The organism is Flavobacterium tyrosinilyticum, assembly GCF_023656565.1.
GTDB lineage: Bacteria > Bacteroidota > Bacteroidia > Flavobacteriales > Flavobacteriaceae > Flavobacterium > Flavobacterium tyrosinilyticum.
Genome location: NZ_JAMOKG010000003.1, coordinates 1,095,759 through 1,153,429 on the forward strand (window position 1 = coordinate 1,095,759; position 57,671 = coordinate 1,153,429).

Genomic DNA, 57,671 nt, shown 5'->3' on the forward strand with positions numbered 1-57,671 from the left:
AGAAATCGTGACCGAAGCATTACCTTATGCTAAAAAAGGCGTTTATTTTGCTAGTAGTAATAATTCTTTGGGCATTGCTGACAAAGAACTTTCGCTCTATGATGACGCTATTCTTTACTATAAAAAAGCTATAAAGGAATATACCGATCCGCTTTTAAAACATGATCCCATACAAAATATTGCGGTTGTCTATACTCATCAAAAAAAATACGACAAAGCAATTCATATTTTCGAGTATCTTTTAAAATCTCTTTCAAACAAAGATTTAAAGAAAAGAGCTAAACCAAGTGATAAATCCATACTCCTAGATAATTTGGGTTATGCCTATTTTAAAAATGGAATGGATGAAAAAGGTTTTCAACTTATGATTGAAGGATTGAAAATCAGAATTGACACTAAGGACATATATGGAAGTATTGAAAGCTATCTCCACCTTGCTGATTTTTATTCTAAAAAAGACATATACAAATCCGACGAAAACGCTCTACTAGCTTATAAGGCTGCAACAAAAATAAATAGCATCGACGAAAGATTAGAAGCCTTGCAAATTTTAATTTCAAATGATAACACTTCTAACACTCCCAGATACACGCAAAAATACTTTACACTAAACGACAGCATCATTAAAGTCAGAAATAATTTTAAAAATAAGTCTGCCAAAATTAAGTACGATGCGAAAAAGGAAAAAGACGAAAATGAAAAACTGCGCTTAGAAAAAGCAGAAAATCAATTATCTCTTCAAAAGGCCAAATATCTTCGAATTGTATTTGTAATTGTTTTTATCTTTTTAGTCATCCTAATTGCAATTTTAATCCGCTATTATAAAAACAAAAACAAGGCTATCGAGTTTAAAAGTTCGTACGATACAGAAACCAGAATTTCTAAAAAAATCCATGACGAATTGGCCAATGATGTGTTCCAAGTAATTGCTTTTGCCGAATCTCAGCCACTTGCTGTAGAAAACACCAAAGAGAATCTTCTACAGAAATTGGATGACATTTATGGCCGCGTGAGAGGAATTTCAAAAGAAAACAATAAGATTGAAACGGGCAAAGACTTTACCAAAAGCATAAAAGAAATGCTTTCTGCCTACAATACGGTGGAGAGAAACATCATTGCCACTAATTTAGAAAGTGTAAATTGGGAAGATGTAGATGAGATAAAGAAAATCACGATTGGAAGAGTGCTGCAGGAATTAATGGTGAACATGAAAAAGCATAGCAAAGCAAGCCTGGTCGTGATAAAATTTGACAGCGATCAGAAATCAATTCTGATAAATTATACCGATAACGGAATTGGCTGTGAGAAAACGAAGATTTCTAAAAATGGGCTTCAAAACATGGAGCACCGAATTCAGACCATCAAAGGAACCATCGAATTTGAAACAGAACCCCAAAACGGTTTTAAAGCTAAAATAGCAATCCCTAAATAAACCCAGATAGCGCCGATTTGCAATCCGTGCCCGCAACCAATAAGACACAATACAAATTATCAAAACAGAAGCTACAAAGAATCATGTAGTTTTTGTTTTTATCCAAAATAGAAAACCAATCTTTGCGGGCACGGATTGCAAATCCGCGCGATCGGAGCAACTCAACCACAAATAATATTTTCTATCTTTGTTTTAAACCTAAATTCTGAGCTAAAAACAAAAAGTAAGTTTTTTCTTTCTTTTTAAAATAAAAGCATATCTTTGCTTTGCTAAAATACCTAGGATATCATCCTAAAAACTTTATAAGTTAACATAAGCGATTCCCTCGCCATGATGTACCTGCGGAAACAATGGTAAATCTATCCTATTCGGGTATTTTAGCACATCTAAAGCGAGGGTTTCGTGTGTCTAATATTTTCGATTATGCTAAAAGAAAATCAAAAACCAACACATCGTGATGTAATGCCATCCGTAATTAATTTCCTTTCAGACGAATTGTTTGAAGGAGAGTACAAAGAACAACCCATGTATTTGCAGGAAATCTTCGAGCTCCTCATGCATACAGAATTTGGCGACGATATTAATTTAAGGCAAAAAATACTGAGCTGTTTAAGAACGAGCCGAAATCTCGCCGAAGCCTTATCGCCATTTTCAGAAAAGCAGATTTATAAGGCTTGTGCTAGTAATAAATAAATAATTTTAATAAAAATTGAAAACCCTGCGAATTGATATTTGCAGGGTTTTGTTTTTACTTAAAATTGAAAACCAATCTTTGCGGGCACGGATTGCAAATCCGTGCTATCGAGTATGCCAAGTTGCTTTTATTTCTTTGGCTTGATATGTTCCAATTTTAAATTTTGTATCCTTGTCGTTTTTATCAAACTTTTGCATCCAAACTGCAAATTTCCCATTGGGCTGAACTTCAGCAATAAAATGAAGAATCTTATCAGAGTCATAATCATTTTTGACACTCGGAAGCATTCCCATTTGTACCGCTTTTGTTCGGATCATTTCAATTGGCAAAACAAAATCACCACCATAAAATTTTTGTTCTTTGTAAGAAAACCATTTTATCGACAGACTATCAGGAAAGAAAACATTCTTCATATACTCTTCGCAACCATTAATTTCATTCCAACTATTATCCAGTATCTTATCTTTATTAATATGATAATCATTTCCTTTAAAATCACAGGCTGCAACCTGTACAATATTTCCTTTACTACTTATAACACCTCCTGTCCAGTCAAATCTTTCATTTGGTTTATAATTATAACATTGAATAACATTTGCAATTACTGTTATTATCAAAATTAATGTAAGCAATTTATTCGTTCGATTATACATTACTTCTTCCTTCATAAATTTAATTTCTAAAAGCTCTACCCAATTCCTGTATGTACAAAAAAAACAGATAAAAATTGACTGTAATAATTACAAAACAACATAATAGAGTCCCTATTACTCTTCTATACAGTAAATTCTCGCTCTCACGAAGATAAACAAAGATTAATAGTATATCAGTCGTTATAAGAGCTCCAAAGCATACTGCCTCCTCAGAATGGGGTTCTCCATTTAAAAAATAGGTCTGTACAGATATAGCAATTAATATTATTAAAAAGATTGTTAGGACTAATTTCATTTTTATTGTTTTAAATTATTATTTATAACCTATTTGATTGAGCAATTTTATTTAAAACGTTTTACGCTTCCGATCTTTTGTTGGTTCCATCCCAATAGAACCATTATCTGCAGACCAATGCAAATATTGGTTTCGCAACGTTCTTAAATCTTCTTGCTCTTGTAGCTCTTGCTGATATGCTTCAAATCTGCTGTCTCCATTTTTTACTCCTTTATACTTTTCATGAATATTTCCATACCATTTAAAAGTATACGATTGTGCGTTTTCAAAAACATACTTATGTAAACGTTTTTTTACTCGAGCTAATAATGGATTATTTGAAATATTATACTTATCAATAACCAATTTTGTATTATCAAAAGGAACACTCTGCTTTATCGCAGCTTCTGCCATAAAATGCAATGGAATATAACTGTATGAGTTTTTTAAATTTCTAGTGCCTTTAAGTTCATGTTGAGGACCAAAAAAAGAAATCTCTAATTGATCTTTTAAATACCAAGCACTATCAACTAGTTTCTCTGAAAGTTTCTCCAATTTTTCTTTAAAGTTTTTCTCGATTACTTTTACTACTTCAATACCATTATTATAACTTCCTCCAACATCTGAGTGTACACCCGGGAATTCTCTTGTTTTTCCGACGTTAGTTGTAGTAAGTGAAAAATTATTTCGATGCTCATCTGCAGCAGTAAAATGCATAACTGATTCTGCTTTAATTAGATTATTTAATGGTAACTGCTTAGTGTCATTATCAAAATTTGGTTTCCCATCAATTAAAGTCGAGTAAGAAGATACCGTATCAAAAAGACCTAAAAAACGAACTTTTATTAAACCTACCTTAACATCTTTTTGTGCCAAATAATACCCCAAAGCACCTCCTTTATTTTTTCGATTAGCCGATAATGGATACGCTTTTTGGCTAATTTCATCTAAAAAAACTCTAGCGGCAGCTGCACCACGGCTGAAACCAAAAACATCTAAATACAGAATATCTACTTCTGAAATACTATTCCTTTTTAAATTATTGACTATTTCTTTACAGCCCGCTTCTACTTTATCTAATATTCCAGTACCACTAAAAACAAATCCCGTACCTAGGCCAGCCCCTAATACAGAATCAGCTTTTTCAGTTTCCGTACCAATACCGTCAATATATGTGGTTAATTCTAAAGGGTAAGCATCACTCAACCTTGCCACATTCGACCAAGCATTGTAATAACTGCTACTTTCTTTGTCTTTCCCATTTTTTCGATAAGCATCTGCCGAAATTGTTTCTTTTGGAGTCAATTTTTCGCCTCTTGCCCTTTTATCATAATATTCTTTGGCTTTGGTATTATTTTTATTGTTATTGGTGCCGTCAAAAAAAACACCAATGATTACTTCATTAGTTTTCAATTCTTTTTTAGGTGGCATGTAATCTCCAAATACTATACTCATCTTAGTTTAGTTTACCAGAATCTTGACAATTTTGATTTAAATTATATTTTTTCCCTTCTTGTTCTATATAAAAATCTACTACCCACTTATCATCCTCTTGTTTTGTAGGATCGATTTTTATTACCATTTCTGCAGATTTATTTTTATCAAGATGCTCTTTATACAGCATTCGAATCTCGTTTTTATCAAAATCTACAGGAATTTCATCCTTACCCATAGGTTTAAGATATTTTGCCCAATATTCTTTATCTTTAGTAAAAGCAATTCTAGACACAAACCGTCGTTCTTTTTTGCCTTTAGCAACTGACCAGTAAATTTGAAAAGCGTAAGGAATGGCTCTATATTTCGTATCTATTGGCTTATCATAAGGATCTTCCTTTTCTCCATTACACATTTTAATGTACATTGAAGTAAGCTTAGAACCTTCCGGCAAGATTACTCGTGGTTTCCATAAATATTTTTCTCTATACTCCTCATAAACTTCTGATTGGGGATAACCGTATTGTTTGATTTGTTCCCGAACGTCTTCAGATATAACAAAATTGTTTTCTAATCTATGTTGACTATAACCTTTTCGAAACATATACATTTCGCTTTCGATAATAAGTTTAGGATCTATTACCGTTTCATGAGCCTGAAATCGCGCCACTTCCACCTGACTACCAGCCCCCGCTACCCATACTATAACCATTCCTTTTGGTCCGAGACCAATATTTATATAATCATAAGACTCCTTTACATTTTCTAAACCTGGTTTAGCAGGAAATCCTTCATCAAAAAGCTTTTTTATTTTTTCTGTAGGGAGTTTCCAATCGCCTTTATAGAATTTATTGTCTACATATGATAACCATGTCATATCAAGTCTGTCTGGCACTGGTGCTTTTATATAATCGATACTACCCAATCCTCCCCAGCCAGAATTGCTAAATCCGCCCATTTGGCTAAAAAAATAGCCTCCTGCTGCTCCTGTATAAACTTCTACAGGATACTCTCTTGGTGCACAAATATTTGCTGCCCACTCATATTTTTTTTCTATATATGAACTCATTGTTATTGTTACTACAGTTATCACTATTATTATGATGAAACATAATAAGATGTTGTATTTCTTGATACTATTTTTTCTCACCGTTTATTATTATTTTTTTACCACAAATCAAATTCAAATCGTCTTTTGTAGCTTCATAATTCAATTTATTGGCATTTTTTTCAAGTTTTCTGCCAACAGTTAATTGATAAGAATCACTCACTTTTATTTGAATAATCTTCGCTTGTTTTGCAATTGCCATAAAAATTAAATTAAAAAAGATTAGATTTTTCTGTGCTATTAATACGCACTTGCTTTCCGCTTTGTATGGTCATGTCTTCTTCATGACTATAAAGACTTGCTTTCGAGGCTATTTCATTTGAACTGTCTGAAGTACGACTAAAATCTTTATCAACCAATTCAGTCCTATTATCTGATCTTTCCATAATATTCCCATTTGCATTTACATAAATATCATTTTGAGCTTCTTGAGAGATATTATAACCTGCATCAACCTCAATATCCTCTTTAGCATCAATTTTTATATTTCTCCCAGCTTTCATAACAATATCTTCCCCTGCTTCCAATTCAATATTTTTAGGAGCTTTAAACCTAATGTTTCCATCTCCATGAATTACTGCTATAGTTTCTCCTTTTTGGCTTTCAATTGTAATATCTCCAGTAGCATCATCATTTATAATTCTGTTTCCGCTTCGGCTATGCATTATTGCCTTTATATCATTATTCGGCGTACTATAACCGCTTTTTTCCTTTCTGCTGGTCATAGTTCCCAGTACAATCGGCAGTTCGGCATTATTGCCCTGAAAGTCTACAAAAACGGTATCGCCAATTTCAGGTATGATATGAGAGCCTCTGGCATCACCTCCGTATTTTTGAATTAAAGGAATATAAGGTGTGCTTTCACCTTTGGCTGCCTGCCACGGCATCTGTACCTGTATACCGCTAAGTCCTTCAGGATCTGCATTGGCGGTTACAATGGCGGTCTGGCTTTTGCAGTGAGGCACTAAATCTGGATCTGTTTCGGGAGAAAATACAGAACCGTTAAAATTTACAGCTGTAAAGTGGTTTTCGTAACCACCTCCATCATCGCAAATATGTGTAATCTGTGTAACGCGGTAAGAACTCTCCAACTGCATGTCGACACCTATTACTCTTACCTCGTTTCCTATAGTAATGCCTGGAACTTCGCTTGAAGCTTTTATTTCTACTAAACCGCTTAAAACAGAGCGCATTTTATTTTTGGCATATTCTTCTGAAGATCGCCTTCCGGATCCGCCCACAGGAGTCTGGTTTAACTGTATAATGGTTTCTTTATTAAAAACTTCGTTAGACCTGTTTAAAAAGTTTTGATGAAAACCATCGGCTTCTTTTCTATATTTTAAAGTTTCATCGGTTTTATACTGGCCGTCATTGTTATCGTTTTCTATTACTTTAAACAGTGCAGGGAGAAGTTTTATAGTATAATCAAAATCCTGCATGTTTATTCCATACATTAATTTTGGCGTTGCACCCACACCGCCCGGACTTCCAAAAATGGCTGTTCTTCCGTTATAATAGAACCAATGCCCATTTCTTTTTGCCAAACGATTTAGAAAAGCAAAATTGCTTTCGTTATACTGCACAGTGTAAGGCAGGTTGTCTAAATAAAATGGTCTTACATCGATATCAATGTCACAGTCTGATTTTACTTTTTTTACAATATCATTCAAAGACATGTTGGTGAACGAATTGCATTCGGGTCCGTTTTCTAAAAGTATTGTAGTACTCTTTCCTTTTATTACGATGGTTTCTTCTACGTCTTTAATACGGGATTTTTGCAGTTTAACTTCGGTTACTATGCCGTAAAACTGCATGATGTAATCTTTAGAATCTACTCCAATAATAAGATCTTCCAGACCCTCTATAGGTTTTATTTCTATGCTTATTTTTTCTCCGTATAACTTTTGGGAAAAAGGCATAACACTTTTAAATTCTTCTACTAATAAATCTTGTCTTACTTCGAATGAAAAAGTGTGGTGGTCGTGAATGGTCTGAAAAACTTCTAATTTGTTGAAATTAGCAATTCTTATTTCGCCAATTTTAATATTCGTATTTGTTTGCAATGCCATACTAGTTGTTTTTTAAAAGAGCTATGAGTTTTTCCAATTGTTTTCAAAAATTGTATTCCCAATTTTTACTTCGTTTGATGAAATCAAAATCTCAGTAACCATAGGAACTGATCCTTCACTTCTAAAACTTTTATGAAACGATATGCAGAAGGCCTTTTTAAAGGTTACATTTTTCATGGTGCTCATAGCGTCTCTGCGATAAAAAATGACTTTTCCGTCTTTTACACTGGTCTGAGATACCATCCAGTCTGAAAACAGATCCGTTTGTGTGGTTTCTATTACAAGTTTTATCTGTCCGCCTTTTGTCTTGTTGGCCGGTTTTCCGTTGTTATCGACATTCTGGGTAAAATGAACATCAAATTCTAAAACATTAAACACTTCATTGTCTAATTCTAATTTTGCTAAAAAACTCATATCTAAAAGGTTATTGATTATTTTACAGGCTTTTGTAGATTTTATAACCTTAATCAATAAATGAGAAGTGGTATTTAAGTAAATAAAATATTACATAATTGTATTGTAAATATAGTAAGACAGTTCATATAAGTAAGAAAAATATTAAATTTTAACAATCGGAAGAAATTTAAAAAGCATAAAAAACCCCGAAAACTAAATAATAGCTTCCGAGGTTTATGGTCACTTTTTTCAGAACAGTGAAATGCAAATATAAGATAATTTTCTTACAAAAAAAAGCCTTTCAGGATTTTACTCCCAAAAGGCTTTCTTTCTACAAATTAATTGGCAATATTATTTCCATCCGCCGCCCAAGTCTCTATAGACATGAACTGCAGCATTCAACTGTTCTTTTTTAGTATCAATTAATTCTAATTTCGCTTCTAATGCGTCTCTCTGCGTCATCAAAACCTCAAAATAATCTACTCGAGCCGATTTAAACAAATCGTTTGAAACATCAATCGAAGTATTTAAAGCATCAACTTGTTTAGATTTAAGATCATAACCCTTTTGAAGATTATCGATCTTAGACATTTGGTTTGAAACTTCTAGATACGCATTTAAAACCGTACGATCGTAATTGTACAATGCCTGAATCTGTCTTGCATTGGCACTTGCAAACTCTGCTTTGATCGCATTTCTGTTAATCAAAGGCGCTACAAGATCTCCGGCCAAAGAATACAATAACGATTCTGGCATAGTAAACAAATAAGAAGGTTTGAAAGCCTGTACTCCTATCGCTGCCGTAATATCCAAAGATGGATAAAACTCGGCGCGAGCCACTTTTACATCTAATTTTGCTGCTACCAATTCCAATTCTGCTTGTTTAACATCTGGACGATTTTGTAACAATTGAGATGGAATTCCAGAACTTACAGAAGCAGGCAATAAACTTAAGAAATTAGTGCTGCTTGTTCTTTTTACTTCCTGAGGATATCTACCCAACAAAAAGTTGATTTTATTCTCGGTTTCTTTAATCTGCTGCAAAATGTCAAACTCCATACTTTGTGAAGTTAAAACCTCAGCTTCAAATTTCTTAACTCCCAATTCTGTTGCTCTTGCCGCTTGTTTTTGAACTTTTACAATTTCTAAAGCGTTAGTCTGCAATTTGATGGTTTGTTTTACAATATCCAACTGATTGTCTAAAGCCAGTAATTCATAATACGAATCAGCAACTTCGGCGATGAGGTTTGTAATTACAAAGTTTTTACCTTCTACTGTAGCCAAATATCTGTTTAAAGCTGCTTTTTTAGAATTACGCAGTTTTTTCCAGATATCTACTTCCCAGTTTGCATAAGCCGAAATCGTAAAATCTCCTAACGGATCTGGAGTTTCTACACCTGGTTTAATCTCTGTAGTAGCATCACCCGCACCTTGACTGGTATATCTACCCACTTTTTCTACTCCAGCTCCTGCACGCAAACCTGCAGTTGGCAATAAAAGTCCTTTTTTTACGCGAATATCATTTTTTGCAATTTCAATTTCCTGCAAAGTGATATTTAATTCCTGATTGTTTTTAAGAGCAGTATCTATTAAATCAACTAGATTCTGATCTTTAAAATAATCTTTCCAGTTTAATGCTGCCGTATTGCTGTTTGCATCCTGAGTCTGAACTGTTGAGCCAAACGATTCTGGAACTGGTGTACTGGTAGTCACTGCTGCCTCAGGTGCAGGGGTTTTACACCCTGCAACTGCTAGACATACAGCCAAAGCAATACTATATTGATATGATTTAACTTTATACATGATTGTTGTCAATTTCTTCTGTTAATGGGTTTTCTTCTTCATGTTTTACCAATTTGTGTTTCTCAGCAATTTTAGCAAATATGAAATACAAGCCCGGAATTACAAATACACCGCAAATGGTTCCGATAAGCATACCTCCTGCCGCTGCAGTACCAATGGTTCTGTTTCCAATTTTACCAGGACCAGTTGCAAAGGCAAGCGGTAATAAACCTGCGATAAAAGCAAACGAAGTCATCAAAATTGGACGGAACCTTGCTTTTGCTCCTTCCATTGCAGCATCTAAAACTGACTTACCGGCTGCATGTCTTTGGATCGCAAACTCTACAATCAACACGGCATTCTTACCTAATAATCCGATAAGCATTACCATGGCAACCTGTGCATAAATATTGTTTTCTAATCCTGTTAATTTCAATAAAAGGAAAGCTCCAAAAATACCTGCTGGCAAAGAAAGAATTACTGACAATGGCAAAATAAAACTTTCATACTGTGCAGCTAATACCAAGTAAACGAATCCTAAACAGATTAAGAATACCCAAATTGCCTGATTACCCTGAGCCACCTCATCGGCAGAAATACCTGCCCAGTCAATATCATATCCTCTAGGTAATTTTTCAGCAGCGATTTTCTGAATTACTTTAATCGCTGTACCAGAACTATAACCCGCAGCTGGCGAACCACTGATTTGTGTTGAGGTATACATATTATGACGTGTGATTTCTGAAAGTCCGTACACTTTTTCTAATTTCATAAAAGCAGAAAAAGGCACCATTTCATCACGATCATTTTTTACGTATAATTTTAAGATATCATCTGGCTGTGCACGATATTCTGGCGAAGCCTGAACAATAACTTTATAGTTGATACCGAATTTAATAAAACTGATCTCATAGTTACTTCCCACAAGAGTTGACAAAGTATTCATGGCATTTTCGATAGAAACCCCTTTTTGCTGTGCCAAGTCATTGTCGACTTTCATCATGTATTGAGGGAAACTAGAACTATAGAAACTAAACACGTTTGATAATTCTGGTTGTTTGTTCAATTCAGCCACAAAATCGTTGTTTACTTGCTCCATTCTCTTATAATCAACAGAACCGGTTTTATCTAACAAACGAAGCTCAAATCCTCCGGCAGCACCATAACCCGGCACGGCAGGTGGTTGAAAAAATTCGATATTTGCCCCCGCAATATCTTTACATTTTTCCTCCATTTCGTGCATGATCTCCAAAACAGATTCTTTTCTATCGCTCCAGTCTTTTAGGTTGACCAAACAAGTTCCAGAGTTAGCTCCAGTACCTTCAGACAAAATCTCATAACCTGCCAATGAAGAAACTGATTTTACTCCGTCAATATCCTCAGCAATTTTCTGAACTCGTTCTGCAATATTATTTGTTCTTTCTAAAGAAGATCCTGGTGGTGTCTGGATTACCGCGTAAAACATTCCCTGATCCTCATTTGGAATAAATCCTGACGGAACTGAACTGCTTATTAACCATGTTCCAGCACAGAAACCAAGAAGCGCTACAATGGTAACTACTCTTCTGTCAACAATTTTACCTAGTAAGTTCTGATATTTACCTTGCGCTAAATTGAATTTTTCGTTGAAAGCATCAATAAATCTATTGGCCGGTGTTTTCTTTTTAGGCACTCCATGATTGTTTTTTAACATCATCGCACAAAGTGCCGGTGTCAATGTCAAAGCCACAATACCCGAAAGGATAATCGCAGTTGCCATAGTTACAGAGAACTGTCTGTAGAATACTCCCACAGGACCAGACATAAATGCAACAGGAATAAATACCGCAGCCATCAAGAAAGTAATTGCAATAATTGCCCCAGCAATTTCGTGCATTGCTTTTTTAGTCGCTTTAAATGGCGAGAGGTGTTCCTCTTCCATCTTGGCGTGAACGGCCTCAATAACCACAATCGCATCATCGACGACGACCCCAATTGCTAATACTAAAGCGAATAACGTAATTAAGTTCAATGAAATATCAAAGAATGTCATGAATACAAAAGTTCCAACCAACGATACGGGTACCGCAATTGCCGGAATAACTGTAGAACGCCAATCTCCTAAGAAAAGGAATACTACTAAACCTACCAGAATAAAGGCTTCAACCAAAGTATGAATTACTTTTTCGATAGAAGCATCAAGGAATTTAGAAACGTCATACGAAATTTCATAATCCATTCCTTTAGGGAATCTTTGTTTGATCTTTTCCAGTTTTGCTTTTACTTCTTCAATAACCTGATTCGCGTTACTTCCAAAAGATTGTTTTAATACAATAGCTGCAGATGGTCGTCCATTCAAATTAGAATAGATATCATACATCGAGCTTCCAAATTCAACCTTAGCAACATCTTTCAATCTTAAAAGTTCTCCATTTGGATTTGCTTTTACTACAATGTTCTCGTATTGTTCTTTTGTTGTAAAACGTCCAGAATATTTCAATACATATTCAAATGCTTGAGAACGTTTACCAGAACTTTCTCCCGTTTTACCTGGAGAAGCTTCCAAACTCTGACTAGATAATGCTTCCATTACCTCATCTGCAGAAATTTTATAAGCCAACATACGGTCTGGTTTCAGCCAGATACGCATTGCATATTCACGTGTTCCTAAGATATCTCCAGAACCAATACCATTTACCCTTTTCAATTCAGAAAGAACGTTGATATCGGCATAGTTGTATAAGAACTTCATATCGGTATTTTTGTCTGTACTGTAAAGATTCACGTACATCAACATACTTGGCACCTCACGAGTAATTTTGATACCCTCACGAATTACTAAAGGAGGAAGTTTATTGGTAACCGAAGCCACACGGTTTTGAACATTAATCGCTGCTTGGTTAGGATCTGTTCCTAAGTTAAAGACCACTTTGATTGTAGCTTCACCATCATTTCCAGCGTCCGAAGCCATATATTTCATCCCAGGAACACCATTCAAGGCTCTTTCCAAAGGAATAACAACAGCCTTAACCATTAATTCACCGTTAGATCCAGGATAATCTGCGGTAACATTCACCATTGGAGGTGAAATTGTAGGGAATTGTGTAATTGGTAAATTTAAAACCGACAATACCCCTAAAAAGACAATAATCAACGATATTACTATCGACAGAACAGGTCTTTGAATAAATTTATTAAACATTTTTATATTTTTTAAATGATTAAACTTATTGAAGTTTAAAATGTTTCAAGTTTCAGGTTTCAAGTTTCAGGTTCAGTATGCAACTTGAAACCTGAAACTTGAAACTATTAAAACAAAAAACTATTCTGCTTTTAAGCGTAAATGATTGATTACTTCTTTAGGAGATTCGTAATCGAATTTAATTTTGTCGTTTTCTTTTACTTTCTGAACACCTTCAAGCAAGATCTTATCATTTTCTGTAAGGCCACTTTTGATTACATATAAATCAGGGATTTCACCAGTGATAGTGATTTCTCTAGAACTTACTTTATTGTCTTTTCCAACTACAAAAACATATTTTTTATCTTGAATTTCGTAAGTCGCTTTTTGCGGAATCACAATAGCATTTTTAAGAGGAACATTCATTTGAACTTGTCCTGTTTCTCCATTTCTAAGTAATTTTCCAGAATTAGGGAATCTTGCTCTAAAAGCAATGTTTCCGGTTTCGTTGTTGAATTCACTTTCGATTACCTCAACATTACCTTTTTCCTTAAAAATATCTCCGTTAGCCAAAACTAAATTCACTTTGTTATCTGCACGATCTTTAATATTTGTTTCATAACTAATATATTCTGGCTCAGAAACATTGAAATAAGCAAACATCTGACTGTTGTCTGAAAGACTTGTCAACAATTCTCCCTCGTCAATTAAACTTCCTAATTTTAAAGGAATACGGTCGATTGTTCCGTCAAACGGAGCTCTAATTTCTGTGAATGATAAATGAAGTTTTGCCAGCGCAACCTCAGCTTTTGCAGATTGCAATTTAGCCTGAGCGACACTTAATTCGTTTTTAGAAACGATATTTTTATCTGCCAGTAATTTTGAATTTTGCAATTCAATTTCTACAGATTTTTGTTCTGACTGTGCTTTTAATAACTCTGCCTGATACATGTTTGGCATAATTTTAAACAACAGCTGTCCTTTTTTTACAAACTGTCCTTCGTCAACATATATATTTTGTAAAAACCCCTTTTCTTGGGCGCGAAGTTCGATATTACGAACCGATTTTATTTGTGAAACGTATTCTTTTGTAAATGAAGTATCAATTCTTACTGGATTAGTAACAGTGAATTTTTCTACTTCTTCTTTTTCTTCTTTTTTAGATGTACAACTCGTTAAGCACACCAAGGCCATTAAGCCTGTGAACACAATGATTTTTTTCATGATTTAGTTTGGAAATTAAGCGATTGAAGCTTTGGAATGAAAATTCCTTTTGGATGTTAAAATGCATCAGTCAGCCTTAGCCCAGACCTTAACTTTCATATAAGCAGAAGTAGAAAAAATATACAACAGCAAGATACGCAGAGATCAAAACTCAGATAACCGATGTATACTTTAAAATCAAATTCTTAATACTCGTTGAGTAATATAGATAGGATTTGAATGCCCAAAAACAGGCGTAGAAATTTTTAAACGATTGGAATCATTCGCTGCAGACTGATCTGAAAGTGCCAGATATAAAGCGTCTACCAAACTATACGAAGCAGTAAAATATTTGTTCGTAAGTAAATCAACATCTTCACCTCCAACAAGATCTTCTTCTAAATCAATATCTGTAGCTTCTTCAATTGTTGAAGTCCCCCGATCTTGATTAGTAAACTTAACTCTATGTTTCTGTAGGTGATGGTGAGTATGAGCGCCAAAAGTATTTGCATTCAAATATTGGCCTCCGCCAAACAGAAGCATATTCATGAATACTAAAAATACTATTAACTTTCTCATTTCGGTGCGAAAGTAGTAAAAGAATTAAAACAAAAAAAGAATTTTTAACAAGGTTTAACAGTTCCATAAAACGAAAACGTTTTCATTCTCTTAATTTTTATTAATCACTTTACTTCAAAATTAAACCCCTTGTTTACAACACTAAAAATCAATAACTTAAACTTTACAATTAAGAAAGCAAAATTTCCATAATCGTAAATTCTTGTCCTGATTTTATAAAAGTTTTAAAAGTATCTATCATTCCGAACTTCTCATAAAATGATTTTTTATTGGTTCTGGCGTTGCACCATACTTTTTCTACACCTTTTTCTTTTGCAAATTCTAGAATATATTTTAAAAGATGAGACGCAATTCCTTTACCTTGATACTCTTCTAAAGTAGCTAATTTTCTAAACTGCATTTCTTTTTCTTCCATAAAACAGGAAACTATAGAAACCAATTTATCTTCTTCAAAAACTCCAAAATGAAATCCTAAATTATCTTCTTCAAGCTGTACAAACTCAAAAGGCTGGTCTGGCCACATTACTTCGTGTCTTATTTGCCAAGTATCACTTGCGTTTATTTTTTTAACGTCCATTTGAATTTATTTAAGCTTCTCAAAATTAATTCATTTTGATTTAATCGAAAAAGCAAACCAGAAATATTGATCTAATTAATTATCAAAACTTTACAGAAAAATAAATCAGACAAATCATTCAATTCTAATGTATTATGATTATTTTTATAGAACCAAAATCAAATAAATTCCGTCATGAGAAAATTCCTTTTAACAGCATTTTTATGTATTTGTGCCAATGGATTTGCACAGTTAATACAAATCGGACCACAGTTTTCTACCAATATTACATCTGTCAATGCCAAAAATTTCAGCTCCGATCATACGAATACAGGAATTGGATTTTCCGCATTTGGTCGATTAAACCTTGCACTTTTTTATGCTCAGGGCGAGTTTGGATATGGTCAAACTAATTTTAGCGTATACCAAAACGGCGTTGGAGAAACCGAATTTAAACTATCAGGAACAGATGCTTCATTAATTGCAGGACTTAAAATTATTCCGCTTGGAAAACTCGGAAATGTGAGGCTTTTTGTGGGATACAACTGGAAAAATTATTCAGACATAAGTACTAGCAATAATCTCAATTCTATCGCTATAGAAAAAAACAATCATAGCATTCTTGGAGGTGTTGGAGTGGATGTCTGGAGACTGACTTTTGATGTTAGATATCTTGCCGGACTTAGTGATATAGATGCGTCTAGCAGCGAAATTAAAACTGGAGTCACCAATCTCTCCATTGGATTTAAATTTCTATAAAACTCATAATAAAAAAGGGAATCGATCGATTCCCTTTTTCTATAATTCACTTACATTTTAACGTAATAATTTTCCTCATTATCACTTTCTATCTTTTTTATTCCCTCTTCTGTTTTAACAGCTACATTAACAACATGCAATACGTCTGAATTTTCATTAAGACTACAGTTCCAAACTGTTCCATCAGAAAGAATAATTTCTGAAAATAATGACACCGTGCTTTTTGCATCATTATAAACTAAATTCTCAGTTCTGAGAAGTTTCTTTACTTTTGTTTTTTTGTCAACTTCATAAAACAAGATTTCATTCTCTTTAATTTCGACCACTTCGTCAAAAGTAGATTGACTGGCAGTAACTGCTGTTGCCGAAGACCAAACTGGCTGATTTCCTGTTCTTTTCCAAGTTCCAATTGCTTGATTTAAAATTTCTTTTCTTAAAAGTTCGCGTAAGGTGTCTACCTTTTTAATAGCTTCTTTTCCGATTTCATTTTCAGGTTTAATCTTTGCAGCTAAAGAAAATAAATCAATAGCTTTTACAAAATCGGCTTTTTTGTAGTAAGAATTAGCCAATTCATATTTGTTTTTTTGAAATGCAGTCTTTTGATCGTTCTGAGCAAAAAACTGGAGACTGCTTAGCAAAGCAATCAGAACAAAAGTATTCTTCATTAGATTTGGTGGTATGTTTAGTATTTGGCAAACGTAATATTTTTCCCAGAAATATTTATACTGTTTTTCTGCAACTTGAATATTTTTAATTATTTTAAACAAAAAGCGCCACTTTACTACAACAAAGTGACGCTTTAATTTATTTAACTAAACTTAATTCAATTATTTAACATTTAAAACATTATTCTCTGGCGTTGCATCCATAAAAATTCCACCATCAATCTCAATTTTTTCGATTTTTTTTGCGCTTTTCAAAATTATTTTAGCTGTTTTTTGATTTTTCTCCCAAATCGCTGGCGTTTGATGCAAAGTTGTTTTTGACTTATCAGCATAAGTAATTACAACATCAAAAGGAATTGCAAAACCTCCAATATTTTCTATTGTTATCGTTTTCTTATCAGCAGAAAGACCTTTTACGGCAATATCTATATAATTGTTAGTAAAGAACCAATTATTAAAAAACCAATTTAAATTCTTTCCTGTTGCTGTATTAAATGAATTAAAATAATCCCACGGAATAGGATGTTTTCCGTTCCAAGTATCCATATAAAAATGAAGCGCTTTTTTGAACATTTCATCTCCTAACATATCTTTTAGAGCCAAATAAGATAGAGAAGCTTTACCATAAGAATTATTTCCATAACCTGCGCCAGAAACCTGTGTAGACATTGTTATAATAGGCTGATCTTCTTCTGAAGATCGATCGTTTATATAATGTTTCACTCTAAATTCTTTATAAAACTTATCGGCAGCTTCTTTACCATGTTCAGCAATTCCGATTAAATATTCAAAAGTAGTTGCCCAACCTTCGTCCATAAAGGCATAACGCGTTTCATTAATTCCCATATAAAAAGGAAAATAAGTATGCGCTACTTCGTGATCTTGTACTAACTGTGCAAAAATAGGATCTCCCATTTCAGAATCGTTACACATCATTGGATATTCCATATCGGCAAAACCTTGGAAAGCCGTCATTTTAGAAAACGGATACGGAACTCCTGGCCAATTGTTAGAAAACCAATCTAAAGCATATTGATTGTTTTTTACCGAATTTACAAAATCGGTTCCCTTTACATTATAAGCCGCCTGAACGCTTGCTCGACGATTTGTTTTCTTGTCGACTACAACACTACTAGCGTCCCATAAATAATGATCACTTAAACCAAAGCACACATCTGTTATGTTTTTAGCTTCAAATTTCCAGACATTCCAATCGTATTGTTTCGTTACGATTCCGCTTTTCATTTCCTGCTCGTTTGCAATATGCAGAATTTCATCTGTCATATATGATTTTTTTAAGCGGGAAGCAAATTCAGGTTGCAAAACCTCATCTGGATTTAATAAATCTCCAGTTGCATACACCACGTAGTTTTTTGGTGCTTTTACAGAAAAAACATAATCGTTGAAGTCATTGTAAAATTCTTGACGATCTGTATGGGCCAATCTATCCCAACCATTATAATCGTCAAAAACTGAAACGCGAGGATAACTGTACGCTACAAAAAATGTCGTTTCGTCAATCTGGCCTTCTCTACCACTTTCTTTAGACAAAGGATAATTCCATTGAATATTTATAGTGGTCTTTGAATTTGGTAAAATTGGTTTTTGCAATTTTACATTTCCAACAGTTCCCCAGTTTTTAGCGTCTTCTTTATACACTTCATTTTCTACTTTCAATGAAGTAATCGTTAATCCGTCGCTTAAAAAATCGTTGCTTACTTCACTTCCTCTTGGAGAAGAAGGCTTGTGAAGGTTGTTTACAAAACGAATAACTAAGTTTCTTAAAGTATCTTTGCTATTGTTTTCGTAAATAATGGTTTCAGTTCCGCTAACCAATCTCGTTTTCGGATCAACTGAAATTTCCATATTATATTTTCCACGGTTCTGCCAATAGTTTGCGCCTGGTTTTCCGTCTTTAGAACGTGTTCCGTTTTCATAGGCTTTTTTTATATTTCGAGGCATGTAAAGCTCTTGAGCAATAGTATCTTGGGCAAAAAGAACGAATGCTATTAATGCAAATTGCAAAAATCTCTTTTTCATAAATAATTCTTAGGTCTTTAAATTGTTTGATATATAAGACTGCTGTTTTAAAACAATGTTACAAATTTAAGTATTAATTGTGAATGGTGAATTGTAAGTTGTGAATTGTAAATGGTGAAATGTGAGATGCAGAAAAACTTCATTTTATATTTTACATCAAACTTTTTACAAAAAAACTTAGAATCTTAGCATCTCAGAAACTTAGAATCTTTAAAAAAGAACCTTAGAATCTTTAAAAAGAAAAACCGTCTATCACTAAAAGCGACAGACGGCATCTACAATTAATATATAACCTTGATGACTACAAAATATAATCTGTATTAATAAAATTCGATTCTTTGCTGTTAAGCAATTCCTGCAGAATCTCATTATTATAATCGATATCTTTTGAAGCTACAAACGTACGAATTGAGAAAGAACGCAAAGCATCTGGAATACTCAAAGTTCCTACAGCAGAATCTTTTCGTCCTGTGAAAGGGAAAGCATCTGGCCCTCTTTGGCAAGAACTGTTAAGGTTTACTCTACAAACTAAGTTAACCAAAGCATCAATTAGCGGCGCAAGAGTTTTTATATCTTTACCAAACAAACTTACTTGCTGTCCGTAATTTGATTCTGCCATATCTTTCAATGGTTCTTTAATATCTTTGAAAGAAAGTACAGGAACAACTGGCCCAAACTGTTCTTCGTGATACACACGCATTTCTTTATTTACTGGATATAAAACTGCTGGAAAAATATAGTTATCAGTATGTTTTCCTCCTTTTTCATTGATGACTTTAGCTCCTTTATGAAGAGCATCATCAATTAAACCTTGAATATATTTTGGTTTGTCGGTTTCTGGTAGCGGTGTTAGAGCAACTCCCTTTTCCCACGGATTTCCAAAAAGCAAACTGTCTACTTTTTCAGAAAAACGTTTATTGAATTCTTCAGCAATCGATTCGTGAACATATAACACTTTCAAAGCAGTACAACGTTGTCCGTTAAAAGACAAACTTCCCGTAATACATTCCTGAATAGCCAAATCTAAATCGGCATCTGGAAGAATAATCGCTGGATTTTTAGCTTCTAAACCTAAAATTAAACGCAATCTGTTTTTGTTTGGATGCTGATCTTGTAAAGCAATCGCTGATTTACTGTTTCCAATTAAGGCTAAAACGTCTATTTTTCCAGATTTCATAATCGGAGAAGCCACTTCGCGTCCTCTTCCATAAACAACATTGATTACTCCTTTAGGAAAACTGCTTCTAAAAGCTTCCAATAATGGCGAAATACATAAAACACCATGTTTAGCTGGTTTGAAGATTACCGTATTCCCCATAATCAAAGCTGGAATCAACAAGGAGAAAGTTTCATTTAAAGGATAATTGTATGGTCCAAGACACAACACAACTCCAAGAGGTCCGCGGCGAATCATAGCGTTTACACCTTGCACTTTTTCAAAGTGCGAACTGCGTCCGTTCAATTCTTTATAGCTAGCAATAGTATCGTAAATATATTCTACTGTTCTGTCAAATTCTTTTTGCGAATCTCCTAATGACTTTCCAATTTCCCACATTAAGTATTTCACTACTTCTTCGCGGGTTTCTTTCATTTGTTTCACAAATTTTTCCATGCATTTAATACGATCAACTACTTTCATAGTCGGCCATAAGCCTTGTCCCATATCGTATGCATTGGTAGCAGCTTCGACAACTTCTGCTGCTTCTTTTTCTCCCATAAAAGGAATAGATCCTAATAAAGTCGGCGAATACTTTTCTGTTGAAGAAATAGTTGAAAACACAGGTGTGGTTTGCCCTGTCCATTGTTTCAATTCTCCATTTACAAGATAGGTATCTTGATTTATCAGACTATTAATCTGATATTCTTCTGGTATAAAACTCATAATTTGGTTTGTTTAATGGTCTGGTAATTTTATTTTCAAAAGAAAAAAGAGGCTTTTTTATTGCCTCTTCTTCATTTATGGTTGTACTGTTTCACCTTCCCAATCTAGGATTCCTCCAAGCAGATTGTAGGCATTTTCGATACCCAATTCGTTCATAATCTGGCATGCTTTCGCGCTTCTAGCCCCAGAACGACAGTATACGTAATAGTTTTTATTTTTGTCTAATTCTTCGATTTCATAGATAAAAGCCTGCCCTTTATTGATATCAATATTTAGAGCATTCTCAATATAGCCATCATTAAATTCGTCCTCAGTTCTTACGTCAAGTATAACTGCATTTTCGTCAGCTTGTAACTGAGCAACCCAATCTTCTTGTGATAAATTCATAGTAAAATGTGTTTTTGTAAAATTACGACGTTTCTCTATATAAAAAACGTACCAAATGCGATTTCGATTATTATTCTCAGAAAACGTTTTAGAGAAAGTATTATAATCAGTGAATTACAAATTTAGTTACTATTTTTAAAAATTCAGCCTACAAAATCGATAGAAAATAGGATTTTTTCATTTACATAAAATTAATCTTAAATCTAGTTTTCTGATAATTATTCCCATTCCAAACCCTTATCTTTGCAAACAATCCTATATTTTTATCCGATTTTGATAAAAACATTAGCCGCCAATTACATGAATTCTCTAGAATTAATTGTTTTGAATTAATGCAATTAGATGGCAAAAAAAATCTACAATATGCAACATTCATTAAAAACCATTTTTCCTAATTTCTCGAATGAACTCATTGCTACCATAGAAGAAAATGGAAGCCTTCAGGATTTTGAAGCCGGAACCATTTTAATGCGTACTGGTCAGTATATTAAAAATACAGTTTTGATAACTAAAGGTAAAATCAAAATCTATCGCGAAGGTGAAGACGGCGGAGAGTTTTTAATGTACTACCTACAACCTGGACAAGCTTGTGCGATATCAATGATTTGTACAGCAAAAAGCGAAAAAAGCCAGATTATGGCAAAAGTGGTTGAGGATGTTACTGTTATGATGATTCCGTTGCAATTGATGGATAAATGGATGATGGAACATAGAAGCTGGTACGAATTTGTAATTGAAACCTACCGAAGCCGTTTTGAAGAAGTTCTCGAAGTGGTAGACAATATCGCTTTCCGTTCTATGGATGAAAGATTAGAATTCTACTTAAAAAGACATTCTGATGCCTGTGGCTGTTCTGAGGTAAATTTATCGCATCAGGAAATCGCAACCGAATTAAATACTTCTCGGGAAGTAGTTTCTAGATTACTCAAAAAAATGGAACAGCGCGGTCTGGTCAAACTCAACCGAAACCAGATTGAATTGCTAAATTTTAACCATTAAGATATTAAGTTAATTAAGTTGGATCGCTTAATATTACTTAACCTTTAAAAGTTTCATTAAGAAAGCATAGCTCAATTTCCTTAATATCTTAATGGTAAAATTATTTAGGTCTGTGATAAATGTTACTGTAGATTTCTAATTTCTGAGGCAACTTTGCATCAAAACATATGCAATGGAATATTTAGGATTTTTTGCCTCAATCATAATCGGAATTTCGCTTGGCTTAATTGGCGGTGGAGGCTCTATTCTTACTATTCCTATTTTAGTTTATTTGTTTAAAGTAAATCCCGATCAAGCCACTTCTTATTCTTTATTTATTGTCGGGTTAACCGCTTTATTTGGAAGTTATAGCCATTATAAAATGGGAAACCTAAAACTGAAATCGGCTTTGTATTTTGCTATTCCCTCAATTATTTCCATTTTAATAATTCGAGAAGTGATATTTCCGCAAATTGCATCGACTTTGTTTTCTGTTGCTTCCTATACCGTTTCAAAAGATTTTCTAATTATGATCATCTTTTCTATCCTAATGATTACGGCAGCCATTTCTATGATTAAAAAAAATCAGTCCGAAATTAAATCAACAGATACTAATTATTCGCAATTGAGCTTTATAGGTTTTTTGGTCGGAATCGTAACCGGATTTCTAGGTGCAGGCGGCGGATTCTTAATTATTCCTGCCTTGCTTTTTTTTGCCAATCTACCCATGAAACAAGCCGTAGGAACTTCATTATTAATAATCACTATTAATTCGTCAATAGGTTTTGCTGGCGATCTATACATTGGGACACCAATAAATTACACTTTCTTATTAAGCGTTTCTGCAATGGCTTTAATCGGAATGTTTATTGGAAGCCAGCTTTCAAAAAAAATGGACGGCACTAAATTAAAACCTCTTTTTGGGTGGTTTGTGCTCGTAATGGGATTTTACATCATTGCCAAAGAAGTTTTATTCTAAAAGGAATTTCAACGCTTTATTTAGTTTCACTTCTAGAGTAATCTTTGTCAAAGTTTTAAACTTTGACAAAGATGAAACTAAAACCTTCAAATTTCTCCAAATTTGTCCTTATATCTTTCAAGCTCGATTTCTGTTCTCGAAAGCAGTTTTTCAAGCAATTGAATTTTATCTTCATAAAGCTCCTTCAAAACTGAAGAATTATCGGCATTAATCAAAATACTGCCGTTATTATTTCCTGTTATTTTGTTGTAATTATTAAAGTATTTATCGTAATCAAAACTAATTATATCCTCTACGCTGACATCCAAAATTCTTCCTATTTCAACCAATTTTTCGTAACTCAAAGAAGTCTTTCCTTTTTCAATTTTACTGTAACCAGCTTGGGTTACGCCTAATCTTTCTGCCATGTATTCCTGAGTATAATTTTTTAACTCTCTAATATTTTTGATTTTACTTTTAATTGTTGTGGCCATGTTATTTCTGATTTTTAGTCATGTATAGTCAAAACAGCCAGCCGTTAGATTACGGCACGACTATACTATTATTTTTTATTGAAAAACCTTAAAACTACTTCATAATTAAATACTTATGTTGCAGCGTTTTGTTAATTTTTTCTTTGTGTAATGATAAAATAACCGTACATCAAAGCTGCCATTATGAAAAATGCAATCATAATGGGAAATATTGAATATAAAAATCTCTGATTTTTTTAAGCAGTTCTTTTTACACTTCTTTCAAACTGAAGATCTAAGTAAGAATCGATCTGCTTGCCAACCAATATGCGGTCTTTGGTGGCAATTTTAGTTCTTATTTTGTTCTGGTAAATATCTTTCACAAAAACAAAATAAATAAATTCGGCCTTGTTCCCTAATCTAATAGCTATGATAAACGAATAGAACAAAATTGCAGGAATAATGTAATACAAGTCCATTAAGTTGGAAAATAGCATGCAATAATATGTTGCAGCGGTTACGGCTAAAAAAACACCGTTTTCAAGAAAATATTTCTTCTTTTTTTTAAGCAGTCCAATTTCTTTAATTTCATCAAACTGATACTGCCAATTCTTAGATTTGTAACGAAATCTAACCTTGTCGGAAAAAACTGTTAAAGGCATAATAATTTAGTAGGTAAAAATAGATTTAAGCTTCTAGTGAAAAATCAATTTCTAAAAATTCTTAGGGGGAAAAAATTCTTAGATACGCAATATTAAGCATTAAGACCTTTTTTTTCTTACAATTAACATTATAGAATATAACTATCGGTTGTAATTAAATCTTTCGTAAAAGTTATCTTATACTTTATTTATAAAAAAAAATCTCAAGTAAGAAGATTCTTTTGGGCGTTGCCTCCGGCCGGGCTATCCGCTTTATTCCCGATTAACAAAAACTACTGCTAAAAAGCCTTGTTTTTCTAAATCGGGAGATACCGCTCCTATCCCTAACGCAGACTCAGGTAAAATGACGTTTTGTCTTTAATATTTTCAATCAATTGCCTCAAGCTTTAGCTGGAGGTAAACAAATGTATACAAAAAAGGCTTTAGCCAAACCCGGAAAGTTTGTCTAAAGCCCAATTCAAATTCAAACAAAAAACCTCCAGCTAAAACTGGAGGCAATTCATTTCTTTCTTTATGTTTTTCTATTACTTTTTAAGCAATTTCTCTAAATATTCTACTTTTTCTTTTTCAGCTTGGACCAATCGTTCGTAAAGTTCAACCACTTTATCTAAAGGGTTAAAAGTCGCATACATTCCTTGATTAAAACTATTTCCTTGACTTGAACTATTATCATAAAAATTATTGAAGAAATTGAAGACAGATTCTTCCGAAAAATTTTCAATTGCTTCAATAGAAACACCAAGTGCTTTTGCAATTTCTGTCAATTTCTCATTATCAATCGTTTCACTCGATTCTATATTCGAAACAGTTTGCTGGCTTAGCCCAATTGCAATTGCCAAAGCTTCCTGCTTCATTCCTTTAAGCTCTCTAATTCGGCTTATGTTCCTTCCTATATGTTTTGGTTTTGCTGTTGTGCTCATAATTCAAAGATATTTAAATTTCTTGAGAAATTATTTGATTCGTAAAAATACAAGTTTTTCGTACTAATGCAAAAAAGCCATAGTCTAACTTTATGATTTCTCTAAAGCCAAATTGACTTTAAAATAAAAACTTTATCTCAATTCATAAGTCCATTTTGAAGTCTTTTCATCAAAATCTACAGAAATATAAGCCATGTAATCAACAGCAATTTGTGTTACTTTACTTCTTTTTAATTCCCAACTCTTTACTTTTTTGAGCAATTCTGTAGCATAAATTTCAAATTCTGTTATAGGTCTTTTACTTTTTACATTAAATTCTGTCATTAAACCAAAATTCGGATCAATTTTAAAATCCTCAGAAGATTTATGCCAATCAAAAAAATTAAAAACAGAAACTAATTCTCCTTTTTTATTAATGTACAATGCAAAAAGTCCGAATGGTTTATCAGATTTAATAGCTTTCGCATCTTTAAAAATGGAGTCGAGATTGGTAATTGGTTTCGTAGAATTAAATTCATTGTTCACCGTATAGTCAAGATCATAGATGTAGTTATCTAGTTTAAATTCATTTCCATGATCCAACACCTTTTGCAGACGAGGATCAATTCCTCTTTCCCGAATAACCTGCGAATTGGAACACATAATACTGAAACCTAATTTTCCTTGATATTCAGAGGCAAAAACTAGTAATTTCTGATTCTTATAAACTTCCGAATAACAAGAACTCCCACCAGAGTTCCCTTTCTCATAGTAAAATGTAAAACGCAGTTCTTTCGGAATATTAGCTTTTTTATAATTTTTGAGCACTTTAACTTTTATAGAATAAGTAGTAGAATCTTTGGCAATTTTTTTAAATGTAACTAATCCTTCAAAAACATACTTGGAAGAATAAAACTCTAAAATTGGTTTAGGTGTATCACAACTGCAAGCAACTGCTTTTATAGATCCAAATAAGAAAATAAGTAACGTTATTATTTGTTTTTTCATTGATGCTTTTTTTTAAAAAAAATGCCTCCAGCTTTAGCTGGAGGTAAACAAATCTATATAAAAAAAAGCTTTAGCCAAAATCGTAAGGTTTGGCTAAAGCCTAATTCAAATTCAAACAAAAAACCTCCAGCTAAAGCTGGAGGCAATTCATTTTATATTGAAACTAAAATTCGTGTAATCTATAGCTATAAAATTCATTAATCAGAATAAAATTCGTGAATTCGTGGCTATAAAAAAATCAATGTTCCCCATATCCAATATCATCCATTTTTCCGCTGAAAACGCGATATTGAATAATAAAATAAATAATAACGAGAAACAAAGCGATAAAAAACCAGCTCAAACCAGCGTTTAATCCGTATTCGTGAGCGGCAGTGTTGTAAATCGTTAAAGACGGATTTACTTTATTAGTGGATGGCAAAACATTCGGGAAAATTGAAACCGCTGTAGACGCAAATCCGCCAACTAAAAATAAGGTCGAAAAAATAAATCCTTGACCGTCTTTTTTGAAAGAACGAACTTTGAACAATCCCGCAATTCCAACAAAAGTCATTAAAGGAAAAAACCAAAGAATCGGATTTTCAATAAAATTATGAAATGGTTTTGGTTCGATAAAATGCCAAATTCCTAAAGAAATAAAAACTAAAATCAGCAAAACAAAATTCAGTTTAAAAACTACATTTTTCAATTTAGGATTCAGCGCCGAATTCGTTTTATAAATAATCCAGTTTGCACCGTGAATAGTGAGCGCCACAACACTCACAATTCCTAAGAAAAGCGTAAACCAGTCAATAATCCCCAATTCATTTGCTTGCGGACTAAAAGTCGGATTCCACAAAGGCAAAAAGAAATAATGTGGTTCTTGTGTAGAAACTCCGTTTTGAACCATTCCAAGATTCACGCCTCGAACAATATTTCCCAAAGCAATTCCGAAAAAGAGAGCCAAAAGCAGACTCGCAATTCCGAAAGCCTTATCCCAAATACTTTCCCACATAGGATTATGAATCTGTCCACGCATTTCTAATCCGATGGCACGGAAAATCAAAAGCCATAAAATCATAATCAAAGGCAGATAAAATCCGCTAAAAGAAGAAGCATATAAAGTTGGGAAAGCAAAAAACAAAACACCTCCCGCCGCAATTAACCAAACTTCATTGGCATCCCAAAATGGACCAATGGCATTTGTAATTGCCTTTTTATCTTTTTCTGTATCGGCAAAAAATAAATGAATAATTCCTGCACCAAAATCGTAGCCATCTAAAACCAGATAAACAGCCAAAATTCCCATTAAAACTACGTACCAAAAAAATTCCATATTTATATTTTTTCTGTTGAAAGGTCCACTTTATGCGGCCCTTTATTGATAATTTTTCCAACCAAAAGTAAAAACAGCATTCCCAGTAAAAGGTATAAACCAATAAAACCAAGCAATGTAAACAAGGTATTTCCCGATGAAACCGTTGGTGAAGCTCCTTCTGCAGTTCGCAATAAATTATAAACCAGCCAAGGCTGTCTTCCTAATTCTGCCGTGTACCAGCCTGTTGTATTGGCAATGTACGGAAACGGCATCATGAACATTAAAGACCATAAAATCCATTTGGTTTCAAATAATTTTCCTCTTACTAATTGGAAAAGCGAAAGCACCATTAATCCGATAAACACGGTTCCGAGTCCAACCATGATGTGGTATGCATAATACAAACCAGAAATATTAGTTGGATGCAAATCTTCTTCAAACTGATCTAAACCTTTTATTTCCTGATCCCAATTTCCATAAGTCAAGAAACTCAAAATATTAGGAACGGCAATTTTGTTGTCCAATTTTTTGTCTTTCACATCGGGCTGTCCGATTAAAACAATTTCAGAGCCTTTTTTCTCGGTATGAAAAATCCCTTCCATAGCCGCAAAAGTCACGGGCTGATATTTTACTACATTTTTAGCCAATAAATCTCCTGTTGGAACGGCAACAATTACACTCGAAATCAATCCGAAAATAACACCTGTTTTTAAGAACAATTTCCCGAAAGAAACATTTTTATTACTTAAAATATAAAAAGCTCCAATTCCAGCTACAACAAAAGAACTCGTTACTAAAGAAGCCGCTTGATTGTGTAAATATGAAGGCCAAAGCCAGGGATTTAAGAATAAGGCTTGAAAATTATTCAGAACAAATTTTCCGTTTTCGAGAATTTCATAACCAACTGGATTCTGCATCCAAGAATGTGTCGCAATAATTAAGTAACCGCTGGCCCACGAACCAATCATGATTAATAATCCCGTTACAAAATGCCATTTATGGCCAAGTAGTTTTTCTCCAAACAAAAATAATCCGAGGAAAGAAGATTCAAGAAAGAAAGAAAACATTCCTTCCATTGCCAATGTCTGCCCGATAATTCCTCCTGTTAATTCGGAGAATTTAGCCCAGTTGGTTCCAAATTGAAACTCCATCGGAATTCCCGTTACAACGCCCATTGCAAAATTGAGGGCGAAGATTTTCATCCAGAAATGGGTGGCGTGATTGTATTGTTCGTCTTTAGTTTTGAGATATTTCCACTTGAAGTACACAATGATCAGCGAAAGACCCATTGTAAGTTGCGGAAAAAGATAATGAAAAGTGATCGTGAAGGCAAATTGCATTCGATCATAAAAGAGCATTTCTTCCATAATGGTAATTTGTTTATGAAGTTCCACAAATTTAACCATTAGAACCCGAATTAACGTCCTTTAAAAAAAGTTTATCGCCTGATATTTGTTAAACTTTTCAACAATTTAAAGGGTAGAAATAACACTTGTCATTGCAACTTTGTCAAAGTTTTGAACTTTGACAAAGTTTCTTCGTATATATTTTTGCGCATTGTTTTGTCATTTCGACCGAAGGGAGAAATCACACTAGTAATTCTACAAAGATTGGAGATAATAGGTTATGGAATTCTGTGTGTGATTTCTCCCTTCGGTCGAAATGACAATATTGTGTATAGATTTACGTATAAAAACATAACCCGTGGTTTCAACCATGGGAACACAATGCATATCCGATACGTTTCCTGCGGTTGAAACCGCAGGCTATGTTTGATTTTGATTGCGTAGTTCTGTTTTATTATTTTTCTAAAATTCCCTTTTCAACACTCTCATTAATCAAACCTTCAGCGTAATTCCATAAAGATGCTGAACCATTTTTTATGACGCTTTTCTTCTCATAAACTTTATCATATTTTACTCCAAACTCTTTCCAAGTTCCGCCATTGTTTGATGTATTTTGCAATAAAGGTTCAAGTCTGTCCATAGATCTTGCAAATTTGGCTTCGTTGGTTTCTCCCGCTTCAAATTCTTCCCAGATTGCAATAAATTCTTCTGCTTGATTTTTAGGCAGAAGACCAAAAATTCTATTGGCCGCTAATCTTTCTTCGTCTGTATTATCATGATTCTTGACAGTGTCGTACATAAAAACATCTCCAGCGTCGATTTCGACAATATCGTGTATCAAAACCATTTTAACGACCTTCAAAACATCAATCGGTTCATTGGAATGATCTGCCAAAACAATTGCCATTAAAGCCAAATGCCAACTGTGTTCTGCATCATTTTCACATCTGTCGCTGTTGAATAATTTTGTCTTGCGCTGAATGTATTTTACTTTATCAATTTCTTTTATAAAAGCAATTTGATCCAATAAGTGTTGTGTGTTCATTTTATTTTTTGTTTTGAAATGACATTCGTCATATGCAAAATTAAAGCTTAAAGCGTAATTGCTCAACTTTAAATTTAATTTATCTCAACCGAATATGACAAACGCCACATTTTTTTACACAAAAACCTAATTTCTGTAACATTAGTCACCTATTTTTTTAAAAAACAAAGTTACCTTTGTAACCCATCATTTTACAATACCTATCATGAAAATAGAACAAATTTACACCGGATGCCTTGCTCAAGGTGCATATTATATCACTTCAAATGGTGAAGCAGCCATTATTGATCCGCTTAGAGAAATTCAGCCTTATCTGGATCGTTTAGAGCGTGATGGCGTTAAACTGAAATATATTTTTGAAACGCATTTTCACGCCGATTTCGTTTCGGGTCACGTTGATTTAAGTAAAGAAACTGGAGCGCCAATCGTTTACGGTCCAAATGCTGCTTGCGAATTTGATTGCATTTCTGCGAAAGACGGTCAGGAATTCAAAATCGGAAAAATAACAATTAAAGCACTACATACTCCAGGTCATACCATGGAAAGTACTACTTTTTTACTGATTGATGAAAACGGAAAAGATCACGCTATTTTCTCTGGAGATACCTTATTTATCGGAGATGTTGGCCGTCCTGATTTGGCTCAAAAAGCAGCTGGAATGACACAAGATCAATTGGCTGGAATTTTATATCATTCGTTAAGAGATAAAATCATGACTTTGGCTGATGACGTAATTGTGTATCCTGCGCACGGTGCGGGAAGCGCTTGCGGAAAAAACATGAGCAAAGAAACGGTTTCAACAATCGGAAATCAAAAAGCAACAAATTATGCTTTGCGTGCTAACATGACCGAAGAAGAATTCATCAAAGAAGTAACGGATGGATTATTACCTCCCCCAGCCTATTTTAGCATGAATGTTGCCATGAATAAACAAGGTTACGAAAGCTTTGAAACGGTTTTGCACAACGGAATGAAAGCAATAAATGTAAAAGAATTTGAAGCAGTTGCTGAAGAAACTGGCGCTTTAATTCTAGACACAAGAAGTGCCGCAGATTTTAGCAAAGGATTTATTCCGCAATCGATCAATATCGGAATCAATGGTGATTTTGCGCCGTGGGTTGGAACTTTAATTGCCGATGTAAAGCAGCCAATTATTTTGGTTACTGCGGCTGGCATGGAAGAAGAAACTGTAACACGTTTAAGCCGTGTAGGTTTTGATACGATTATTGGGCATTTGGAAAGCGGTTTTGAAGCTTGGCAAAATGCAGGTTTCGAAATTGATACTGTTAACAGAATTACTGCCGAACAATTTGCAAATAAGTTTAAATTTGGCGAAGATAAAGTCGTAGATATCCGTAAAGAAACAGAATACGCAGCAGAACATATTGATGACGCTTATAGCAAACCTTTGGCTTATATTAATGATTGGGTAAAAGATATTAATCCAAATGAGCATTTTTATTTGCACTGTGCTGGCGGTTATAGAAGTATGATTGCAGCTTCTATTCTTCAAGCAAGAGGTTTCAGAAATTTTTCTGAAGTTGAAGGAGGTTTCGGAGCGATTTCTAAAACCAATATTCCAAAATCAGATTTTGTTTGTCAAAGCAAAACACTATAAAGTGTAATTTTTTCACCATTAAGATATTAAGTTAATTAAGTTTTTGAGCTTAATGAAACTTTTCAAAGAAGGCTAAGAAAAATTAAGCATTCCCACTTAATTAACTTAATATCTTAATGGTTAAAATAAAAAAAATCTAAATTTTAAAAGTAAATGAGTATACTTGAAATCATTAAAGAACCTTGGCCTTGGTATGTTGCTGGCCCGCTGATTGGATTAACTGTTCCAATTTTATTAATTATTGGGAATAAATCTTTCGGGATTAGTTCTTCATTGCGTCATATTTGCGCTGCTTGTATTCCTGCAAACATTTCGTTTTTTAAATACGACTGGAAAAAAGAAAGCTGGAATTTATTCTTCGTTCTTGGAATATTTTTTGGTGGTTTTATTGCGGCTCACTTTTTATCAAATCCAAATCCTGTGGAAATTGCTCCTGAATTATCAGAGAAATTAGCTACTTATGGAATTACAGATCATAGCGGTTTAGTTCCATCGCAATTATTTTCTTGGGAAAGTTTATTAACGCTTCGCGGATTTATCATGATTGTGGTTGGCGGATTCTTGGTAGGTTTCGGAACACGTTACGCTGGCGGCTGTACAAGCGGACACGCGATTATGGGATTATCAAACTTACAATGGCCATCATTGGTAGCTACCATCTGTTTTATGATTGGTGGTTTTGTAATGGCCCTTTTGATTTTACCTTATATTCTTTCACTTTAAAATTTCAAAAATGAGTTTAGAAAATAAAAATATAGACGGCGAAGGAATCAACGCAAGCCAGAAAAAAGAAACTGCATTTGCAAACCTAAAATATTTAATCGTTGGGATCTTTTTCGGAATTGTATTCGTAAAAGCAGAAATCATCAGTTGGTTTCGTATTCAGGAAATGTTCAATTTGGAATCGTTTCATATGTATGGCGTAATTGGATGTGCTGTTGTTGTTGGATTAATATCTGTACAATTGATTAAAAAATTTAATATCAAAACTCTTGATGGCGAAAAAATCGAAATCCAGCCAAAGACTTTCAACAAAGGACAAATCTATGGCGGATTATTATTCGGTTTCGGATGGGCTATTACGGGAGCTTGTCCTGGTCCGCTTTTCGCTCAAATTGGTACGGGTGCTACTGTAATTGTTGTTACTTTGGTAAGCGCAATTGCGGGAACTTGGGTTTATGGTTTGATTAAAGATAAACTGCCACATTAAAAATTTGTTTCAGGTTTAATTTGTTTCAAGTTTCAAGCTTCAAGTTTCAGGTTGATTTAACCGCAAAGCACGCAAAGATATACGCAAAGTTCGCAAAGTTTTATTTACAAAGCTTTGCGAACTTTGCGCTTTATGGAACCTTATTCAAAAAGAATCTTGCGTGCTTTGCGGTTAGATATGTTCAATGTTAATCAACTTGAAACTTGAAACAAAGAAAAACCACAAACATTTCTTCATCAATTTTTAATTTCATTTCGTTAAGTTTGCTTTCAACAACATTTCCCTAAAAATAAATTTTTAAAGCCAAAACATGAATCGTTCCGAACAATTAGCCAAACTCAAAAATACTGAAAAATGGGACGTAATAATTATAGGTGGTGGAGCAAGCGGACTCGGAACTGCAATTGATGCAGCAAGTCGCGGTTACAAAACAATATTATTTGAAGCTGTAGATTTTGCAAAAGGAACTTCGAGCAGAAGTACCAAATTGGTTCATGGCGGAGTACGCTATTTGGCTCAAGGCGATGTTCATTTAGTTAGAGAAGCATTAAAAGAAAGAGGATTATTGGCGCAAAATGCAAATCATTTAGTTAAAAATCAATCCTTTGTTATTCCAAATTATCATTGGTTTAGCGGTTATTTTTATACCATCGGATTAAAGATTTACGATTTATTGTCTGGTTGCCTGAGTTTAGGAAGTTCTAAATATCTTTCGAAAAAGAAAACTATTGAAATGCTTCCAAACGTAGAGGAAGATGGATTGGTGAATGGCGTTATTTATCACGATGGCCAATTTGATGATTCTCGTTTAGCAATTAACCTTGCTCAAACGGCTGTAGAAAACGGAGCTTGTGTTTTGAATTATGTAAAAGTAGTCAATTTGCTAAAAGACGACAGAAATCAAGTTATTGGTGTTCAAGTTCAAGATCAGGAAAGCGGAACTAAACAGGATATAAAAGGTGCTGCCATAATTAACGCGACAGGAGTTTTTACAAATGCTATTATGAAGCTCAATGATAATGTTTACAAAAAATACATTGTTCCTAGTCAGGGAATACATTTAGTATTTGACAAATCTTTTTTGCCTGGGGATCATGCCTTAATGATTCCAAAAACAAAAGACGGAAGAGTTTTATTTGCTGTTCCGTGGCATAATCGTGTTGTAGTTGGAACGACCGATACTTTAATAAAGAAACAAAGTTTAGAACCTATTGCTTTAGAAAGCGAAATTCAATTTGTTCTCGAAACCGCTCAACGTTTTCTAGCCAAAAAACCAACAAGAGCAGATGTTCTTTCTGTTTTTGCAGGATTGCGCCCGTTGGCTGCACCGAAAGAAGAAGGTAAAAGCACCAAAGAAGTTTCTAGAAGCCATAAAATTATAGTTTCAGAAACGGGTCTAATTACTATTACTGGAGGAAAATGGACAACATACAGAAAAATTGCTGAAGATATTATGGATAAAGCAATCAAAACTGGAAAATTATCTCCCAAGGAATGTTGCACGGAACATCTTCCCATTCATGGAAATAAATCTACGAATTCTTTAGATAGAGAAAATCACCTTTATATATATGGTACTGATATTCCTAAAATAATTGAATTACAAGAAAGCGAACAAGAGTTAAAAGAAAAATTGCATCCTGATCACGAATTTACGATGGCAGAAATTGTTTGGGCTATCCGTTACGAAATGGCAAGAACGGTAGATGATATTTTAGCAAGAAGAGTTCGTTTATTGTTCTTAGATGCAAGAGCTGCAATTGAAGTTTGTGAGAAAACGGCAAGAGTACTAGCTAAAGAATTAGAACATGATGAAGCTTGGATTAACACAGAAATTGCCAATTTCAAACAAATTGCAAAGGGTTTTCTTCTCTCGGAATTCCAATAAATAGTAAATTCAGCCTATCTTGAATAACTTTTGTTTTAAAATCTTCTTACAAAAAGGCATTTAAAAAATAGTATTAATCAAAATTGCTTCTTGATTTTAAAAAATCATTAATTCACAATATATCAGATCGTTATATTAAAAAAATTACACTAATTTTAGTATCGAAAAACGAGTCTTTAGTTCTTGCTAAAAGCCCAATTAAACATGTTAACAAATAATTAACAAAACATTTGTATATACAACTATTAAAAGTTGTACATTTGTATATACAAATTATACACTTACGACTATGACAATTGAAGAGGTTATTAAGAGTACGGTTAAGATGGATAATGCGAAAAAAGTTATTCTGAATATCATGTACACGCAAAATGTGATTCAGGATCATTTCAACGAGTTGATCAAACCGTATGATTTATCTGGAGAACAGTATAATGTGTTGCGTATATTAAGAGGACAAAAAGGAAAACCTGCTAATATGTGCGTGATACAAGAGCGAATGCTTGCTAAAACAAGCAACACAACACGTTTGGTAGACAAATTATTATTAAAGGATTTTGTAACTCGAAATGTCTGTCCAGATAATCGAAGAAAAATTGAAGTTTCGATTACAGAAAAAGGATTAGATGTTTTAAAAGAATTAGATCCGAAAGTAGATGAGCATGAACAAACGTTTGCTAACAATTTACAACCAGAAGAATTAGTTTTCTTAAATCAATTATTAGAAAAATATAGAACCAACAAATAAAATAATAAAAACTATGAGCAATTTCTTAGAAAATCAAAATTGGAGATACGCAGTCAAGCAATATGATGCTTCAAAAAAGATATCAGATGCTGATTTAAATACATTAAAAGAAGCAGTAAGATTAAGTGCTTCTTCATACGGATTACAACCTTATAAAGTAGTTATTGTTGAAAATCCAGAATTAAGAGAAAAATTAAAAGGAGCAGCTTGGGGACAAACTCAAATTACAGATGCTTCTCACCTATTCATTTTTGCAAATGATTTAAGCCTTGATTCAGGTTCTGTTGACAAATACATCAATAATATTAGCGAAGTTAGAGGTGTTCCTGCTGAAGCTTTAGGCGGATTTAGCGATATGATGAAAGGTGTAATTTCAAATTTATCTGAAGACGCAAAACACATCTGGACGGCAAAACAAACTTATTTAGCTTTAGGAAACTTATTAAATGCAGCTGCCGAATTAAAAATTGATGCTACTCCAATGGAAGGTTTCAGCGCAGCTTCTTTCAACGAAATTTTAGGTTTTGACAAATTAGGTCTAAATGCTTCTGTAATTGCAACTGTAGGTTACAGACATGATGAGGACAAATCTCAACACCAGAAAAAAGTTAGAAAATCACACGAAGAATTATTTATCACTCTATAATTATTTATTAATCAAATTCAAATTTTAATTTTAAAAAACATGAAAAATTTAAAAACTATTGCAATAGCATTATTCGTAGCAGCTGCTAGTATCTCAGTAAATGCTCAAACTAAAAAAATCGACGTAAAAGCATCTACTATTAAATGGGTAGGTAAAAAAGTAACTGGAGAGCACTCTGGAACAGTAAACTTCAAAGAAGGTTCTGTAGTTTTCAAAGGAAAAAAATTAACTGGAGGAAGCTTTACAGTTGATATGACTTCATTAACTTCTACAGATTTAACTGGAGAATACCAAGGAAAATTAAACGGTCACTTAAAAGCTGACGATTTCTTCGGAACTGACAAATTCCCAACTTCAAAATTAGTTTTCAAAACTATCGGTGCAAAATCTGCTGACGTTTATACTGTAACTGCAGACTTAACTATCAAAGGAATCACTAAACCAGTAACTTTTGATATCACTGTAAAAGGAAACACAGCTACAACTGCTTTCAAAGTTGACAGAACTAAATACGATATTAAATACGGTTCAGGTAGCTTCTTCGACGGTTTAGGAGACAAAACTATCAATGACGAATTCGAATTGGCTGTAGCTTTAAAATTCTAATATTTCAAGCTTACTAATTCAGAAATACAATAAACCCCAACAGTTTTTTTACTGTTGGGGTTTATTCTTTTCTAAGCTTTTCAAAAACTTAACATTCTTAATAATATAGTAACGCTTTCGTAATAAGCATCAGGACTTTGATTAACATACGGCTTCTATTTTTGGGACAATTAAAAAAATCAAAAACTAGAAATTAAAATCATAGTTATGAAAACAAAATTACATTTTGCATCTATAATCTTCATTATCAGCTTTTTCTCACAAGCTCAACAACAACCAAAAGGAATCGTTGGTACTTCAAACTGGATGACTAACTGGACGAGCTTTAAACCAGCTGGTAATGATTATGGCGAAGCAACCAATATAATTGCCGGAACAATTGATAAAGATACTCGATTGTCAAAGCGTAATATTTATCATTTAGTTGGTGTTGTGTACGTTACAAATAATGCCACTTTAACAATCGAGCCTGGTACTGTAATACGAGGAGACGATAAAACTTGCGGAACTCTTGTAATTACAAATGGAGCTAAAATTATAGCTGAAGGATTAGAAACCGATCCGATTATTTTTACTTCTGAAAATGAAATCAACAATAGAAAACCTGGTGACTGGGGCGGAATTATCGTTTTAGGAAAAGCTCCGATAAACTCTCTTGGCGGTATTCATACATTGCCTTTCGATTTAGATCCAACCTTAAATCATTACGGAGGACAAGATCCGGAAGACAACTCTGGAATTATTAAATACGTGAGAATTGAATATGCTGGAAGAAAATTAAGTGCTTCTAAAGAATTAAATGGTCTTTCTCTTGCCGGCGTTGGAAGAAAAACAATTGTTAGCCATGTTCAAGTTAGCTTTTCGAATGATGATTCTTTCGAATGTTATGGTGGAGATTTGAATCTAAGCAATTTGGTTTCATTTAGAACAACAGATGATGATTTTGATTTTACCCAAGGTGCTCAAATTAATATTAGCAACAGTATTGCTGTTCGCCATCCGTTTTCTTCAGATGTTTCAGGTTCAAGATGTTTTGAGGTAGATTCATACGAAAAAGTTGCTGCTACAGACATGACTAAAAAAATGACTAAAATAAATGCCAACAATATTACATTGGTTAATTTAGAAGAAAACAATCAAGGTTTGGTTAGAGAATCTGCTTACATTAAAGAAAATACCTATTTCAATTTAACGAATAGTGTCGTTTCAGGATTTGCTCCTTTCATTTTATTGGAAGGAAATATCGGAAATGGTGAAGCAAATCTATCAAAAATCACTTTTAAAAATGTAATTGCAAACAATTGTCAAGGAGAAATTGAAAGTGAATCTGGAAGCAATATTCCTGGTATAAAAAATTATTATGGCAACCCAGCTTACGGAATAGAGTATACAAAAATGAAACTTAGCGAGCTTTTTGCTATTCCAAATATTAAAGGAAACCCAGATTTTAGATTAAACATAAATAACACGGTAGCAAGTGGTAACTAAGGAGTTATAGAGATACTTTTAATTAAAATTTAACAAATTTTACAAATTAGAAAAGATTTTTTTCAAATTTTATGTACTCTAATTAAAATTACATTTATATCTTTGTGACATCAAAATAAAAAAATGAGAACAATTTTAAACAATACTTGGTGGTGGAGCAATTTACGTCAGACGTCGTGAACGAAGCTTCCTATGGTATTGTTAAAACTATAAAATATAAAAGGGCTTGTCATCACGACAAGCCCTTTTTTTTGGATCAAATTGAAAATAAACTAACAGAACAACATAAAACTATATATTTTGAAACCTTTTATTCTTAATACACATTACAAACAAATTCTGGCAGATACGGTAACGCCAGTAAGTATTTATTTCAAAATCAGAGATAAATTCCCAAATAGTTTATTACTAGAAAGTAGTGATTATCATGGAAATGACAACAGTTTTTCTTATATCTGCTGCAATCCGATTGCTACAATTAAAATAGAAAATGAAGTTATTTCTAAAACTTTCCCTGACGGAACTTCAGAAAAAATCAATATTGATGCTTCAACAAATATTCCTCAGGTAATTCAGGAATTTTCAAGTCAGTTTAAATCAGAAAAAAACGATTTTAAATTCATCAATAACGGTTTATTCGGATACATTTCTTACGATGCTGTTCGTTATTTCGAAAAAGTATCTATTGCAAAAAAAGACAATGCGACTTCTATTCCAGATATTTTTTATGCTGTTTATCAGAACATTATTGCAATCAATCACTTTAAAAATGAAGCTTATATTTTTTGCCATAGTCTAGACGGAAAAAACAATATTTCAGAAATCGAGCAATTATTACAATCTAGAAATATAGCTTCTTATAAATTTTCTAAAGAAGGCGAAGGTTTCTCTAACTTAACCGATGAGGAATTTAAAACAAATGTGGCTTTAGCCAAAAAACATTGCTATCGTGGAGATGTTTTCCAATTAGTTCTTTCTCGTCGATTTACTCAAGGTTTCAAAGGAGATGAATTTAATGTTTATAGAGCTTTAAGAAGCATCAACCCTTCTCCGTATTTATTTTTCTTTGATTATGGAGATTTCAAAATATTCGGTTCTTCGCCAGAAGCACAAATTATTGTGAAAGATAGAAAAGCCGAAATTCACCCAATTGCAGGAACTTTCAAAAGAACTGGAAACGACGAACGCGATGCTCTTTTAGCAAAAGAACTTTCAGAAGATAAAAAAGAGAACAGTGAACATGTTATGCTTGTTGATTTGGCAAGAAACGATTTAAGCAGAAATGGTCACGATGTCAATGTAGAAAAATATAGAGAAGTACAGTTTTTCTCTCACGTAATACACTTAGTTTCAAAAGTTACGGGACATTTGCACGAGAAAGCAACTACAATGCAAGTTGTAGCAGACACTTTCCCAGCAGGAACTTTGAGCGGCGCACCAAAACACAGAGCGATGCAGTTAATTGAAGATTGCGAAAAAACAAATCGTAATTTTTATGGAGGCGCAATTGGAGTTATGGATTTTGAAGGAAACTTTAATCACGCCATTATGATTCGAACTTTCCTTTCTAAAAATCATCAATTGCATTGTCAAGCTGGAGCCGGAATTGTAGCAAGTTCTGATGAAGAAAGCGAAATGCAGGAAGTTTATAATAAATTAAGAGCATTGAACACGGCTCTTGAAATGGCGGAGAAAATTTAGTCATCAGTGTTCCGTTTTCAGTCGCAGAACTTGAAACCTGAAACTTAAAATAATTAACCACAAACTATAAAACCATGAAAAAAGCAGTATCCATTTTAGTTTTAATCATTACGATGATATCTTGTAATTTAGGAAAAAAGCACAATCCAATTGAAGGAACCTGGCGTCTTATTTCAGCTGAAACTACCGAGAAAGACTCGACTTTTTCGACTTTCAACACAAAAACAAAAATGATTAAGATTATTAACGATACACATTTTGCTTTTTTTAATCATGATTTGAAAAACGGAAAAGATTCAACAGCAGCATTGTTCTTTGGCGGAGGCGGAAAGTATACTTTAAAAGACAGTATTTATACAGAAAACTTAGAGTTCTTTAACAATCGCGATTGGGAAAACAACAAATTTGAATTTGTTGTGAAAGTTCAAAACGACACTTTAATTCAGAAAGGTGTAGAAAAAATAGAAAAATTAGGAGTAGATCGTGTTATTATAGAAAAATACGTTCGAGAAAAATAAATAAAATTTAGTTTCAAGTTTTCTTTGTTTCAAGTTTCAAGTTAGGAAACTTAGAACATTAGAATCTTAGCAACTTAGTACCTTAAAAAAATGAAAAAGATTTTAGTTATAGACAATTACGATAGTTTCACTTACAATTTAGTGCACTATTTAGAAGATTTAAACTGTGAAGTTACCGTTTACAGAAACGACGAATTCGATATTGATGAAATCGCTTCTTTTGAGAAAATTTTACTTTCTCCAGGGCCTGGAATTCCAGATGAAGCAGGTTTGTTAAAAGCAGTAATCGAAAAATACAGTCCCACAAAAAGCATTCTTGGGGTTTGTTTAGGACAACAAGCGATTGGAGAAGTTTTTGGCGGAACGCTTTCTAACCTTGATAAAGTGTACCACGGAGTTGCTACAAATGTAAAAACAGTAGTTTCAGATGAAATTTTGTTTGAAGGTTTAGGAAACGAATTCGAAGTTGGAAGATATCACTCATGGGTTGTCGACAGCAATTTGCCTGAAGATTTAGAAGCAACTTCGGTAGACGAAAACGGACAAATTATGTCCTTACGTCACAAAACTTATGATGTGAGAGGCGTTCAATTTCATCCAGAAAGTGTTTTGACTCCAAATGGTAAAAGGATTTTGGAGAATTGGATTAAGAGTTAGTGATTAGAATTTTTAGTATTCAGTCTCAGTTTACAGTCTCAGTAAAAAACTTAGAATCTCAGCATCTTAGAACCTTAGCAACTTTAAAAAAATGAAAACTATATTAAACAAATTAATCAACCACGAAGTTCTTACTAAAGAAGAAGCAAAAAACGTATTGATTAATATTTCAAGCGGTCAATACAATCCAAGTCAGATTTCGGCATTTTTGACTGTTTTTATGATGCGAAGCATTACAATTGATGAACTTTCGGGCTTTCGCGAAGCTTTGTTAGATCTTTGCATTCGTGTTGATTTATCAGCTTACAATACCATCGATTTATGCGGAACGGGCGGTGACGGAAAAGACACCTTCAACATTTCGACTTTGGCTTCTTTTGTATCAGCAGGAGCTGGAATAAAAGTTGCAAAACATGGAAATTACGGAGTTTCTTCTATTTCTGGATCCAGCAACGTGATGGAAAAAATGGGAATTAAATTTAGCAACGATTCTTCCTTTTTAGAAAAATGTATCGATCAGGCTGGAATCTGCGTTTTGCATGCTCCCCTATTTCACCCAGCAATGAAAAATGTTGGACCAATTAGAAAAGAATTGGCGGTAAAAACATTCTTTAATATGTTAGGACCAATGGTAAATCCTGCATTTCCACAAAATCAATTGGTTGGAGTTTTCAACTTAGAATTGGCAAGAATGTATGCTTATTTATATCAAAATACAGATACCAATTTTACGATCTTACATTCGCTTGACGGATATGATGAAATTTCATTAACTGGTCCAACCAAAACAATTTCCAACCATATGGAGGGAATGTTGAATCCAGAAGATTTTGGTGTTCGTCTTCTTTCTCAAACCGAAATTGAAGGAGGAAAAACAATTGAAGAATCTGCAGAAATTTTTACGAATATAATTTCTGGAAAAGGAAATGAAGCACAGAATAATGTAGTTTGTGCCAATGCTGCAATGGCAATTTCAACCGTTACAAAATGTTCTCCAAAAGAAGGATTTGAACTGGCTAAAGAAAGTTTATTGTCTGGAAAAGGATTAAAAGCATTACAGAAATTACAAGAATTAAGCAGGTAAAAAATTGTTTCAAGTTTCAGGTTTCAAGTTTCAAGTTGTTGGAACGAACCTGAAACTTGAAACCTGAAACAAACAAAATAATGAATATCCTAGATAAAATAATAATAGACAAAAAACAAGAAGTGATTTTGAAGAAATCGATTATTCCGGTTTCTCAGTTAGAAGCTTCAGTATTTTTTGGAAAAAAGATAATTTCTCTTAGTCAGAAATTAAAAGAAAGCAATTCTGGAATTATTGCTGAACACAAGCGCCGTTCTCCTTCAAAATCAATCATCAACAATAATTTTACCGTTGAAGAAGTAGTTAAAGGTTATGAGAATGCGGGCGCATGCGGAATTTCAGTTTTAACCGATGGTAAATATTTTGGCGGATCACTTGACGATTTACTTTTAGCAAGAGCTTCGGTAAATATTCCGCTTTTGCGAAAAGAATTTATTGTAGACGAATACCAGATCTTAGAAGCAAAAGCTCATGGTGCCGATTTGATTTTGTTAATCGCAGCAGTTTTAACTCGCGAAGAAATCAAATCTTTATCTGAATTTGCAAAAAGTTTAGGTTTAGAAGTTTTGCTTGAAGTACATAATCAAGAAGAATTAGAAAAATCAATTATGCCGACTTTAGATATGATTGGCGTAAATAACAGAAATTTAAAAACATTCGAAGTAAGCTTAGATTTTAGTAAAGAATTGGCTTCACAAATTCCGAATGATTTTGTAAAAGTGTCTGAAAGCGGTATTTCATCAATTGAAGCCATTCAGGAACTTAAACCTTACGGTTACAAAGGTTTCTTAATTGGAGAAAACTTCATGAAAACCGATAACGCAGGACAAGCCGCAACAGAATTTATTAACAAGCTAAGCCTGTAAACGTTTGCCACAAAGTCACAAAGGCGCAAATTTAATTTGTGCTCATTTGTAAAAAAACTTAGTGTCTTAGCGCCTTCGTGGCAAAAAAAATAAAAAAATGAAACTCAAAATATGCGGCATGAAATATCCCGAAAACATTCTCGAAGTAGGTGCACTCCTACCTGATTATATGGGATTTATTTTCTGGGAAAAATCCGCTAGATATTGCAATGGGAATGTTCCCGAATTGATAAAAACAATCAAAAAAGTGGGCGTTTTTGTTAATCAAAGTCAGGAAGAAATTCTAGAAAAAGTCGAAAAATACAACTTACAAGCAGTTCAATTACACGGGGAAGAATCAGTTGAATTTTGCTCAGCATTAAAAGAAAAACTTCCAAAAAAAATTGAAATTATTAAAGTCTTTTCGGCCGATGAAAATTTTGATTTTGAAATCATAAAACCTTTTGAAAATGTCTGTGATTATTTTCTATTTGATACTAAAGGAAAACTTCCGGGCGGAAACGGAACAACTTTCGACTGGAGCATATTAAAAAAATACAATTCAAAAAAACCTTTCTTTTTAAGCGGCGGAATTGGAATGAATGAATTAAAAGCCATTGAAGAAATTTCAAAAACAAAATTACCTATTTATGCTGTCGATGTAAATAGTAAATTTGAAATCGAACCAGGGCTGAAAAATAAAAATCTATTAAGCATCTTCAAACGAAAATTTGATGTTGCCAACTTTTAAAATTTAAATAAAATGAGTTTTAACGTTAACGAAAAAGGATATTACGGAGAATTTGGCGGTGCTTACATCCCAGAAATGCTGTATCCAAATGTAGAAGAACTACGTCAGAAATACTTAAGTATAATGGATGAACCTGATTTTAAAGCAGAGTTCAACCAATTGCTGAAAGATTACGTTGGACGCCCTAGTCCGTTGTATTTTGCAAAACGTCTATCTGAGAAATACAATACCAAAGTTTATCTAAAAAGAGAAGACTTAAACCATACTGGAGCTCACAAAGTAAACAATACAATTGGGCAAATCCTGCTAGCAAAACGTTTGGGTAAAAAAAGAATTATTGCCGAAACTGGAGCTGGGCAACACGGTGTAGCAACAGCAACAGTTTGTGCTTTAATGGGAATTGAATGTATCGTTTACATGGGCGAAATAGACATCGCGCGTCAGGCACCAAACGTGGCGCGTATGAAAATGTTAGGCGCAGAAGTTCGTCCGGCGCTTTCAGGTTCAAGAACTTTAAAAGATGCTACAAACGAAGCCATTCGTGACTGGATTAACAATCCTGTAGATACACATTATATTATCGGATCTGCAATTGGGCCTCATCCTTATCCAGACATGGTAACACGTTTCCAAAGCATTATTTCTGAAGAAATCAAATGGCAGTTAAAAGAAAAAGAAGGTCGTGAAAATCCTGATTATGTAGTAGCTTGTATTGGCGGAGGGAGTAACGCTGCAGGAACTTACTACCACTTTTTACACGAACCACAAGTTGGAATTATTGCTGTTGAAGCCGCTGGAAAAGGTGTTGACAGCGGACACAGCGCCGCAACTAGTAAATTAGGAAAAGTTGGTGTTATTCATGGTTGTAAAACGCTTTTAATGCAAACTCCAGATGGGCAAATTACAGAACCTTATTCTATTTCTGCAGGATTAGATTATCCTGGAGTTGGACCTTTGCACGCTCATTTGGCACAAACAGGAAGAGGTGAATTTTTCTCTGTTACCGATGATGATGCAATGAATGCAGGTCTTCAATTAACAAAATTAGAAGGAATTATTCCTGCAATCGAGAGTGCTCATGCTTTTGCCGTTCTGGATCAGAAGAAATTCAAGTCTACTGATGTTGTTGTAATAAGTCTTTCTGGTCGTGGCGATAAAGATTTAGATAATTATATAGATTACTTTAAATTGTAATAAAAATTGTAATTTGGGCGTTCGAATCCCGAAAGTTATCGGGAGTCTGTACGCTAACAAATAAAGAGAAAATTATAATTATGGAACTATTATTCTCATACGGAACATTAAGATCGAAACAAATTCAGATGCAGATTTTTAATAAAGTTTTAAGCGGCAGTCCAGATCAAATACTGGGCTTCAAACTTAAAAGTTTACAAATTGAAGAAGAATTTGGAATGGCAGATTATGTTGTGGCTGTAACAAGTGAAAGCTTGGAAGACATTATACACGGCGTTGCTTTTGAAGTTTCTAATCAAGAATTGCTAAAAGTAGATCAATTCGAGTCTAATTCATACAAAAGAGTTCAGGTCAAACTTCAATCAGGAAGAGTAGCTTGGGTTTATACAGAAAATAAATAATATAAGATGATTTTAGCGGCGGCGCAGACCAAACCAAAACGTGGAGATATATCTTCTAATTTACTGAATCATTATCATCTTATTGAATTGGCTGCTCAAAATGGCGCTAATTTAATTGCGTTTCCTGAATTATCTATTACAGGTTACGAAAGAGAAAATGCAGAAACTTTAGTTTTTACAGAAGATGATTATAGAATTGATCACTTAAAAGAATTGTCGGTTAGAAATAATATTGTCATTATAGCTGGAGCGCCAATTCGAATAGATTCAAAACTGTTTATTGGCGAATTTATTATAGCTCCAGATGATTCTGTTTCTATTTATACGAAACAATTTTTACATGAAGGAGAAGGTGATTTTTTCGATTCTTCGTTTGATTACAACCCTATGTTAACTATTGAGGATCAAAATATTTCTTTTGCAATTTGCGCCGACATTGACAATCCGCTACATCCTGAAAACGCAGCTAAAAATGATACCGATATTTATATAGCAAGTATTTTCTTTTCGCCAAACGGAATTCCGAATGCGTACAGAGATTTGCAAAATTATGCTGAAAAACATAAAATGAATGTTTTGATGTCGAATTTCAGTGGAGAATCTTGGGGATCGCCGTCAGCAGGCCAAAGTGCTTTTTGGAATAACAAAGGAGAATTAGTCGCCCAAATGAATGATTCGGATTCTGGATTGTTGTTGGTTGAAAAAAAAGGTTATGATTGGGAAAGCCAAATCGTAAAATTTTAAAATATATTGCCACAGATTAGAAAAGATTTTCTCTCGCAGATCTAGCAGATTAATAAAGATTAAAGCATCTAAAAAAATCTGCGCAGATCAGCTTAAATCAATATAAATCTGCGTGAAATAAACTTTTAATCTTTAGCAAAAAAGAAAATAAACATACCTACAAGGTTTTGAAAACCTTGCAGGAGAAAAAAACATAAAAATGAACAGAATAACTCAAAAACTACAAGAAGATAAAAAGATACTTTCGATCTATTTTTCTGCCGGATATCCGAATTTAAATGATACGGTGCAGATTATTCAGGATTTAGAAAAAAATGGCGTGGATTTAATTGAAATTGGACTTCCGTTCAGTGATCCTTTGGCAGACGGACCAACGATTCAGGCGAGTTCTACAACAGCGCTTCATAACGGAATGACAACGCAAATTCTTTTTGATCAGCTGAAAAACATTCGCGAAAGCGTAAAAATTCCGTTGATTATCATGGGATATTTTAATCCGATGTTACAATATGGTGTTGAAGCTTTTTGTGCAAAATGTGCCGAAATCGGAATTGACGGTTTAATCATCCCAGATCTTCCAGTTGATGTTTATGCTGATGAATACAAAGCAATTTTTGAAAAATACGGATTAATAAACGTGTTTTTGATTACGCCTCAAACTTCAGACGAACGTATTCGTTTTATCGACAGCGTTTCAAACGGATTTATCTACATGGTAAGTTCTGCAAGTGTTACAGGTTCTCAATCTGGATTTGGAGATGTTCAAGAAAATTATTTTGAAAGAATCGCTAATCTCAATTTGAAAAACCCTCAAATTGTTGGTTTTGGAATTTCGAATAAAGAAACTTTCAATCAAGCAACTAAATATGCTAAAGGTGCTATTATTGGAAGTGCTTTTATCAAACATTTGAGTGAAAAAGGAAGCGGGAAAATTGAGGAATTTGTTGGAGAGATTCGATAGATAAATCCCAATAAGCATATCGTTTGTCATTCTGAGGAACGAAGAATCACACTCGTAACTCTATAAAGATTGGCGACATAGTTTTGCGGAATTTCTAGTGTGATTCTTCGTTCCTCAGAATGACAAAACAAGCTCACATAGCTGAAATACTAAAGTATTTCAGCTTTTTTATTTTAACTAATTAAGGCACGATTTAACATAAATTATCGAAAACGCTTTATGTTAATATTGTGTTAAAATAAAATTAAACAAGCGTTTAAATTAAACAAGTGTTTAATTTTGCATCCGATTAGAAACAATACCATGTCACACATCGAATTGAACGATAAAAAAATTCAGATTCTTAATGTTGCAGAAAGGCTATTTTCTGAGAAAGGATTTGAGGGTACATCGATACGGGATATCTCCAAAGAGGCCAAAATTAACATTGCTATGGTCTCTTATTATTTTGGTTCAAAAGAGAGATTACTGGAAGCTCTGATTTTTCACAAAACTGTCGATTTAAAACTACAACTCGAAAATTTATTACAAGAAGATCTAGAACCTCTTGAAAAAGTCAATAAATTAATCGAAATTTACATCAACAGAATTTGCCTTAACAAAGGGATTTACAGGGTTTTACATTTTGAACTTTACAACAAAAAGAGAGAAAAAAGCCTTCAGGCTTTTACTGAGCTTAAAAAAGGAAATTTAAAGTCTGTAGAAAGCATTATTAAACAAGGCCAGGCTCTTGGGGTTTTTAGAAAAGATGTAAATATCCAGCTCATTACACCAACAATTATCGGAACCTTTTTTCACTTTCACATGAATCGCTCTTTCTTCGAAGAAATATTTGATTTAAAAACCGAAGAAATGTTTAACAATTACATTAAAAACGATCTTACAAAGCACATTCAACAAACTATAAAAGCGCTACTTGTTTATGAAAATTAGTCAATTAATGCTCTTTGGAGTTTTCTTTATCGGAATATCTTCAATAGAAGCACAAGAGAAAACAAGTTTAACCTTGGGCGAAGCCGTACAAATGGCTTGGGAAAAGAGTAACGAAGTTACACTTGCCAATACTAAGGTAAACACAAAAAAATACGAATTAAAAACCGTAAAAAATAATCAATACCCAGATCTTAAAATTTCTGGTCAATATCAGCGTCTTACAAAAGCATCGATTGATTTGCCTAATCAGGGTGAAAGTGCTTCATTAGCTTCTCCAGATAGAGCGATGCTTGGAATGGCAAATTTAAGTCTTCCTATTTTTGCTGGATTTAAAATTCAAAATAGCATTGAGGCATACGATAACTTATATGAAGCTGAAAGCGCAAATGCTGAAAAAACTAAAGAAGATGTTGCTTTAAAAGCAATCACTTATTACACGGCATTATACAAGGCTCAAAAAACTTTAGATGTTTTAAACGAAAATCAAAAAAGTGCAAAACAGCGTGTTACTGATTTTACAGAGTTGGAGAAAAACGGAATTATTCCGAGAAATGATTTATTGAAAGCGCAATTATTAGTTTCTAAAACGCAATTATCTATTGATGAAGCTAATAATAACATCAATAATATCAACTTCTATTTGACTACTTTGCTGAAATTAGATCCTAATGTAAAAATTCAGGTAAATGAAGAAGATTTCTTTAATCTTAAAACAAGCAATTCTATAACATCTGATGCTGTTGCACTTGAAAGCAGAAAAGATTTAGAAGCAATAAGATTACAAGGTAAAGCTTCGGAAGCTAATATCAAAATTGCAAAAGCTGGATATTATCCTTCAATTTCACTTTTAGGCGGTTACACTGCATTTGATCTTAAAGACATTGTAACAGTAAAATATGCGATGAACTTTGGAATCGGATTATCTTATGATTTATCAGGAATCCTAAAAAATAATGTTCACGTAAAAGAAGCAGAAAGCAGAGCTTTGGAAGTAAAAAATACCGAAGCAATTATGACAGACCGCATTAAAGTAGAGGTTCAAAAATCTATTGAAGATTATGACCTAGCAATTAATCAAAGTGTGGTATATGAAGAAGCATTACAGCAAGCAGCAGAAAACTACAGATTAGTAAAAGATAAATTTGACAATGGTTTATCTGACACTAATGATTTAGTAGAAGCAGATGTAGAGCATTTAAATGCCAAAATTCAAACTGCTTTATCTAAAGCAACCATTATTCAAAAATATTACGAATTACTTTCAGTATCAGGACAATTATCACAATCATTCAATCTTTCTAAAATATAATCGATAGCTCTCATGGAAAAGAAAAAAACAAATAAAAAATTCATCATCATACTTGCAGTTCTGATTTTAGGAGGCGGAACTTATGGAATATCTAAATACCTACACGGTCAAGCTCACGAAGAAACGGATGATGCTCAAATCGAGAAAAAAATGAACCCGATTATCCCGAGAGTTTCAGGATATATCAGCAAAGTTTATGTGAAAGATAATGATTATGTAAAAAAAGGAGATACTTTATTTACTATTGACAAGAGAGATTATCAATTAAAGATTGATGAAGCTAATGCTGCTTTATTAGGTGCTGAAGGTCAGTACGAAGCTGCAAAAGCGGATATTGGAAGTGCTTATGCAAGCATCTCAGTATCTGATGCTCAAATGAGATCTGCAACCGGTTCTATCGAAAGTGCAAGAATTAGATTGAGACAGCTTACAAACGATTACAACCGTTACAACAACTTGTACAAAACTCATACTATTACAAAACAACAATATGAGCAAGCGTTAACAGCAAAAGAAGAAGCAGAAAACCAAGTACGTGTTTTAGAGCAACAACAAAAAGCTACTTCTTACCAAAAATCGGTTATTCAGTCAAAATCTAAAGTTTCAGACAAACAAACAGAAGTTGCTGCGGCAAACATCAAAAAAGCAAAAACAATGCTAGATGTGGCTCACTTAAACCTTTCTTATACAGTGGTCACTGCTGCAATTGATGGTCAGGTTTCTAAAGTTGATATTCAGCCAGGACAATTGGTTCAGCCAGGACAATCTTTATTCTACATCATTAACAACAACGAAGCTTGGGTTGTAGCAAACTTTAAAGAAACACAATTAAACAAAATGGTTGTGGGACAAAAAGTAAGTTTAAAAGTAGATGCGTATCCAAACTATGAGTTTAAAGGTACTGTAACTTCTTTCTCTCCTGCTACAGGATCTCGTTTTTCATTATTACCTCCTGACAATGCAACAGGAAACTTCGTAAAAACAATTCAGAGATTACCAGTAAAAATTAGTATAGATGAATCAAACGATCCTGAGAAAGTAAAACTTTTAAGACCAGGAATGAATGTTGATGTAGATGTACATTTGAAATAAAATAAATGGCAACAGCAGTACAAGATGACGATTTAGTAGAATACGGTTTCAGACGTGTTGTCATTACGATTACAGCAGTACTTTGTGCACTGCTGGAAATTGTAGATACTACGATTGTAAACGTAGCGCTAACTGACATGCGCGGAAGTCTTGGTGCTACCTTGACCGATGTGGCATGGGTAATTACAGCATACGCTATTGCGAATGTTATTGTAATTCCGATGACGAGCTGGCTATCACAGCAATTTGGAAGACGTAACTATTTTGTGGCTTCCATTATAATATTTACAGTCTGTTCTTTTTTGTGTGGTAATGCCACAAATATTTGGGAGCTTGTAGCTTTCCGTTTCGTACAAGGTATGGGTGGAGGAGCTTTACTAGTAACAGCCCAAACGATTATTACAGAAAGTTACCCAGTAGCAAAACGTGGAATGGCACAGGCTATTTACGGTATGGGTGTAATTGTTGGTCCAACTCTAGGTCCGCCTTTGGGAGGATATTTAGTAGATAATTATTCTTGGCCTTATATTTTCTATATCAATATTCCGTTGGGAATTATTGCAACTATTTTGGCTTTAACATTTGTTAGAAGTCCGAAATATGGAGAAAAACTAAAAGCCAATCAGGTTGACTGGTGGGGAATCATTTTGTTGAGTGCTTTTATCGGTTCTTTACAATTCGTTTTAGAGCACGGACAGCAAGACGACTGGTTTAACGATTCACTTATTGTAACCTTAAGTGTTGTGACAGTTTTAGGATTGGTTCTTTTTATTTGGAGAGAGCTTACCTACAAACATCCGATCGTAAACTTAAGCGTTTTAAAAGATGGTAACCTTAGAATTGGAACTATAATGTGTTTTATTCTTGGTTTTGGTCTTTATGGTTCAACATTAATCATTCCGATTTATACACAGTCTATTTTAGGATGGACAGCAACTGATGCAGGATTATTACTGATTCCAGGTTCTATTACAACGGCAATCATGATGCCTTTTGTTGGAAACATGATTCAGAAAGGTGTACCGCAAGGTTATATGGTTGGAGTAGGATTTTTAGTTTTCTTCTTCTTTACTTTTATGATGTATAGCCGAATGACACCAGATACAGGAGTTGAACATATGTATTGGCCTTTAATTTTAAGAGGAATTGGTTTAGGACTACTTTTCGTACCAATTACAACACTTTCTCTTTCTACTTTGAAAGGAAAACAAATTGGTGAAGGAGCAGCATTTACAGGAATGATGCGTCAGTTAGGCGGATCTTTTGGTATTGCGATCATTACCACTTTCATCACACGTTTCAGCCAGTCACACCGAGTAGATTTAATTAATAACCTAGATCCTGCCAAGTTTGAAGTACAGCAGCGAATTGCAGGAATGCAGCACGCATTCATGGCAAAAGGATATAGCGCAGATGTTGCTTTGAAAAAAGCGTATCAAGCTATTGAAATGTCAGTCATGAAGCAAAGTACTGTAATGGCTTATATGGATATTTTCCTTTATTTAGGAATCATGTTTTTATGTTGCATACCGATTATTCTCTTTATTAAAAAAGGGAAGAACAAAATTAGTGCAGCCGACGCAATGCATTAATGATAATAATAATTTTATAATACGCATAAACGCCGAATTCTTAATTGAATTCGGCGTTGTTTTTTATAATAGTCACAGTTTTCAGTGGCAGTATTAGGTTCATGAACTTTGCTTAAAACTTTGCGCTTTTGGGGTTAAAAAAAACTTAGAACCTCAGCATCTCAGAACCTTAGTATCTTTAAAAAAATCATCTTGTGAAAACCAAATGATTCCCTTTAGAAAGATTCGCATCAAACTGATATCCATCGTAATTGAAACCTTTTAAATCGTCAATAGTTTCAGCGTTTGTATCGATAATATAACGAACCATCATACCTCTCGCCTTTTTCGCAAAGAAACTGATCATTTTTAGTTTTCCATCTTTATAATCCTTGAAATCTGGAGTAATTACAGGCACTTTCAATGCTTTTACATCAACCGCCGAAAAATATTCATTGCTCGCTAAATTCACAAATAATTCGTCTTTTTTCAATTCTTTGTTTAAAGCTTTCGTTACAACAGGTTTCCAGAATTCATGAAGGTTTTTATATTCACCAACTGGCATTTTTGTTCCCATTTCCAAACGATACGCCTGCATTAAATCAAGCGGTTTCAAAAGACCGTAAAGACCTGATAGAATTCGAAGTTTATCTTGTAAAACATCTAATTTTTCTAACGGAATTGTATAAGCATCTAAACCTGTATAAACGTCTCCATCAAATGTATAAACCGCAGGACGTGCATTTTCTGGTGTGAAAGGTGTTTTCCAATCCTGATTTCTTTTCCAGTTTAAATCGGCTAGTTTGTCTGAGATCGACATTAGTTCTGATAATTCAGAAGGCTTTTTTGTTTTTACTACTTTATGAACCACTCTTGCTTCTTTTAAGAATGAAGGTTCAGTATATTGAGATGTTGGTAATTCTTTTTCGAAATTCAGTGATTTCGCTGGAGATATAACAATTTTCATGTGTGCATTTTTCTATGATTCAAAAATACAAATTGAAATTCTAAAAATTATCGTTTGTAATTGATTTGTTCTATCGTTGTATTTTTTTCTCGCCACGAATTGCACAAATTTCCACAAATTATTCTTTTGCGCAAATTGTTATATTTTTTTGCCACAGATTAAAATGATTTACACAGATTTTCTTAATCTATTACTATTTTTTTCTGCCACGAATTGCACAAATTTTCACTAATTAAAAATCTTTTTTAATCCTTTTAATCTGTGGCAGAAAAATAAATTCGTGGAAATTCGTGCAATTCGTGGCAACCATTCTCATTTTAATAAAATTCTGCACGACAAAATGTGAAATTGTTCAAAAAAGTAAGCTCTAGATTATAATAGGCATTTTCTATGTTGTAAATTTGCATGCATTTCATTTCTTAGAAATTTGAAATTGCATTTTTACTCAATAATTAGTGAATTCGTGGCGATACAAACAAACTATAAAACTGCTTTACAAAACAAAATCTTCGATGTTATTTCGAAAGCTTCTCAGGAATTAAAAATCGACTCTTATGTGATCGGCGGATTTGTTCGTGATTTGCTTTTAAATCGAGGTTCTAAAAAAGATATTGATGTAGTTGCTGTTGGAAGCGGCATCGAATTAGCGCTTAAAGTTTCTGACTTACTGCCGAACAAACCAAAAGTTCAAGTTTTTAAAACTTACGGAACTGCCATGCTTCGTTTTGAAGATACGGATATTGAATTTGTTGGTGCCCGAAAAGAATCATATAATCGTGATAGCCGAAATCCGATTGTGGAAAACGGAACTTTGCAGGACGATCAAAATCGTCGCGATTTTACGATCAATGCTTTTGCTTTATCTTTAAATAAAAACAATTTTGGAGATCTTTTAGACCCTTTTGATGGTTTAACCGATTTAGAAAATAAAACAATCAAAACGCCTTTGGATCCAGATATCACTTATTCTGATGATCCTTTGCGAATGCTTCGTGCGATTCGTTTTGCGACTCAATTGAATTTCGAAATCGAAGAAAATTCTTTGAATGCAATTACAAAAAATGCAGATCGCATTAAAATTATTTCTGGCGAAAGAATCGTTGATGAATTAAACAAAATTCTTATGACGGATAAACCTTCAACAGGTTTTTTACTGTTATACAAAACAGGACTTCTAGATCTAATCTTACCTGAATTAACTGCTTTAAATCAGGTTGAAGAAATTGAAGGCCATACGCATAAAAACAATTTCTATCATACATTGGAAGTTGTGGATAACATTTGCCCGAATACAGATGATGTTTGGCTTCGTTGGTCGGCATTATTACACGATATTGGGAAAGCACCCACTAAACGTTTCACCAAAAAACAAGGTTGGACTTTTCACGGACACGAATTCTTGGGCGGAAAAATGGCAAAGAAAATCTTTGAACGTTTGCACATGCCATTGAACCACAAGATGAAGTTTGTACAGAAAATGGTTATTATGAGTTCACGTCCCATTGTTTTGGCGCAGGATATTGTAACCGATAGTGCGGTTCGCCGTTTGGTTTTTGATGCTGGCGAAGATGTAGAAAACTTAATGACTTTGTGCGAGGCAGATATCACAACCAAAAATCCGTCGAAATTCAAGAAATATCATAAAAATTTCGAACTCGTACGCAAGAAGATCGTTGAAGTAGAAGAACGCGATCATGTTCGTAATTTCCAACCTCCTATTTCTGGAGAAGAAATTATGGAAATGTTCGATTTAAAACCTTCACGTGAAATCGGAATTTTAAAAGAAGCCGTAAAAGAAGCTATTTTGGAAGGCGTTATACCGAATGAATATAAGGCGGCTTATGATTTTGTGATTAAAAGAGCTGCTAAACTAAATCTAACACTTAAGAAGTAATGGATTATTATAAAATAATTTTCAGAATCTTACTTGCTGTAGTTATTATATATCCAAATTATATTTTTTTTAAAGAACGAAAAAAGAATGAAAAAAAACATTTTAGACACAATTTACTTTATTTTTTAATATCAGTTGTTATCCCGTGCTCCACAATTTTTTTAATTGCCTTAATAATGACAAGTCCCGCTTTAAATCAACTAATAAATTTAAGATTTGATCCAAAAGATCTGACTTCTAGGATTATTGTAGGGAGCCTTATATTTCCTCCAAGTATTGTAGCTAACCTATATTTCGCAAAATTCTACATAAAAAGAATTTCCAAAATAAAAAACAAAAACGAAATCGAATTAATCGGAAAAGAATGAAAAAAGAGAATAAATCAGTAATCATTTGGTTACTATCGGGCTGTATTTTATTATTTTTAATGGTTGTCGTGGGCGGAATTACCCGTTTGACCAATTCGGGTTTATCTATGACCGACTGGCATTTGGTAACCGATACCTTCCCGCCTTTAACAGACGCCAAATGGCAGGCGGCTTTTGACGAGTACAAAAAATTTCCTGAGTATCAGAAAATCAATATTCACAACGATTTTCAATTAGCAGATTATAAATTCATTTATTTTTGGGAATGGTTTCACCGTTTTATCGGCCGTATAATTGGATTGGTTTTCTTTGTACCATTTGTTTACTTTTTAGCTAAAAAGAAATTAGATACAGACACGATTAAAAAATGTATCGTTCTTTTGGCAATGGGAGCTTTTCAAGGATTTTTAGGTTGGTTTATGGTAAGAAGCGGACTAATTGATAATCCAGATGTAAGCCACTTCAGACTTTCATTACACTTAACTTTTGCATTCATTACTTTCGCATACACACTTTGGGTTGCACTTGATTTGATTTATCCAGAAAGAAATATCAACAAAATTCTACCGCTTAGAAATATTGCGCGTTATGCTTTGATTGCACTATTAATCCAAATTATTTACGGCGGATTTGTAGCAGGTTTAAATGCAGGACTAATTCACAATCATTGGCCTTTAATGAGCGATGGAGAGTTTATTCATGAATCGGTTTTTATTGAGCAATCTTCTTTAGTAAAAAACTTAATCGAAGGAAAAAGCGGTGTTCAGTTTGTACACAGAACTTTTGCTTATGTAGTAGTTGCGATTATTCTTTTCCTTTTCTTCAAAAGCAAAAAATATACGCTTACTCACACTCAATCAAACGGAATCAAAACTTTAGTCGTTTTTGTTTTTATTCAGTTTTTATTGGGCGTTTTCACTTTATTATATAGCGTGCCATTGGCTTTAGGATTAATTCACCAAATTATGGCGTTTTTCCTTTTGAGTGCGATGACATATACATTGCATAGATTGAGTAAATAAAATCGAAACATATTAAAACATAAAAAGAAGCTGTCTCCAAAGGACAGCTTTTTTATGAGCTTCGGAGAAGCGAAATATTTATAGTAAAAGATAAAAGTTTACAGTATAAAGCTCCAGCGGAGCGACATATTTATTCTTTTTCAGTTTTAATATATGCCGCTCCTCCGGAGCTTATTTTAATTGTTTATTGTAATTCTATAAATATTTCACCCCTCTGGGGTTTTATTGATTTGAAATCTATTGAATTTCTAATTTTAATAAAAGCTTCTATCCCAACCAAGTCTTAAAATCTTGTACTTTTTCTCGGCTTACAATGACCTCATCTTCTTTATAAGTTGGAAGAATCACTTTAAGTCGAGAATTAGTATAAACCTGAATTTCTTTAATCGCTTTTAACGGAACAATAAACTTTCTGCTTACGCGAAAGAAATCCTTTTTATCGAGTTCTTGTTCTAAAATCTCCAAAGTCGAATCGATCAAATAATCTCGATTGTCGTACGTATGAATGTAAGTTCCTTTATTTTCACTAAAAAAACATTCGATTTCTTCTGTAGTAATGACTTTTAAATGCTGGCCAATTTTAACGGTAAATCTCTTTTTAAATGTCTTTTCAAAAGGATTTGATAACATTTGTCGAATCTGTTCAAAGTCTAATTGCAAATTTGAAGTTTCTGCTGTTTTTGGAAGGCGAGATTTATATTTTGAAACCGCTGTTTCTAGATCGTCTTCATCAATAGGTTTGAGAAGATAATCTATGCTATTTAATTTAAAAGCTTTTAAAGCGTACTCATCATACGCCGTTGTAAAAATGATAGCGCTTTTGATGTCTATTTTTTCAAAAATCTCAAATGACAAACCATCAGACAGTTGAATATCCAAAAAAATCAAATCGGGATGCGGATTATTTTCAAACCAAAGAACCGATTCTTCAACAGAGTGAAGCATGGTTTCTACAGTTACATCTAACTTTTCAAGTTTTCTTTGCAGCAATCTCGCAGCTGGTTTTTCGTCTTCTATAATTAATGTGATCATTTACTATAATGTGAAATTTGAAAAAATTATGAAGTCAAAGTTACTCCCATTTATTTTTATTTGCGGTATCTTTTTCCATGTATTTTTGGATTTTTCTTTTCTCCCAATCTGATCCAAAAAACCAATCAGTACCAAATACAGATAATCCGTGAGCTAGTAAACCAATTCCCCAGAAAAGTGCAGTAGAGTACGTGTGCCATTCCGTCAAACCGCTAAAGTCCAATCCTACATTAGAATTATCTCGGGTTAAACTGGATACAATGATGATGATATTGACAATAATGTAAACTTTAAGGTGTGAGTAAAATCCTTTCAGTTTTTTTACTCTTCTATAAGCGGCATTATAATTTTCATCCTGACTAAACTCTTTTTCATAATGCTTTTCATATTCTCTTCCTAATTCATCATAGAATTGTCTTCTTAAACGTCCCATAACTATATTTTAATTATTTCCACTTGTTTTTATTCTGTTTTTCTTTCTCCATAAACTCTTTGATTTTTCTTTCTTCCCATTCTTTACCCATACCTGGAAAAACCTCAAAGACTTTTAACCCGTGAAAAACTACTCCAACTCCCCACCATAATAATGGCCAAAAAAACCATAGATATTGAGGTGATGTGTAAAGGTTTATAAAAATCAAAATTGCATTTACCAATATGTAAGCAACTAGATTTCCATAAAAT

Annotated in this window: 56 protein-coding genes (2 of these 56 cut by a window edge); 30 read left to right on the forward strand and 26 right to left on the reverse strand. The window is 33.6% G+C overall.

The genetic code is table 11. The features are described from left to right. On the forward strand, window positions 1–1,432 hold the 3' portion of the coding sequence (locus tag NCC77_RS18965) for a tetratricopeptide repeat-containing sensor histidine kinase (RefSeq protein ID WP_349306055.1). Its footprint begins 47 nt before the window's first position; only the last 1,432 of its 1,479 coding nucleotides appear in the window; the start codon falls outside the window, past its left edge; it ends in the stop codon at window positions 1,430–1,432. Between the two features lie 423 nt (window positions 1,433–1,855). Then, window positions 1,856–2,125: a hypothetical protein gene (locus NCC77_RS18970; protein WP_250837008.1), complete on the forward strand. Its 270-nt coding sequence runs from the start codon at window positions 1,856–1,858 to the stop codon at window positions 2,123–2,125. Between the two features lie 105 nt (window positions 2,126–2,230). Here NCC77_RS18970 and NCC77_RS18975 read toward each other — a convergent pair whose 3' ends face one another. The 11 genes from NCC77_RS18975 to NCC77_RS19025 form a co-directional block, all read right to left on the reverse strand. Then, window positions 2,231–2,794, reverse strand: coding sequence for a DUF2931 family protein (locus tag NCC77_RS18975; RefSeq protein ID WP_250837009.1), 564 nt, complete (start codon window positions 2,792–2,794; stop codon window positions 2,231–2,233). Window positions 2,795–3,125: 331 nt separating this feature from the next. After that, entirely contained in the window at window positions 3,126–4,508 is a 1,383-nt protein-coding gene (locus NCC77_RS18980; protein ID WP_250837010.1) for a T6SS phospholipase effector Tle1-like catalytic domain-containing protein, read from the reverse strand. A 1-nt stretch (window position 4,509) separates the two neighbouring features. After that, complete coding sequence (locus tag NCC77_RS18985) at window positions 4,510–5,556, reverse strand: DUF2931 family protein (protein WP_250837011.1); 1,047 nt, start codon at window positions 5,554–5,556, stop codon at window positions 4,510–4,512. Between the two features lie 67 nt (window positions 5,557–5,623). Further along, window positions 5,624–5,797, reverse strand: a complete 174-nt coding sequence (locus NCC77_RS18990) for a hypothetical protein (RefSeq protein WP_250837012.1) — start codon at window positions 5,795–5,797, stop codon at window positions 5,624–5,626. Between the two features lie 10 nt (window positions 5,798–5,807). Then, entirely contained in the window at window positions 5,808–7,664 is a 1,857-nt protein-coding gene (locus NCC77_RS18995) for a phage baseplate assembly protein V (RefSeq protein WP_250837013.1), read from the reverse strand. Between the two features lie 21 nt (window positions 7,665–7,685). Then, window positions 7,686–8,078 (reverse strand): type VI secretion system tube protein TssD, encoded by a 393-nt coding sequence (gene tssD, locus NCC77_RS19000; RefSeq protein ID WP_095929050.1) that lies wholly within the window; start codon window positions 8,076–8,078, stop codon window positions 7,686–7,688. Window positions 8,079–8,411: 333 nt separating this feature from the next. Continuing rightward, window positions 8,412–9,863 carry a TolC family protein gene (locus NCC77_RS19005; RefSeq protein ID WP_250837014.1) on the reverse strand — a complete coding sequence of 484 codons (1,452 nt, stop codon included), beginning with the start codon at window positions 9,861–9,863 and terminating at the stop codon, window positions 8,412–8,414. Continuing rightward, a complete protein-coding gene (locus NCC77_RS19010; RefSeq protein ID WP_250837015.1) occupies window positions 9,856–13,023 on the reverse strand; it encodes an efflux RND transporter permease subunit in 3,168 nt (1,055 codons plus the stop codon). The genes NCC77_RS19005 and NCC77_RS19010 overlap by 8 nt, the downstream gene beginning before the upstream one ends. A gap of 120 nt (window positions 13,024–13,143) precedes the next feature. After that, a complete protein-coding gene (locus tag NCC77_RS19015) occupies window positions 13,144–14,226 on the reverse strand; it encodes an efflux RND transporter periplasmic adaptor subunit (protein WP_095929053.1) in 1,083 nt (360 codons plus the stop codon). A 177-nt stretch (window positions 14,227–14,403) separates the two neighbouring features. Then, window positions 14,404–14,784 (reverse strand): hypothetical protein, encoded by a 381-nt coding sequence (locus NCC77_RS19020; protein ID WP_250837016.1) that lies wholly within the window; start codon window positions 14,782–14,784, stop codon window positions 14,404–14,406. Between the two features lie 169 nt (window positions 14,785–14,953). Further along, window positions 14,954–15,361, reverse strand: coding sequence for a GNAT family N-acetyltransferase (locus tag NCC77_RS19025; RefSeq protein ID WP_250837017.1), 408 nt, complete (start codon window positions 15,359–15,361; stop codon window positions 14,954–14,956). Window positions 15,362–15,535: 174 nt separating this feature from the next. Between NCC77_RS19025 and NCC77_RS19030 the strand changes: the two genes are divergently transcribed. Then, the gene (locus NCC77_RS19030) at window positions 15,536–16,099 is read left to right on the forward strand and encodes a PorT family protein (RefSeq protein ID WP_250837018.1); all 564 of its coding nucleotides are present in this window, start codon (window positions 15,536–15,538) and stop codon (window positions 16,097–16,099) included. 50 nt (window positions 16,100–16,149) lie between these two features. Here the strand turns inward: NCC77_RS19030 and NCC77_RS19035 are convergent, their stop codons facing one another. From NCC77_RS19035 to NCC77_RS19050, 4 genes are all read right to left on the reverse strand, one after another. Further along, window positions 16,150–16,764, reverse strand: a complete 615-nt coding sequence (locus NCC77_RS19035; RefSeq protein WP_250837019.1) for a hypothetical protein — start codon at window positions 16,762–16,764, stop codon at window positions 16,150–16,152. Between the two features lie 162 nt (window positions 16,765–16,926). Continuing rightward, on the reverse strand, window positions 16,927–18,804 hold the full coding sequence (locus NCC77_RS19040) for a M1 family metallopeptidase (RefSeq protein ID WP_250837020.1): 1,878 nt from the start codon (window positions 18,802–18,804) through the stop codon (window positions 16,927–16,929). 301 nt (window positions 18,805–19,105) lie between these two features. Continuing rightward, a complete protein-coding gene (locus tag NCC77_RS19045; RefSeq protein ID WP_250837021.1) occupies window positions 19,106–20,686 on the reverse strand; it encodes an NADP-dependent glyceraldehyde-3-phosphate dehydrogenase in 1,581 nt (526 codons plus the stop codon). Between the two features lie 75 nt (window positions 20,687–20,761). Further along, on the reverse strand, window positions 20,762–21,073 hold the full coding sequence (locus NCC77_RS19050; RefSeq protein ID WP_129745301.1) for a rhodanese-like domain-containing protein: 312 nt from the start codon (window positions 21,071–21,073) through the stop codon (window positions 20,762–20,764). Window positions 21,074–21,436: 363 nt separating this feature from the next. Between NCC77_RS19050 and NCC77_RS19055 the strand changes: the two genes are divergently transcribed. Together NCC77_RS19055 and NCC77_RS19060 are read left to right on the forward strand one after the other, a co-directional pair. Beyond that, window positions 21,437–22,072, forward strand: coding sequence for a Crp/Fnr family transcriptional regulator (locus tag NCC77_RS19055; RefSeq protein WP_250837022.1), 636 nt, complete (start codon window positions 21,437–21,439; stop codon window positions 22,070–22,072). Window positions 22,073–22,244: 172 nt separating this feature from the next. Continuing rightward, window positions 22,245–23,030, forward strand: a complete 786-nt coding sequence (locus NCC77_RS19060) for a sulfite exporter TauE/SafE family protein (protein WP_250837023.1) — start codon at window positions 22,245–22,247, stop codon at window positions 23,028–23,030. Between the two features lie 86 nt (window positions 23,031–23,116). Here the strand turns inward: NCC77_RS19060 and NCC77_RS19065 are convergent, their stop codons facing one another. The 4 genes from NCC77_RS19065 to NCC77_RS19080 form a co-directional block, all read right to left on the reverse strand. Further along, entirely contained in the window at window positions 23,117–23,503 is a 387-nt protein-coding gene (locus NCC77_RS19065) for a helix-turn-helix transcriptional regulator (protein ID WP_095929062.1), read from the reverse strand. Between the two features lie 236 nt (window positions 23,504–23,739). Beyond that, window positions 23,740–24,144: a hypothetical protein gene (locus tag NCC77_RS19070; RefSeq protein WP_250837024.1), complete on the reverse strand. Its 405-nt coding sequence runs from the start codon at window positions 24,142–24,144 to the stop codon at window positions 23,740–23,742. Window positions 24,145–24,668: 524 nt separating this feature from the next. After that, window positions 24,669–25,064: a helix-turn-helix domain-containing protein gene (locus tag NCC77_RS19075; protein WP_095929064.1), complete on the reverse strand. Its 396-nt coding sequence runs from the start codon at window positions 25,062–25,064 to the stop codon at window positions 24,669–24,671. Window positions 25,065–25,196: 132 nt separating this feature from the next. Next, window positions 25,197–26,051: a hypothetical protein gene (locus tag NCC77_RS19080; protein WP_250837025.1), complete on the reverse strand. Its 855-nt coding sequence runs from the start codon at window positions 26,049–26,051 to the stop codon at window positions 25,197–25,199. A gap of 21 nt (window positions 26,052–26,072) precedes the next feature. Between NCC77_RS19080 and NCC77_RS19085 the strand changes: the two genes are divergently transcribed. Continuing rightward, window positions 26,073–26,252 carry a hypothetical protein gene (locus NCC77_RS19085; RefSeq protein WP_250837026.1) on the forward strand — a complete coding sequence of 60 codons (180 nt, stop codon included), beginning with the start codon at window positions 26,073–26,075 and terminating at the stop codon, window positions 26,250–26,252. A gap of 37 nt (window positions 26,253–26,289) precedes the next feature. On the opposite strand, the gene cydB is transcribed toward NCC77_RS19085, so the two are convergent. From cydB to NCC77_RS19100, 3 genes are all read right to left on the reverse strand, one after another. Then, the gene (gene cydB, locus NCC77_RS19090) at window positions 26,290–27,366 is read right to left on the reverse strand and encodes a cytochrome d ubiquinol oxidase subunit II (protein WP_250837027.1); all 1,077 of its coding nucleotides are present in this window, start codon (window positions 27,364–27,366) and stop codon (window positions 26,290–26,292) included. 2 nt (window positions 27,367–27,368) lie between these two features. Further along, window positions 27,369–28,715, reverse strand: coding sequence for a cytochrome ubiquinol oxidase subunit I (locus NCC77_RS19095; protein WP_250837178.1), 1,347 nt, complete (start codon window positions 28,713–28,715; stop codon window positions 27,369–27,371). A 433-nt stretch (window positions 28,716–29,148) separates the two neighbouring features. Beyond that, complete coding sequence (locus NCC77_RS19100) at window positions 29,149–29,739, reverse strand: HD domain-containing protein (RefSeq protein WP_250837028.1); 591 nt, start codon at window positions 29,737–29,739, stop codon at window positions 29,149–29,151. 205 nt (window positions 29,740–29,944) lie between these two features. On the opposite strand from NCC77_RS19100, the gene NCC77_RS19105 reads away from it, so the two are divergent. From NCC77_RS19105 to NCC77_RS19210, 22 genes are all read left to right on the forward strand, one after another. Next, window positions 29,945–31,357 (forward strand): MBL fold metallo-hydrolase, encoded by a 1,413-nt coding sequence (locus NCC77_RS19105; RefSeq protein WP_250837029.1) that lies wholly within the window; start codon window positions 29,945–29,947, stop codon window positions 31,355–31,357. 159 nt (window positions 31,358–31,516) lie between these two features. Further along, complete coding sequence (locus NCC77_RS19110) at window positions 31,517–32,080, forward strand: YeeE/YedE family protein (RefSeq protein ID WP_250837179.1); 564 nt, start codon at window positions 31,517–31,519, stop codon at window positions 32,078–32,080. A 10-nt stretch (window positions 32,081–32,090) separates the two neighbouring features. Beyond that, window positions 32,091–32,567 carry a DUF6691 family protein gene (locus tag NCC77_RS19115; protein ID WP_250837030.1) on the forward strand — a complete coding sequence of 159 codons (477 nt, stop codon included), beginning with the start codon at window positions 32,091–32,093 and terminating at the stop codon, window positions 32,565–32,567. A gap of 310 nt (window positions 32,568–32,877) precedes the next feature. Continuing rightward, the gene (locus tag NCC77_RS19120; protein WP_250837031.1) at window positions 32,878–34,455 is read left to right on the forward strand and encodes a glycerol-3-phosphate dehydrogenase/oxidase; all 1,578 of its coding nucleotides are present in this window, start codon (window positions 32,878–32,880) and stop codon (window positions 34,453–34,455) included. A 289-nt stretch (window positions 34,456–34,744) separates the two neighbouring features. After that, complete coding sequence (locus NCC77_RS19125) at window positions 34,745–35,203, forward strand: MarR family winged helix-turn-helix transcriptional regulator (RefSeq protein WP_095929073.1); 459 nt, start codon at window positions 34,745–34,747, stop codon at window positions 35,201–35,203. A gap of 13 nt (window positions 35,204–35,216) precedes the next feature. Next, the gene (locus tag NCC77_RS19130) at window positions 35,217–35,849 is read left to right on the forward strand and encodes an NAD(P)H-dependent oxidoreductase (protein ID WP_250837032.1); all 633 of its coding nucleotides are present in this window, start codon (window positions 35,217–35,219) and stop codon (window positions 35,847–35,849) included. 39 nt (window positions 35,850–35,888) lie between these two features. After that, window positions 35,889–36,455 carry a YceI family protein gene (locus NCC77_RS19135; protein ID WP_095929075.1) on the forward strand — a complete coding sequence of 189 codons (567 nt, stop codon included), beginning with the start codon at window positions 35,889–35,891 and terminating at the stop codon, window positions 36,453–36,455. Between the two features lie 207 nt (window positions 36,456–36,662). After that, window positions 36,663–37,943: a hypothetical protein gene (locus tag NCC77_RS19140; RefSeq protein ID WP_250837033.1), complete on the forward strand. Its 1,281-nt coding sequence runs from the start codon at window positions 36,663–36,665 to the stop codon at window positions 37,941–37,943. 300 nt (window positions 37,944–38,243) lie between these two features. Next, entirely contained in the window at window positions 38,244–39,644 is a 1,401-nt protein-coding gene (locus NCC77_RS19145) for an anthranilate synthase component I family protein (RefSeq protein WP_250837034.1), read from the forward strand. A 74-nt stretch (window positions 39,645–39,718) separates the two neighbouring features. Next, entirely contained in the window at window positions 39,719–40,162 is a 444-nt protein-coding gene (locus tag NCC77_RS19150) for a hypothetical protein (protein WP_250837035.1), read from the forward strand. Between the two features lie 90 nt (window positions 40,163–40,252). Next, window positions 40,253–40,819, forward strand: coding sequence for an anthranilate synthase component II (locus NCC77_RS19155; RefSeq protein ID WP_095929079.1), 567 nt, complete (start codon window positions 40,253–40,255; stop codon window positions 40,817–40,819). A 91-nt stretch (window positions 40,820–40,910) separates the two neighbouring features. Continuing rightward, entirely contained in the window at window positions 40,911–41,903 is a 993-nt protein-coding gene (trpD, locus tag NCC77_RS19160; RefSeq protein WP_095929080.1) for an anthranilate phosphoribosyltransferase, read from the forward strand. A gap of 80 nt (window positions 41,904–41,983) precedes the next feature. Further along, complete coding sequence (trpC, locus tag NCC77_RS19165; protein WP_250837036.1) at window positions 41,984–42,769, forward strand: indole-3-glycerol phosphate synthase TrpC; 786 nt, start codon at window positions 41,984–41,986, stop codon at window positions 42,767–42,769. Window positions 42,770–42,866: 97 nt separating this feature from the next. Continuing rightward, window positions 42,867–43,499: a phosphoribosylanthranilate isomerase gene (locus NCC77_RS19170; protein WP_250837037.1), complete on the forward strand. Its 633-nt coding sequence runs from the start codon at window positions 42,867–42,869 to the stop codon at window positions 43,497–43,499. A gap of 12 nt (window positions 43,500–43,511) precedes the next feature. Beyond that, entirely contained in the window at window positions 43,512–44,693 is a 1,182-nt protein-coding gene (trpB, locus tag NCC77_RS19175; protein ID WP_250837038.1) for a tryptophan synthase subunit beta, read from the forward strand. Window positions 44,694–44,773: 80 nt separating this feature from the next. Next, the gene (locus NCC77_RS19180) at window positions 44,774–45,094 is read left to right on the forward strand and encodes a gamma-glutamylcyclotransferase family protein (RefSeq protein ID WP_250837039.1); all 321 of its coding nucleotides are present in this window, start codon (window positions 44,774–44,776) and stop codon (window positions 45,092–45,094) included. Between the two features lie 6 nt (window positions 45,095–45,100). Next, on the forward strand, window positions 45,101–45,838 hold the full coding sequence (locus tag NCC77_RS19185; protein WP_250837040.1) for a carbon-nitrogen hydrolase family protein: 738 nt from the start codon (window positions 45,101–45,103) through the stop codon (window positions 45,836–45,838). A gap of 199 nt (window positions 45,839–46,037) precedes the next feature. Next, window positions 46,038–46,799 (forward strand): tryptophan synthase subunit alpha, encoded by a 762-nt coding sequence (gene trpA, locus NCC77_RS19190; RefSeq protein WP_250837041.1) that lies wholly within the window; start codon window positions 46,038–46,040, stop codon window positions 46,797–46,799. Between the two features lie 303 nt (window positions 46,800–47,102). Further along, window positions 47,103–47,732: a TetR/AcrR family transcriptional regulator gene (locus tag NCC77_RS19195; RefSeq protein WP_202006228.1), complete on the forward strand. Its 630-nt coding sequence runs from the start codon at window positions 47,103–47,105 to the stop codon at window positions 47,730–47,732. Then, window positions 47,722–49,041 (forward strand): TolC family protein, encoded by a 1,320-nt coding sequence (locus NCC77_RS19200; RefSeq protein ID WP_250837042.1) that lies wholly within the window; start codon window positions 47,722–47,724, stop codon window positions 49,039–49,041. Before NCC77_RS19195 ends, NCC77_RS19200 begins: the two co-directional genes overlap by 11 nt. Window positions 49,042–49,053: 12 nt before the next feature. Continuing rightward, window positions 49,054–50,133 carry an HlyD family secretion protein gene (locus tag NCC77_RS19205; RefSeq protein WP_095929088.1) on the forward strand — a complete coding sequence of 360 codons (1,080 nt, stop codon included), beginning with the start codon at window positions 49,054–49,056 and terminating at the stop codon, window positions 50,131–50,133. Window positions 50,134–50,138: 5 nt separating this feature from the next. Then, a complete protein-coding gene (locus NCC77_RS19210) occupies window positions 50,139–51,725 on the forward strand; it encodes an MDR family MFS transporter (protein WP_250837043.1) in 1,587 nt (528 codons plus the stop codon). Window positions 51,726–51,912: 187 nt separating this feature from the next. Here NCC77_RS19210 and yaaA read toward each other — a convergent pair whose 3' ends face one another. Continuing rightward, complete coding sequence (gene yaaA / locus NCC77_RS19215; RefSeq protein WP_250837044.1) at window positions 51,913–52,671, reverse strand: peroxide stress protein YaaA; 759 nt, start codon at window positions 52,669–52,671, stop codon at window positions 51,913–51,915. A gap of 463 nt (window positions 52,672–53,134) precedes the next feature. Between yaaA and NCC77_RS19220 the strand changes: the two genes are divergently transcribed. Together NCC77_RS19220 and NCC77_RS19225 are read left to right on the forward strand one after the other, a co-directional pair. Continuing rightward, on the forward strand, window positions 53,135–54,565 hold the full coding sequence (locus NCC77_RS19220; protein ID WP_250837045.1) for a CCA tRNA nucleotidyltransferase: 1,431 nt from the start codon (window positions 53,135–53,137) through the stop codon (window positions 54,563–54,565). A gap of 364 nt (window positions 54,566–54,929) precedes the next feature. Beyond that, window positions 54,930–55,955, forward strand: coding sequence for a COX15/CtaA family protein (locus tag NCC77_RS19225; RefSeq protein WP_250837046.1), 1,026 nt, complete (start codon window positions 54,930–54,932; stop codon window positions 55,953–55,955). Window positions 55,956–56,222: 267 nt separating this feature from the next. On the opposite strand, the gene NCC77_RS19230 is transcribed toward NCC77_RS19225, so the two are convergent. The 3 genes in view from NCC77_RS19230 to NCC77_RS19240 are tightly spaced (at most 40 nt apart) and all read right to left on the reverse strand, a layout consistent with a single transcriptional unit that may run on beyond the window. Then, window positions 56,223–56,987, reverse strand: a complete 765-nt coding sequence (locus tag NCC77_RS19230) for a LytR/AlgR family response regulator transcription factor (protein ID WP_250837047.1) — start codon at window positions 56,985–56,987, stop codon at window positions 56,223–56,225. Window positions 56,988–57,027: 40 nt separating this feature from the next. Further along, window positions 57,028–57,420, reverse strand: coding sequence for a 2TM domain-containing protein (locus NCC77_RS19235; protein ID WP_250837048.1), 393 nt, complete (start codon window positions 57,418–57,420; stop codon window positions 57,028–57,030). A gap of 13 nt (window positions 57,421–57,433) precedes the next feature. Further along, window positions 57,434–57,671 carry the 3' portion of a 2TM domain-containing protein gene (locus NCC77_RS19240; protein ID WP_248727832.1) on the reverse strand. It continues 68 nt past the right edge of the window, so the window shows 238 of its 306 coding nt (coding positions 69–306); the start codon falls outside the window, past its right edge — the gene reads right to left on this strand; the stop codon is at window positions 57,434–57,436.

Bases quoted from the DNA above. Each gene is read 5' to 3' on its own strand.
- NCC77_RS18970 (WP_250837008.1), top strand. From the start codon at position 1,856: ATGCTAAAAGAAAATCAAAAACCAACACATCGTGATGTAATGCCATCC.
- NCC77_RS18975 (WP_250837009.1), bottom strand. From the start codon at position 2,794: ATGAAGGAAGAAGTAATGTATAATCGAACGAATAAATTGCTTACATTA.
- NCC77_RS18980 (WP_250837010.1), bottom strand. From the start codon at position 4,508: ATGAGTATAGTATTTGGAGATTACATGCCACCTAAAAAAGAATTGAAA.
- NCC77_RS18985 (WP_250837011.1), bottom strand. From the start codon at position 5,556: ATGAGTTCATATATAGAAAAAAAATATGAGTGGGCAGCAAATATTTGT.
- NCC77_RS18990 (WP_250837012.1), bottom strand. From the start codon at position 5,797: ATGGCAATTGCAAAACAAGCGAAGATTATTCAAATAAAAGTGAGTGAT.
- NCC77_RS18995 (WP_250837013.1), bottom strand. From the start codon at position 7,664: ATGGCATTGCAAACAAATACGAATATTAAAATTGGCGAAATAAGAATT.
- tssD (WP_095929050.1), bottom strand. From the start codon at position 8,078: ATGAGTTTTTTAGCAAAATTAGAATTAGACAATGAAGTGTTTAATGTT.
- NCC77_RS19005 (WP_250837014.1), bottom strand. From the start codon at position 9,863: ATGTATAAAGTTAAATCATATCAATATAGTATTGCTTTGGCTGTATGT.
- NCC77_RS19010 (WP_250837015.1), bottom strand. From the start codon at position 13,023: ATGTTTAATAAATTTATTCAAAGACCTGTTCTGTCGATAGTAATATCG.
- NCC77_RS19015 (WP_095929053.1), bottom strand. From the start codon at position 14,226: ATGAAAAAAATCATTGTGTTCACAGGCTTAATGGCCTTGGTGTGCTTA.
- NCC77_RS19020 (WP_250837016.1), bottom strand. From the start codon at position 14,784: ATGAGAAAGTTAATAGTATTTTTAGTATTCATGAATATGCTTCTGTTT.
- NCC77_RS19025 (WP_250837017.1), bottom strand. From the start codon at position 15,361: ATGGACGTTAAAAAAATAAACGCAAGTGATACTTGGCAAATAAGACAC.
- NCC77_RS19030 (WP_250837018.1), top strand. From the start codon at position 15,536: ATGAGAAAATTCCTTTTAACAGCATTTTTATGTATTTGTGCCAATGGA.
- NCC77_RS19035 (WP_250837019.1), bottom strand. From the start codon at position 16,764: ATGAAGAATACTTTTGTTCTGATTGCTTTGCTAAGCAGTCTCCAGTTT.
- NCC77_RS19040 (WP_250837020.1), bottom strand. From the start codon at position 18,804: ATGAAAAAGAGATTTTTGCAATTTGCATTAATAGCATTCGTTCTTTTT.
- NCC77_RS19045 (WP_250837021.1), bottom strand. From the start codon at position 20,686: ATGAGTTTTATACCAGAAGAATATCAGATTAATAGTCTGATAAATCAA.
- NCC77_RS19050 (WP_129745301.1), bottom strand. From the start codon at position 21,073: ATGAATTTATCACAAGAAGATTGGGTTGCTCAGTTACAAGCTGACGAA.
- NCC77_RS19055 (WP_250837022.1), top strand. From the start codon at position 21,437: ATGCAACATTCATTAAAAACCATTTTTCCTAATTTCTCGAATGAACTC.
- NCC77_RS19060 (WP_250837023.1), top strand. From the start codon at position 22,245: ATGGAATATTTAGGATTTTTTGCCTCAATCATAATCGGAATTTCGCTT.
- NCC77_RS19065 (WP_095929062.1), bottom strand. From the start codon at position 23,503: ATGGCCACAACAATTAAAAGTAAAATCAAAAATATTAGAGAGTTAAAA.
- NCC77_RS19070 (WP_250837024.1), bottom strand. From the start codon at position 24,144: ATGCCTTTAACAGTTTTTTCCGACAAGGTTAGATTTCGTTACAAATCT.
- NCC77_RS19075 (WP_095929064.1), bottom strand. From the start codon at position 25,064: ATGAGCACAACAGCAAAACCAAAACATATAGGAAGGAACATAAGCCGA.
- NCC77_RS19080 (WP_250837025.1), bottom strand. From the start codon at position 26,051: ATGAAAAAACAAATAATAACGTTACTTATTTTCTTATTTGGATCTATA.
- NCC77_RS19085 (WP_250837026.1), top strand. From the start codon at position 26,073: ATGCCTCCAGCTTTAGCTGGAGGTAAACAAATCTATATAAAAAAAAGC.
- cydB (WP_250837027.1), bottom strand. From the start codon at position 27,366: ATGGAATTTTTTTGGTACGTAGTTTTAATGGGAATTTTGGCTGTTTAT.
- NCC77_RS19095 (WP_250837178.1), bottom strand. From the start codon at position 28,715: ATGGAAGAAATGCTCTTTTATGATCGAATGCAATTTGCCTTCACGATC.
- NCC77_RS19100 (WP_250837028.1), bottom strand. From the start codon at position 29,739: ATGAACACACAACACTTATTGGATCAAATTGCTTTTATAAAAGAAATT.
- NCC77_RS19105 (WP_250837029.1), top strand. From the start codon at position 29,945: ATGAAAATAGAACAAATTTACACCGGATGCCTTGCTCAAGGTGCATAT.
- NCC77_RS19115 (WP_250837030.1), top strand. From the start codon at position 32,091: ATGAGTTTAGAAAATAAAAATATAGACGGCGAAGGAATCAACGCAAGC.
- NCC77_RS19120 (WP_250837031.1), top strand. From the start codon at position 32,878: ATGAATCGTTCCGAACAATTAGCCAAACTCAAAAATACTGAAAAATGG.
- NCC77_RS19125 (WP_095929073.1), top strand. From the start codon at position 34,745: ATGACAATTGAAGAGGTTATTAAGAGTACGGTTAAGATGGATAATGCG.
- NCC77_RS19130 (WP_250837032.1), top strand. From the start codon at position 35,217: ATGAGCAATTTCTTAGAAAATCAAAATTGGAGATACGCAGTCAAGCAA.
- NCC77_RS19135 (WP_095929075.1), top strand. From the start codon at position 35,889: ATGAAAAATTTAAAAACTATTGCAATAGCATTATTCGTAGCAGCTGCT.
- NCC77_RS19140 (WP_250837033.1), top strand. From the start codon at position 36,663: ATGAAAACAAAATTACATTTTGCATCTATAATCTTCATTATCAGCTTT.
- NCC77_RS19150 (WP_250837035.1), top strand. From the start codon at position 39,719: ATGAAAAAAGCAGTATCCATTTTAGTTTTAATCATTACGATGATATCT.
- NCC77_RS19155 (WP_095929079.1), top strand. From the start codon at position 40,253: ATGAAAAAGATTTTAGTTATAGACAATTACGATAGTTTCACTTACAAT.
- trpD (WP_095929080.1), top strand. From the start codon at position 40,911: ATGAAAACTATATTAAACAAATTAATCAACCACGAAGTTCTTACTAAA.
- trpC (WP_250837036.1), top strand. From the start codon at position 41,984: ATGAATATCCTAGATAAAATAATAATAGACAAAAAACAAGAAGTGATT.
- NCC77_RS19170 (WP_250837037.1), top strand. From the start codon at position 42,867: ATGAAACTCAAAATATGCGGCATGAAATATCCCGAAAACATTCTCGAA.
- trpB (WP_250837038.1), top strand. From the start codon at position 43,512: ATGAGTTTTAACGTTAACGAAAAAGGATATTACGGAGAATTTGGCGGT.
- NCC77_RS19180 (WP_250837039.1), top strand. From the start codon at position 44,774: ATGGAACTATTATTCTCATACGGAACATTAAGATCGAAACAAATTCAG.
- NCC77_RS19185 (WP_250837040.1), top strand. From the start codon at position 45,101: ATGATTTTAGCGGCGGCGCAGACCAAACCAAAACGTGGAGATATATCT.
- trpA (WP_250837041.1), top strand. From the start codon at position 46,038: ATGAACAGAATAACTCAAAAACTACAAGAAGATAAAAAGATACTTTCG.
- NCC77_RS19195 (WP_202006228.1), top strand. From the start codon at position 47,103: ATGTCACACATCGAATTGAACGATAAAAAAATTCAGATTCTTAATGTT.
- NCC77_RS19200 (WP_250837042.1), top strand. From the start codon at position 47,722: ATGAAAATTAGTCAATTAATGCTCTTTGGAGTTTTCTTTATCGGAATA.
- NCC77_RS19205 (WP_095929088.1), top strand. From the start codon at position 49,054: ATGGAAAAGAAAAAAACAAATAAAAAATTCATCATCATACTTGCAGTT.
- NCC77_RS19210 (WP_250837043.1), top strand. From the start codon at position 50,139: ATGGCAACAGCAGTACAAGATGACGATTTAGTAGAATACGGTTTCAGA.
- yaaA (WP_250837044.1), bottom strand. From the start codon at position 52,671: ATGAAAATTGTTATATCTCCAGCGAAATCACTGAATTTCGAAAAAGAA.
- NCC77_RS19225 (WP_250837046.1), top strand. From the start codon at position 54,930: ATGAAAAAAGAGAATAAATCAGTAATCATTTGGTTACTATCGGGCTGT.
- NCC77_RS19230 (WP_250837047.1), bottom strand. From the start codon at position 56,987: ATGATCACATTAATTATAGAAGACGAAAAACCAGCTGCGAGATTGCTG.
- NCC77_RS19235 (WP_250837048.1), bottom strand. From the start codon at position 57,420: ATGGGACGTTTAAGAAGACAATTCTATGATGAATTAGGAAGAGAATAT.